This window comes from Propionicimonas sp. T2.31MG-18, assembly GCF_964266745.1.
GTDB lineage: Bacteria > Actinomycetota > Actinomycetes > Propionibacteriales > Propionibacteriaceae > Propionicimonas.
On record NZ_CAXWGX010000026.1, the window covers coordinates 1 to 56,570 of the forward strand.

The 56,570-nt window shown below is 73.0% G+C and carries 46 protein-coding genes and 1 pseudogene; 23 read left to right on the top strand and 24 right to left on the bottom strand.

Annotated elements, in window-relative coordinates; all coding sequences use genetic code 11:
* Positions 1 to 231: 231 nt before the first annotated feature.
* From ACFQQJ_RS10655 to ACFQQJ_RS10670, 4 genes are read left to right on the top strand one after another with little or no spacing between them, the layout of a single operon-like run.
* The gene (locus tag ACFQQJ_RS10655; RefSeq protein WP_377106336.1) at positions 232 to 1,176 is read left to right on the top strand and encodes a metal ABC transporter substrate-binding protein; all 945 of its coding nucleotides are present in this window, start codon (positions 232 to 234) and stop codon (positions 1,174 to 1,176) included.
* Positions 1,167 to 2,006, top strand: a complete 840-nt coding sequence (locus ACFQQJ_RS10660; protein ID WP_377106338.1) for a metal ABC transporter ATP-binding protein — start codon at positions 1,167 to 1,169, stop codon at positions 2,004 to 2,006. Before ACFQQJ_RS10655 ends, ACFQQJ_RS10660 begins: the two co-directional genes overlap by 10 nt.
* Positions 2,006 to 2,989 (top strand): metal ABC transporter permease, encoded by a 984-nt coding sequence (locus ACFQQJ_RS10665; RefSeq protein ID WP_377106339.1) that lies wholly within the window; start codon positions 2,006 to 2,008, stop codon positions 2,987 to 2,989. Before ACFQQJ_RS10660 ends, ACFQQJ_RS10665 begins: the two co-directional genes overlap by 1 nt.
* Positions 2,976 to 3,386 (top strand): Fur family transcriptional regulator, encoded by a 411-nt coding sequence (locus ACFQQJ_RS10670; protein WP_377106341.1) that lies wholly within the window; start codon positions 2,976 to 2,978, stop codon positions 3,384 to 3,386. The genes ACFQQJ_RS10665 and ACFQQJ_RS10670 overlap by 14 nt, the downstream gene beginning before the upstream one ends.
* Before the next feature lie 37 nt (positions 3,387 to 3,423).
* On the opposite strand, the gene ACFQQJ_RS10675 is transcribed toward ACFQQJ_RS10670, so the two are convergent.
* The gene (locus ACFQQJ_RS10675) at positions 3,424 to 4,440 is read right to left on the bottom strand and encodes an alpha/beta hydrolase (protein ID WP_377106342.1); all 1,017 of its coding nucleotides are present in this window, start codon (positions 4,438 to 4,440) and stop codon (positions 3,424 to 3,426) included.
* Positions 4,441 to 4,624: 184 nt separating this feature from the next.
* Between ACFQQJ_RS10675 and ACFQQJ_RS10680 the strand changes: the two genes are divergently transcribed.
* The 3 genes from ACFQQJ_RS10680 (at position 4,625) to ACFQQJ_RS10690 (ending at position 11,387) form a co-directional block, all read left to right on the top strand.
* Positions 4,625 to 6,247, top strand: coding sequence for an NAD(P)-binding protein (locus ACFQQJ_RS10680; protein WP_377106344.1), 1,623 nt, complete (start codon positions 4,625 to 4,627; stop codon positions 6,245 to 6,247).
* Entirely contained in the window at positions 6,247 to 9,813 is a 3,567-nt protein-coding gene (gene nifJ / locus ACFQQJ_RS10685; protein ID WP_377106345.1) for a pyruvate:ferredoxin (flavodoxin) oxidoreductase, read from the top strand. Before ACFQQJ_RS10680 ends, nifJ begins: the two co-directional genes overlap by 1 nt.
* Before the next feature lie 236 nt (positions 9,814 to 10,049).
* Positions 10,050 to 11,387, top strand: a complete 1,338-nt coding sequence (locus ACFQQJ_RS10690; protein ID WP_377106347.1) for a glycosyltransferase — start codon at positions 10,050 to 10,052, stop codon at positions 11,385 to 11,387.
* A 22-nt stretch (positions 11,388 to 11,409) separates the two neighbouring features.
* Here the strand turns inward: ACFQQJ_RS10690 and ACFQQJ_RS10695 are convergent.
* From ACFQQJ_RS10695 to ACFQQJ_RS10730, 8 genes and pseudogenes are all read right to left on the bottom strand, one after another.
* Positions 11,410 to 12,393 (bottom strand): annotated as a pseudogene (locus ACFQQJ_RS10695) (glycosyltransferase); the annotation flags it as partial.
* Positions 12,394 to 12,400: 7 nt separating this feature from the next.
* Positions 12,401 to 13,369, bottom strand: coding sequence for a phosphodiester glycosidase family protein (locus ACFQQJ_RS10700; RefSeq protein WP_377106348.1), 969 nt, complete (start codon positions 13,367 to 13,369; stop codon positions 12,401 to 12,403).
* Positions 13,366 to 14,889: a carbohydrate-binding domain-containing protein gene (locus ACFQQJ_RS10705; RefSeq protein ID WP_377106350.1), complete on the bottom strand. Its 1,524-nt coding sequence runs from the start codon at positions 14,887 to 14,889 to the stop codon at positions 13,366 to 13,368. The genes ACFQQJ_RS10700 and ACFQQJ_RS10705 overlap by 4 nt, the downstream gene beginning before the upstream one ends.
* 21 nt (positions 14,890 to 14,910) lie before the next feature.
* Positions 14,911 to 15,714 carry a polyphosphate polymerase domain-containing protein gene (locus ACFQQJ_RS10710; protein ID WP_377106352.1) on the bottom strand — a complete coding sequence of 268 codons (804 nt, stop codon included), beginning with the start codon at positions 15,712 to 15,714 and terminating at the stop codon, positions 14,911 to 14,913.
* Complete coding sequence (locus tag ACFQQJ_RS10715) at positions 15,711 to 16,334, bottom strand: DUF4956 domain-containing protein (protein WP_377106353.1); 624 nt, start codon at positions 16,332 to 16,334, stop codon at positions 15,711 to 15,713. The genes ACFQQJ_RS10710 and ACFQQJ_RS10715 overlap by 4 nt, the downstream gene beginning before the upstream one ends.
* Positions 16,335 to 16,445: 111 nt before the next feature.
* On the bottom strand, positions 16,446 to 18,674 hold the full coding sequence (locus ACFQQJ_RS10720) for a heavy metal translocating P-type ATPase (protein WP_377106355.1): 2,229 nt from the start codon (positions 18,672 to 18,674) through the stop codon (positions 16,446 to 16,448).
* Between the two features lie 100 nt (positions 18,675 to 18,774).
* Complete coding sequence (locus tag ACFQQJ_RS10725) at positions 18,775 to 18,981, bottom strand: heavy-metal-associated domain-containing protein (protein ID WP_377106357.1); 207 nt, start codon at positions 18,979 to 18,981, stop codon at positions 18,775 to 18,777.
* Positions 18,982 to 18,992: 11 nt separating this feature from the next.
* Complete coding sequence (locus ACFQQJ_RS10730) at positions 18,993 to 19,316, bottom strand: metal-sensitive transcriptional regulator (RefSeq protein WP_377106358.1); 324 nt, start codon at positions 19,314 to 19,316, stop codon at positions 18,993 to 18,995.
* Positions 19,317 to 19,758: 442 nt separating this feature from the next.
* On the opposite strand from ACFQQJ_RS10730, the gene dnaB reads away from it, so the two are divergent.
* Positions 19,759 to 21,123: a replicative DNA helicase gene (dnaB, locus tag ACFQQJ_RS10735; RefSeq protein WP_377106360.1), complete on the top strand. Its 1,365-nt coding sequence runs from the start codon at positions 19,759 to 19,761 to the stop codon at positions 21,121 to 21,123.
* Between the two features lie 26 nt (positions 21,124 to 21,149).
* Positions 21,150 to 22,520, top strand: coding sequence for an NAD(P)/FAD-dependent oxidoreductase (locus ACFQQJ_RS10740; RefSeq protein ID WP_377106361.1), 1,371 nt, complete (start codon positions 21,150 to 21,152; stop codon positions 22,518 to 22,520).
* A gap of 9 nt (positions 22,521 to 22,529) precedes the next feature.
* Here the strand turns inward: ACFQQJ_RS10740 and ACFQQJ_RS10745 are convergent, their stop codons facing one another.
* Positions 22,530 to 23,861 carry a hypothetical protein gene (locus ACFQQJ_RS10745; RefSeq protein WP_377106363.1) on the bottom strand — a complete coding sequence of 444 codons (1,332 nt, stop codon included), beginning with the start codon at positions 23,859 to 23,861 and terminating at the stop codon, positions 22,530 to 22,532.
* A gap of 173 nt (positions 23,862 to 24,034) precedes the next feature.
* Between ACFQQJ_RS10745 and ACFQQJ_RS10750 the strand changes: the two genes are divergently transcribed.
* Positions 24,035 to 24,481, top strand: a complete 447-nt coding sequence (locus ACFQQJ_RS10750; protein ID WP_377106364.1) for a GNAT family N-acetyltransferase — start codon at positions 24,035 to 24,037, stop codon at positions 24,479 to 24,481.
* 560 nt (positions 24,482 to 25,041) lie between these two features.
* Here ACFQQJ_RS10750 and ACFQQJ_RS10755 read toward each other — a convergent pair.
* Positions 25,042 to 26,865: a glycoside hydrolase family 15 protein gene (locus tag ACFQQJ_RS10755; RefSeq protein WP_377106366.1), complete on the bottom strand. Its 1,824-nt coding sequence runs from the start codon at positions 26,863 to 26,865 to the stop codon at positions 25,042 to 25,044.
* 79 nt (positions 26,866 to 26,944) lie between these two features.
* On the opposite strand from ACFQQJ_RS10755, the gene ACFQQJ_RS10760 reads away from it, so the two are divergent.
* Entirely contained in the window at positions 26,945 to 28,345 is a 1,401-nt protein-coding gene (locus ACFQQJ_RS10760; protein ID WP_377106367.1) for a glucose-6-phosphate dehydrogenase, read from the top strand.
* Here ACFQQJ_RS10760 and ACFQQJ_RS10765 read toward each other — a convergent pair.
* Positions 28,334 to 28,924 (bottom strand): TIGR00730 family Rossman fold protein, encoded by a 591-nt coding sequence (locus tag ACFQQJ_RS10765; RefSeq protein WP_377106369.1) that lies wholly within the window; start codon positions 28,922 to 28,924, stop codon positions 28,334 to 28,336. The genes ACFQQJ_RS10760 and ACFQQJ_RS10765 overlap by 12 nt on opposite strands.
* Positions 28,925 to 29,069: 145 nt before the next feature.
* On the opposite strand from ACFQQJ_RS10765, the gene purT reads away from it, so the two are divergent.
* The 3 genes from purT (at position 29,070) to ACFQQJ_RS10780 (ending at position 32,892) form a co-directional block, all read left to right on the top strand.
* The gene (purT, locus tag ACFQQJ_RS10770) at positions 29,070 to 30,260 is read left to right on the top strand and encodes a formate-dependent phosphoribosylglycinamide formyltransferase (RefSeq protein ID WP_377106371.1); all 1,191 of its coding nucleotides are present in this window, start codon (positions 29,070 to 29,072) and stop codon (positions 30,258 to 30,260) included.
* Between the two features lie 66 nt (positions 30,261 to 30,326).
* The gene (locus tag ACFQQJ_RS10775) at positions 30,327 to 30,923 is read left to right on the top strand and encodes a class I SAM-dependent methyltransferase (RefSeq protein ID WP_377106373.1); all 597 of its coding nucleotides are present in this window, start codon (positions 30,327 to 30,329) and stop codon (positions 30,921 to 30,923) included.
* A gap of 106 nt (positions 30,924 to 31,029) precedes the next feature.
* On the top strand, positions 31,030 to 32,892 hold the full coding sequence (locus ACFQQJ_RS10780) for a Na+/H+ antiporter (RefSeq protein ID WP_377106375.1): 1,863 nt from the start codon (positions 31,030 to 31,032) through the stop codon (positions 32,890 to 32,892).
* A 10-nt stretch (positions 32,893 to 32,902) separates the two neighbouring features.
* On the opposite strand, the gene ACFQQJ_RS10785 is transcribed toward ACFQQJ_RS10780, so the two are convergent.
* The 4 genes from ACFQQJ_RS10785 to ACFQQJ_RS10800 are packed head-to-tail and all read right to left on the bottom strand — an operon-like array spanning position 32,903 to position 35,840.
* Positions 32,903 to 33,307, bottom strand: a complete 405-nt coding sequence (locus tag ACFQQJ_RS10785) for a VOC family protein (protein WP_377106376.1) — start codon at positions 33,305 to 33,307, stop codon at positions 32,903 to 32,905.
* Between the two features lie 38 nt (positions 33,308 to 33,345).
* A complete protein-coding gene (locus ACFQQJ_RS10790) occupies positions 33,346 to 33,759 on the bottom strand; it encodes a helix-turn-helix transcriptional regulator (RefSeq protein WP_377106378.1) in 414 nt (137 codons plus the stop codon).
* A gap of 10 nt (positions 33,760 to 33,769) precedes the next feature.
* Positions 33,770 to 34,585, bottom strand: a complete 816-nt coding sequence (locus tag ACFQQJ_RS10795; RefSeq protein WP_377106379.1) for a fructosamine kinase family protein — start codon at positions 34,583 to 34,585, stop codon at positions 33,770 to 33,772.
* A gap of 22 nt (positions 34,586 to 34,607) precedes the next feature.
* Positions 34,608 to 35,840: an alpha-amylase family glycosyl hydrolase gene (locus ACFQQJ_RS10800; RefSeq protein ID WP_377106380.1), complete on the bottom strand. Its 1,233-nt coding sequence runs from the start codon at positions 35,838 to 35,840 to the stop codon at positions 34,608 to 34,610.
* A 68-nt stretch (positions 35,841 to 35,908) separates the two neighbouring features.
* Here ACFQQJ_RS10800 and ACFQQJ_RS10805 point away from each other — a divergent pair, with 68 nt between their 5' ends.
* Together ACFQQJ_RS10805 and ACFQQJ_RS10810 are read left to right on the top strand one after the other, a co-directional pair.
* A complete protein-coding gene (locus ACFQQJ_RS10805) occupies positions 35,909 to 36,529 on the top strand; it encodes a TetR/AcrR family transcriptional regulator (protein ID WP_377106381.1) in 621 nt (206 codons plus the stop codon).
* A 69-nt stretch (positions 36,530 to 36,598) separates the two neighbouring features.
* Positions 36,599 to 37,969 carry a threonine/serine exporter ThrE family protein gene (locus ACFQQJ_RS10810; protein WP_377106383.1) on the top strand — a complete coding sequence of 457 codons (1,371 nt, stop codon included), beginning with the start codon at positions 36,599 to 36,601 and terminating at the stop codon, positions 37,967 to 37,969.
* Between the two features lie 370 nt (positions 37,970 to 38,339).
* On the opposite strand, the gene ACFQQJ_RS10815 is transcribed toward ACFQQJ_RS10810, so the two are convergent.
* Together ACFQQJ_RS10815 and ACFQQJ_RS10820 are read right to left on the bottom strand one after the other, a co-directional pair.
* A complete protein-coding gene (locus ACFQQJ_RS10815; protein ID WP_377106385.1) occupies positions 38,340 to 38,984 on the bottom strand; it encodes an MBL fold metallo-hydrolase in 645 nt (214 codons plus the stop codon).
* A gap of 67 nt (positions 38,985 to 39,051) precedes the next feature.
* Entirely contained in the window at positions 39,052 to 39,819 is a 768-nt protein-coding gene (locus tag ACFQQJ_RS10820) for a DUF1707 domain-containing protein (RefSeq protein ID WP_377106386.1), read from the bottom strand.
* Between the two features lie 27 nt (positions 39,820 to 39,846).
* Here ACFQQJ_RS10820 and ACFQQJ_RS10825 point away from each other — a divergent pair, with 27 nt between their 5' ends.
* Positions 39,847 to 41,400: a hypothetical protein gene (locus ACFQQJ_RS10825; protein WP_377106388.1), complete on the top strand. Its 1,554-nt coding sequence runs from the start codon at positions 39,847 to 39,849 to the stop codon at positions 41,398 to 41,400.
* A 56-nt stretch (positions 41,401 to 41,456) separates the two neighbouring features.
* On the top strand, positions 41,457 to 41,861 hold the full coding sequence (locus tag ACFQQJ_RS10830; RefSeq protein ID WP_377106390.1) for a hypothetical protein: 405 nt from the start codon (positions 41,457 to 41,459) through the stop codon (positions 41,859 to 41,861).
* A gap of 85 nt (positions 41,862 to 41,946) precedes the next feature.
* Here ACFQQJ_RS10830 and ACFQQJ_RS10835 read toward each other — a convergent pair whose 3' ends face one another.
* On the bottom strand, positions 41,947 to 45,117 hold the full coding sequence (locus ACFQQJ_RS10835) for a S8 family serine peptidase (RefSeq protein WP_377106391.1): 3,171 nt from the start codon (positions 45,115 to 45,117) through the stop codon (positions 41,947 to 41,949).
* Positions 45,118 to 45,294: 177 nt separating this feature from the next.
* Between ACFQQJ_RS10835 and ACFQQJ_RS10840 the strand changes: the two genes are divergently transcribed.
* The gene (locus tag ACFQQJ_RS10840; protein WP_377106392.1) at positions 45,295 to 46,674 is read left to right on the top strand and encodes an MBL fold metallo-hydrolase; all 1,380 of its coding nucleotides are present in this window, start codon (positions 45,295 to 45,297) and stop codon (positions 46,672 to 46,674) included.
* Positions 46,675 to 46,692: 18 nt separating this feature from the next.
* On the opposite strand, the gene ACFQQJ_RS10845 is transcribed toward ACFQQJ_RS10840, so the two are convergent.
* The 4 genes from ACFQQJ_RS10845 to ACFQQJ_RS10860 form a co-directional block, all read right to left on the bottom strand.
* Entirely contained in the window at positions 46,693 to 47,553 is an 861-nt protein-coding gene (locus tag ACFQQJ_RS10845) for a universal stress protein (protein WP_377106394.1), read from the bottom strand.
* Positions 47,554 to 47,614: 61 nt separating this feature from the next.
* Entirely contained in the window at positions 47,615 to 50,299 is a 2,685-nt protein-coding gene (locus ACFQQJ_RS10850; RefSeq protein WP_377106395.1) for a PEP/pyruvate-binding domain-containing protein, read from the bottom strand.
* A 64-nt stretch (positions 50,300 to 50,363) separates the two neighbouring features.
* Positions 50,364 to 51,068 carry a HEAT repeat domain-containing protein gene (locus ACFQQJ_RS10855; RefSeq protein WP_377106397.1) on the bottom strand — a complete coding sequence of 235 codons (705 nt, stop codon included), beginning with the start codon at positions 51,066 to 51,068 and terminating at the stop codon, positions 50,364 to 50,366.
* Positions 51,069 to 51,117: 49 nt separating this feature from the next.
* Positions 51,118 to 52,098: a dual specificity protein phosphatase family protein gene (locus ACFQQJ_RS10860; RefSeq protein WP_377106399.1), complete on the bottom strand. Its 981-nt coding sequence runs from the start codon at positions 52,096 to 52,098 to the stop codon at positions 51,118 to 51,120.
* 215 nt (positions 52,099 to 52,313) lie between these two features.
* Here ACFQQJ_RS10860 and ACFQQJ_RS10865 point away from each other — a divergent pair, with 215 nt between their 5' ends.
* The 3 genes from ACFQQJ_RS10865 to ACFQQJ_RS10875 all read left to right on the top strand — a co-directional run bounded on the left by ACFQQJ_RS10865 (position 52,314) and on the right by ACFQQJ_RS10875 (position 55,349).
* Positions 52,314 to 53,093, top strand: a complete 780-nt coding sequence (locus ACFQQJ_RS10865; RefSeq protein ID WP_377106400.1) for a CAP domain-containing protein — start codon at positions 52,314 to 52,316, stop codon at positions 53,091 to 53,093.
* A 273-nt stretch (positions 53,094 to 53,366) separates the two neighbouring features.
* Positions 53,367 to 55,049: a glycoside hydrolase family 13 protein gene (locus ACFQQJ_RS10870; protein ID WP_377106401.1), complete on the top strand. Its 1,683-nt coding sequence runs from the start codon at positions 53,367 to 53,369 to the stop codon at positions 55,047 to 55,049.
* A gap of 120 nt (positions 55,050 to 55,169) precedes the next feature.
* The gene (locus ACFQQJ_RS10875) at positions 55,170 to 55,349 is read left to right on the top strand and encodes an HVO_2922 family protein (protein WP_377106402.1); all 180 of its coding nucleotides are present in this window, start codon (positions 55,170 to 55,172) and stop codon (positions 55,347 to 55,349) included.
* A 53-nt stretch (positions 55,350 to 55,402) separates the two neighbouring features.
* On the opposite strand, the gene ACFQQJ_RS10880 is transcribed toward ACFQQJ_RS10875, so the two are convergent.
* A complete protein-coding gene (locus tag ACFQQJ_RS10880; RefSeq protein ID WP_377106403.1) occupies positions 55,403 to 55,867 on the bottom strand; it encodes an aromatic ring-opening dioxygenase LigA in 465 nt (154 codons plus the stop codon).
* A 157-nt stretch (positions 55,868 to 56,024) separates the two neighbouring features.
* On the opposite strand from ACFQQJ_RS10880, the gene ACFQQJ_RS10885 reads away from it, so the two are divergent.
* Positions 56,025 to 56,531, top strand: a complete 507-nt coding sequence (locus tag ACFQQJ_RS10885; RefSeq protein ID WP_377106404.1) for a flavodoxin family protein — start codon at positions 56,025 to 56,027, stop codon at positions 56,529 to 56,531.
* Positions 56,532 to 56,570: the final 39 nt, after the last annotated feature.

The window sequence follows — 56,570 nt, forward strand, 5'->3', positions numbered from 1 at the left end:
GGCGGGGACGGGGCGAGGGAAGCCCGTCCCACCAGCCCCGCCGCGGCGTTCGCTGCCGAGTGCAACTCGCGCTGCCGGAATCCCGGCAGCGCGCGTGGCAATCGGGGGCAGGAACGGGGTGAGGAGGGCGGCGGGCGGGACGGGGCGGGAGCGGGCGGGGGAGCGGGCTGGAGGGGCGAGGAGGAGGGACTCGAGTTGACAAGGTCCCACTTGATTATGAGAATGATTGTCATGAAGATCTTGAGGGGAACCCTGGCGGCCGTGTCGGCCGCCGCCATGCTGGGCCTTGCGGCCTGCTCCGCCTACTCGGACGCCCCGGCGTCCGGCGCGCCGGCGTCGAGCGGCGGGACGACCCGGCTCGCCGTGTCGGTGGCGTTCTACCCCTTCGAGTTCGTCGCCGAGCGCGTGGGCGGCGACCAGGTCGCCGTGACGAACCTCACCGCGCCCGGGGTCGAGCCGCACGACCTGGAACTCACCCCTCAGCAGGTCGCCTCGCTCTCGAGCGTCGACCTGGTCGTCTACCAGTCCGGCTTCCAGCCCGCCGTCGACACCGCCGTCGCACAGGCGAAGCCGCGGGCGAGCGTCGACACCGCCTCGTTCCTCTCCCTGCTGGCGGCGAGCCAGGACGGCGCGGAGGGCGACGGCCACACCGCTGCCGCGGACCCGCACACCTGGCTGGACCCGACCAACATGGTGACGATCGCCGAGCACGTCCGCGACGCGCTGTCGAGCGCCCGCCCGGAGGCGGCGAAGACGTTCGCGGCGAACACCGAGGCGCTCGTCGCCGACCTCACCGCGCTCGACACCACTCTGAAGACCGACCTCGGCAGCTGTGCGATCAAGCCCTTCATCACCTCGCACGCCGCGTTCGGCTACCTCGCGAACCGGTACGGCCTCACCCAGGTCGGCATCAACGGCGTCGAGCCGGACGTCGAGCCCAGCGCCGCCCGGATCGCCGAGGTGCAGAAGATCGCCAAGGACAACAACGTCACCACGATCTTCTTCGAGACCCTGGTCTCCCCGGTCGTCGCCCAGTCGATCGCGGGCGACCTCGGGCTGAAGACCGACGTGCTCGATCCGCTGGAGGGGATCACCGCCGAGTCGCGCGGAACCGACTACCTTGAGGTGATGCGGGCGAACGGCGCCTCCCTCAAGACAGCGAACCAGTGCTCCTGAACGACGAACCGACGACGACGGTCGCGGCCGCGACGACCACGGCGGACGCCGCGGTGACGGCCACGTCCGTCGACGTCGTGCTGAACGGCGTCCCGATCGTCCGGGAGGCCTCCCTGGAGATCCGGCCCGGCGAGATGGTCGCCATCCTCGGCAACAACGGCTCGGGGAAGACCACCCTGATGCGTGCGCTGCTCGGCCTCGTCCCCCACCGCGGACGCATCGCGCTGTTCGGCACCGACCTGGACGACTTCCGCGACTGGCGGCGCGTCGGGTACGTCCCCCAGCGCGGCGGGATCCTCGTGCAGCAGGCGACCGCCCGCGAGGTGGTCGCCAGCGGACGGCTGAGCCGGCGCCGGGCGTTCCTGCCCGCGTCCGCAGCGGACCGCCGCGCCGTCGACGACGCCCTGGCCGAGGTCGGCCTTGCCGACCGGGCCCGCTACCCGTTCGTCCGGCTTTCGGGTGGTCAGCAGCAGCGCGTGCTGATCGCCCGCGCCCTGGCCACGGGCGCCGACCTGATGCTGTGGGACGAGCCGCTGGCCGGCGTCGACCGGAACACCCAGGAGCTCCTCGCCGGGGTGGCCGGACGCCTGAAGGCCCGCGGCGCGACGATCGTGATGGTGCTGCACGAGCTCGGCTGCTTCCGTCCGCTCATCGACCGCAGCATCGTGCTGGCTGACGGACGGGTGATGCCGCCCGGCTACAGCCACCACGAGCACGACCACGATGACCACGAGCACGAGGGGCACGACCACCGCGCCGCGCACGGCGGCCACGAGATCGACGAGGTCGAACGCCCGCACACGACGCGCACCGGGCTGGAGGTCGGCTGATGGACTGGCTCTCCCTGGCGTTCATGCAGCGCGCGCTCATCGCCGCGCTGATCACCGGCCTGACCGCGCCCGCCATCGGCACCTTCCTGGTGCAGCGGCGGCTCAGCCTGCTCGGGGACGGCCTCGGGCACCTCGCGGTCGCCGGCGTCGGCCTCGCCCTCCTCACCGGCATGACGCCGCTGCCGGTCGCGGTCGCCATCTGCATCGCGGGCTCGGTGGCGATCGAGCTGCTCCGCGAATCCGGGCGGGCCAGCGGGGACGTCGGCCTCGCGATCCTCTTCTACGGCGGCCTGTCAGCCGGTCTGCTGCTGGCCGGGCTGGCCGGGCAGGGCACCGGGACGCTGTCGGGCTACCTGTTCGGCTCGCTCCTGGTGATGACCGGCCAGGACCTGCTGTACATCACGATCCTCGGCGTGGTCATCGTCGCGGTCGCGATCGGCCTGCTCCCGCAGCTGTTCGCGGTGAGCGCCGACGAGCCGTTCGCGCGGTCCATCGGACTGCCCGTCCGGCTGCTGAACATCGTGGTGGTGAGCCTCGCCGCGATCACGGTCACGGTGTCGATGCGGACGGTGGGCCTGCTGCTGGTGAGCGCCCTGATGGTGGTCCCGGTGGCCACGTCCAACCACCTGGTGATCGGGTTCCGCCGCGGCCTGTTCGCGGCGATGGGCCTGGGTGCCCTCGCGGCCACCAGCGGGACGGTGGGCTCCTACTACCTGAACACCGCGCCCGGCCCTCTGATCGTGGTGATCGCGATCACGCTGTTCGCGATCAGCTGGCCGGCCTCCCGTGCGTTGGAGCGGCGCACGCGCCGGGTCGTCGAGTTGCCGGACGAGGCGCTCCTGGCCCACCAGCCCACCGAGGTGCACCCGCACGTGCACCAGGAGAACTGCGGGCACCTGGCCGTCCAGCACGCCGGCCACACCGACTACGTGCACGACGGGCACCGGCACGCCGCCCACGAGGACCACTATGACGAGCACTGACCACACCCGTGCCGCCGGCCCCCGCAACACCCGGCAGCGCAGCGAGATCCGCCGGGCGGTCGAGGACCTGCCGACCTTCGCCTCCGCCCAGGAGATCCACGACCGGCTGCGGCACGACGGCTCCGGGGTCGGGCTGGCCACGGTCTACCGGACGCTCCAGGCGATGGCTGCGGGCGGGGAGCTGGACGCCATCCGCACCCCGGACGGCCAGATCGCCTACCGGATCTGCTCCCCCGGCCACCACCACCACCTGATCTGCCGGCGCTGCGGGCGCACGGTCGAGGTCAACATCCCCTCGCTGGAACAGCAGATCAGGGCACTGGCCGCTGAGCAGGGCTTCGCCCAGGTCGACCACGAACTGGAGTTCTTCGGCACCTGCGCGGCCTGCGCGGGCTGATCCGCAAACCACGGGGCACCTCCGGGCCGCCCGGACTTCAGGCGCCGGCGGACTGCTCCGGCACCAGCGGCGGCACGAGGACGCCGCCCGCGTCCGGCTCGCCGACGCCCAGGCACGCGGCCAGGATGGCGACGACCTGCTCCGTGGTCCCCGCCCCCGGCGACCACGGGTCGACGAAGTCGTGCATCCACTTCAGCCCGCCGTCGACCGACGCCTCGGCGAACACGTCCGCGTGCGGGGCGAACACTCCGGACGCGAAATCGCGCGCGGCGTCCCGCCGGATCGCGAAGTCACCGGGGTTGCTGGCCAGGACGACCCGCTCCAGCCGGTGCCCGGCGGCCACCGAGTGGTCGAACAGCGCTTCGGAGAGCCTCAGGTACGGCATCAGCCCGGGGACGGGGAAGCCCGGGTAGGCGTACGGGCTGTGGCCGAGGTCGGCCTTCTTGCGCGGGTCCCACCAGTAGCAGAAGCCCGGAACAATCGCCGGGTAGCGCACGAACGCGCGCACCAGCGGCATCGGGAAGCCCTTCGGCGCCACCAGGGGCGCGGCCAGCACGAGCCGGCGCACCTCGGTACGCGTGGCCGCCACCCAGGCGGCCAGCGTGGCACCGGCGGACAGCCCGATGACCCACACCGGGTCGCCGAACCCGGCGGCGATGTCGACACAGTCGTAGGCGTGCTCGACGAGCTCCGCGTCGGTCAGCGTGGCGAGGTCGCGGGTGAGCACGTCCGCCTGGCCGTGGTGCGGCATCCGCGGCACGAGCACCCGGTAGCCGGCCGCGCGCAGCTGGCCACCGACCTGCCCGAACTGGGACGGCGCGTTGGTGAACCCGTGCCAGACGACGACGGTGGCGCTCGCCCCGCCCTCCGGCTCGAGCAGGACGCTCCGCGTGGCCTCGGGGATGTCCGCGTCCCGCGCGGCCAGGCCGGCGAACCGTGCCCGCGCCTGGTCGGCGTCGATGGTCGGGCGGGGAGGCACCTGCGGCGGGGCGGGCAGCGGCATCAGCCGGCGGAACCAGGCCCGCTCGGGCGGGGTGCGGTGCTCAAGGGTCATGGCGATTCCTTCGCGGCGCGGCCGTGCAGGAGGCTAGCACCGCTGTCGCGCCCGGCACGGAAAGGGCCTCCGAAGCCTCAATATCGCGCCTGCCACATTGCATAAATCTCCTTGTCAGCACATGGGTCCGAGCCGGAGTACATTGCAACCGTCAATCAGCAAAACATCTGAAGAAGGGCGTGCCATGGCCCGTGATATCACCGGACTCCCCGACCTCGCGGTGGGAGCCGGACGCGTTGCTCCGGTTCGCACCCGGATGCCGGTCTACGTCGACCTGCTGCCCCCGTGCAACAACCGCTGCCCCGCTGGGGAGAACATCCAGGAGTGGCTCCGGCTGGTGAAGGCCGGCCAGGAGGAGGCCGCCTGGCGCGAGCTGGTGCGGAACAACCCGTTCCCGGCGATCCACGGCCGCGTCTGTTACCACCCCTGCGAGACCGCCTGCAACCGCGTCGAACTGGACGGCGCCGTGTCGATCCACTCCGTGGAGCGCTACCTCGGCGACCTCGCCATCGAGCGGGGCTGGACCTTCGAGAAGCCCCGGTTCTCCTCCGGGCGGAAGGTACTGATCATCGGCGCCGGCCCGTCCGGCCTGAGCGCCGCCTACCAGCTGGCCAAGCTGGGCCACGAGGTGGAGATCCGCGACTCCTCCGACTCCCCCGGCGGGATGATGCGCTACGGCATCCCCGAGTACCGCCTCCCCCGCAACGTCCTGGACGCGGAGATCGCGCGGCTCGTCGACCTGGGCGTGCGGATCGTCACCAACTACACCGTCAAGGACCTGATGGCCGACCAGGCCGAGGGCGGCTTCGAGGCCACCTTCGTCGCGATCGGCGCCCACCTGTCCAAGCGGGTGGACATCCCCAACCGCGACGCGTCCAAGATCGTGGACGCGGTCAGCTTCCTGCGCGACGTCGCCTCCGGCGAGCGTCCGCTCATCGGACGCAAGGTGGCGGTCTACGGCGGTGGCAACACCGCGATGGACGCGGCCCGCGTGGCCCGCCGGCTGGGCGCGGAGGAGTCGATCATCGTCTACCGCCGCACCGAGGACCAGATGCCGGCTCACGCCGAGGAGCGCGAGGGTGCGCTGCGCGAGGGCGTGAAGATGAACTGGCTGCGCACGATCAGCAGCGTCGAGGAGGACGACCTCACCGTCGAGATCATGGAGCTCGACGAGAGCGGACGGGCCCGCGGCACCGGGCGGTTCGAGAAGCTCCAGGCCGACACCGTCATCCTGGCCCTGGGGCAGGAGACCGACTCGAACTTCCTGCGCCGCATCCCCGGCATGCACTTCGAGCACGACGTGGTCAAGGTCGACCCGCGCACGCTGATGACCGACGTCCCCGGCATCTTCGCCGGCGGCGACGCCGTCCCGTCCGAGCGCACGGTGACCGTGGGCGTGGGGCACGGCAAGCGCGCGGCGATCGAGATCGACGCCTGGCTCGCCCACCGGGAGGTCGCCCGGCGGCCCAAGCACGACCTCGCCGACTTCGACAAGCTGCACCTGTGGTACTTCGGCGACGCCCGGCGCACCACCCAGCCCGAACTGGAGGCCTCGGAGCGGATCACCGACTTCGACGAGATCGTCGGCGGCCTGTCCGACGAGCAGGCCCACGTCGAGGCGGCCCGGTGCCTGTCCTGCGGCAACTGCTTCGAGTGCGACGGGTGCCTGGGCTCCTGTCCTGAGGACGCGGTGATCAAGCTCGGCAAGGGCCTGCGCTACCGCTTCGACTACGACCGGTGCACCGGGTGCGCCACCTGTTACGAGCAGTGCCCCGTGCACGCGATCGAGATGATCGAGGAGAAGTGATGAGCCGCGTCATCATCGACGGCAACGAAGCGGCAGCGTCCGCCGCCTACCGCCTCAACGAGCTGTGCAGCATCTACCCCATCACGCCGTCGTCCACGATGGCCGAACTGGCGGACGAGTGGTCGGCCAAGCGCCAGGCCAACGTGTACGGCATGGTACCGACCGTCATCGAGATGCAGTCCGAGGGTGGTGCGGCCGGCGCCCTGCACGGCGCGCTCCAGGGCGGTGCTCTGAGCACGACGTTCACCGCGTCGCAGGGCCTGCTCCTGATGATCCCGAACATGTACAAGATCGCGGGCGAGCTCACCTCCACGGTGCTGCACGTGGCCGCGCGATCGCTGGCGGCGCAGGGCCTGAGCATCTACGGCGACCACCAGGACGTGATGGCCGTCCGCCAGACCGGCTTCGCGATGCTGAACTCCTCGACCGTGCAGGAGGCCCACGACACCGCGGCGATCGCGCAGCTGGCGACCCTGCGCTCGCGCGTGCCGTTCGTGCACTTCTTCGACGGCTTCCGCACCAGCCACGAGGAGAACTCCGTCGAGCTGCTCACCGACACCCAGCTGCGCACCCTGGTGCCGGAGGACCTCGTGCAGGCCCACCGTCGCCGCGCACTGTCGCCGGAGCACCCCTACATCCGTGGCACAGCCCAGAACCCCGACACCTACTTCCAGGGACGCGAGTCCGCGAACCCGTACTACCTCGAGGTGCCCGGGATCGTGAAGCAGGCGATGGACGAGTTCGCGGCCCTCACCGGCCGCGGCTACGACCTCGTCGAGTACTACGGCGACCCGGAGGCCGACCGGGTGGTCGTGATCATGGGCTCGGGGGCCCAGACCGTCCGCTCGACCGTGGAGTACCTGTGCGCCCACGGCCAGAAGGTCGGCGTCGTGCAGCTGCGCATGTACCGGCCGTTCCCGACCGAGCAGGTGCTGGCGGCGATCCCGGCGAGCGCCCGCGTGGTGGCGGTCATGGACCGCACCAAGGAGCCGGGCGCCGGCGGCGAGCCGCTGTTCCTCGACATCGCCTCCGCGATCGGTGAGGCCCACGCCGCGGGACGCCGGCCGGCGATGCCGCTGCTGGTCGGCGGGCGCTACGGCCTGTCCAGCAAGGAGTTCACCCCGGCGATGGTGGTGGGCGTCTTCGACGAGCTGGCCCTGCCCGCTCCGCGTCCGCGCTTCACCGTCGGCATCAACGACGACGTCACGATGCTGAGCCTCCCCTACGACGCGAGCCTCGACCTGGAGGACCCCGCCACGCTGCGGGCCGTCTTCTACGGCCTCGGCTCGGACGGCACCGTCGGCGCGAACAAGAACTCGGTGAAGATCCTCGGCGCCATCGAGGGCACCTACGCCCAGGGCTACTACGTCTACGACTCCAAGAAGTCCGGCTCGCGCACCGTGTCGCACCTGCGCTTCGGCCCGAAGCCGATCGAGGCGCCCTACCTGGTGAGCAAGGCCGGCTTCATCGGCTGCCACCACTGGTCGATCCTCGAGCGTGTGGACGTGCTGGAGTTCGCGCGCCCCGGCACCGTACTGCTGGTCAACACCCCCTACGAGCGCACCGAGGTGTTCGCCCACCTCCCGCTGCCGATGCAGCGGCGGATCATCGAGCTCGGCATCGAGCTGTGGGCGATCGACGCCAACCTGGTGGCCCGCAGGGCCGGCATGGGGCGCCGCACCAACACCGTGCTCCAGACCTGCTTCTTCGCGATCAGCAACGTGCTCCCGCGCGCGGAGGCGATCGAGGAGGTCAAGCGGACGATCCGCAAGACCTACGCCCGCAAGGGTGCCGACGTGGTCGCCAAGAACGAGGCCGCCGTGGACGCGTCCGTCGAGCACCTGCACCGCATCGAGGTTCCCGCCGAGCCGGTCGGCGAGGTCGCGATGATCCCGCCCGTGCCCGCCGACGCCCCCGAGTTCGTGCGCAACGTGACGGCATCCATGCTGCTGGGCACCGGCGACGACCTGCCGGTGAGCGCCCTGCCGGTGGACGGCACCTACCCCTCGGGCACCACGAAGTACGAGAAGCGGAACATCTCCGACATCATCGCCGAGTGGGATCCGGAGTCCTGCATCCAGTGCGGCAACTGCGCGTTCGTGTGCCCGCACGCGGTGCTGCGGGCGAAGTACTACACCGAGTCCGCCCTGGACGGCGCGCCGGACGGCTTCCCGTCCGCCCCGCTGAACGCTGCCGGCTTCCCCGGCTCCCGCTACACCCTGCAGGTGTACGCGGAGGACTGCACGGGCTGCGGCCTGTGCGTGGAGGCCTGCCCGGTCAAGCCGCTCGGCTCGGGCGGTTCCCGGAAGGCGATCAACCTCGCCCCGGTGATGGAGCGGTCGAAGGAGAAGGAGAACGTCCGGTTCTTCGAGACCATCCCGGTGAACCGGCGCTCGCGCATCGACTTCGCGAACGTGCGCGGCACCCAGTTCCTCGAGCCGCTGTTCGAGTTCTCCGGCGCGTGCTCGGGCTGTGGCGAGACGCCGTACCTGAAGCTGCTCACCCAGCTGTTCGGCGGCCGGGCCACGGTGGCCAACGCCACCGGGTGCTCGTCCATCTACGGCGGCAACCTGCCGACCACGCCCTGGTCGTCCAACAAGTACGGGCGCGGCCCTGCCTGGTCGAACTCGCTGTTCGAGGACAACGCCGAGTTCGGGCTCGGGCTGCGGCTGGCGGCCGACCTGCACACCGCCACGGCGCGGCGCCGGCTGGAGGCCTTGCGCGACGAGCTGGGCGACCAGACCGTGGACGCGATCCTGGACGCCCCCCAGCAGTACGAGTCGGAACTGTCCCAGCAGCGGGCGCGGGTGGACGCCCTGAAGGCCCTGCTGAACACGATGTCCGGGCCGGCGGTGGAGGACCTCCGCTCGGTCGCCGACCACCTGCTGCGCCGCTCGGTCTGGATCGTCGGCGGCGACGGGTGGGCCTACGACATCGGCTCGGCCGGCGTCGACCACGTGCTCGCCTCCGGCCGCAACGTGAACATCCTCGTGCTGGACACAGAGGTGTACTCCAACACCGGCGGCCAGGCGTCGAAGTCGACACCGCTGGGCGCGGTCGCGAAGTTCGCCGCGGCCGGCAAGGGCACGACGAAGAAGGACATGGCACTCCAGGCCACGGCCTACGGCAACGTGTACGTCGCCCGCGTGGCGATGGGCGCCGACCCGCAGCAGACCCTGAAGGCGTTCCGCGAGGCGGAGGCCTACGACGGCCCGAGCCTGATCCTCGCCTACAGCCACTGCATCGCCCACGGCATCGACATGCGCAAGGGCCTCGACCAGCAGTACGCCGCGGTGGCGTCCGGGCACTGGCCGCTGATGCGGTACAACCCGGTGCTGCGGGCGGCGGGCAAGAACCCGTTCCTGCTCGACTCGCCGCGTCCGCGGATGCCGCTGCGCGAGTACCACACGCGCGAGCTGCGCTTCCGGATGCTGATGAACTCCGATCCGGAGTCGGCCGAGCGCCTGCTGGAGCTGGGGCAGGAGCAGGTGAACCGCCGTTGGGCGGAGTACGAGGAGATGGCCACCCGCGGTGCCGAGAGGTTCACCGAGGTCGTCGGCAACTGAGCCGCGGCGGGGCGCGCGGGACGGGCGGAAGCCACCCGCGCGCCCCGCGCCGGGGCACCGCAGGGCACTACAGTGTTGGCTGTACCCGCGCGAGGAGGCATCCGATCAGCGACAACGCACCCGAGGCGACGGACGAAGAGGTCCCGTCCCCCGCGCCGTCACGGACCGACCGTCCGCTCACGATCGCAGAGTTCACCGACAACTACGGCCCCGCCCACAGCGGGCTGCTCTACGCCGTGCAGTTCCTGGAGGAGCAGGTGCTGGCCGCCGGCCACAAGGTGCTGCTCGTCGCGCCGGAGGCGAAGGGCCCCAACCCGCACGCGGGGCACCCGAACCGCCGCGAGATCCGGCTGCCGAGCGTCCCCATCCCCGGCACGCAGATCCGGTTGTCGATGGGCCAGGACTTCGACTACCGGCTGGCCCAGATGGTGGCGAACCCGCCGGACGTGATCCACGTCCACGGGCTCGGACCGATCGGCCTGCTGGGCATGTGGGTGGCCGAGCGCACCGGGAAGCCGCTGGTGATCACCTGGCACACCGACCTGGAGGCCTACGCCGAGCACTACTGGCACGTCGTGCCGTTCCTGAACGCCGCCTACAAGGTGTACGAGCTGCACATGGCGGAGAGCACCTGGGACCAGATCAAGAAGCTGAAGCTCAAGCGGCCGCGCCGCGGCGGCGCGCAGGTGGAGCTGCTGCAGCTGGCGTCCAAGATGCTCACCGACGCCCACCTGGTGACCACGCCGTCGGACAAGACGGCCAAGCGCGTGCTCGAGATCGCGCCGACGGCCAGGGTGCGCGTCGTGCCCAACGGCACGGACGCCCTGCCGGCGCTCCCGCCGGTGCCCAGGGGCAAGGGCCCGCGGCTGATCTACGTCGGCCGGATCTCGCTCGAGAAGGGCATCGGGCTGATGCTCGACGCGTTCGAGCTCGTGCGCGACCAGATCCCCGGCGTGGAGCTGATGATCGTCGGCGACTGGCGTGAGACGCCGGTCACGCTCCGGCGACGCCTTCAGCGGGCCGCACGTTTCGGCGGGGTGAAGCTGCCCGGACAGATCCCCAGGGAGAAGCTCGGCGCCTACTACGCCTCCGGCGACGCGTTCGTGTTCGCCTCGCTCACCGACACCCAGGCACTCGTGCTGCACGAGGCCGCGCACGCGGGCCTGCCGTTCGTGATGGTCGACCACGAGCTGCGCCTCGTCGTCGAGCCGGGCGTGAACGCCGTCCTGGCGCGGCCGAACGCCGTGTCGCTGGCCGGGGCCATGGTGAGCATGCTCAACGCCCTGAAGGACGAGGAGTTCGCGCGGGCGGCGAGTGAGCGCAGCAAGGAGCTGGCCGCACGCTTCACGATCGCGAACCAGTCCCGGGAGTTCGTCGAGATCTACGAGGCGCTGGCCGCCGGCCGCGAGGTGGCGCTCACCGAGGGCCTCGACCCCGATTACGGGCGGCGGGTGTTCCCCCGGCGTCGCGTGACGGCGACCTTCGAGTCGTCGGAGCAGGCGTCGCTGGAACCGGTACCGCAGCGCCGGCACTGGTGGAGCCGGCCGAAGCCGGCCCCCGCGTCCGGGCGCTGACCGGGCGGACGAACACCAGCCGGCTCTGAACCAGGTAGCCGGCGACGAAGAGCATCCCCTCTGTGGCCAGCTTCGCCGTCACCACGCCGGTCGCCGGCGTGAGCAGCTCCATGAGCGTGAGGTTCGCAACCAGCACGCCGGCGGCGAGCAGCGCATAGCGGCGCACCGCGGGCCACAGCGGATCCGGGCCGGCCCCGAACACCAGGTGCCGGTTGGCGAGGAAGTTCACCCCCGCGCTGGCCAGCCGGGCGAGCACGACCGCCGCGGCGAGGCTGCCCAGCAGCGGGTAGAGCGCGAAGAGGAGCACGGAGTCGACGGCGAAGCCGGCCAGGGAGGCCGCGGCGAACGCCAGCAGCGGGCGCAGGACGCGCGCAGAGTCCCACAGCGGGCGGAAGTGCGAGGACCGGTTGTGCTCGAGGTACACCGTCGCGATCTCCACCTCACGGATCGCCAGGCCGTCCCTGCTCGCACGCAGCAGCAGGTTCTGCTCGTACTCGAAACGTTCGCCCGGCACCCGGGCGAGCCAGCCCAGCATCCGGTGCGGGTACCCCCGCAGGCCGGTCTGCGTGTCGGTCACCGGCGTGCCGGTGACCAGGCGGAAGAGCCCCGCGGCGATCCGGTTGCCGAGACGGCTGCGCAGCGGCACCGTCCCGGTGAACCGGCGGACGCCGAGCACCACGTCGGCATCGTCGTCGAGGGCGGCCGCGACGCGCAGGATGTCGAGCAGCGTGTGCTGCCCGTCGCTGTCGGCGCAGACGACCGCCTCCCCCGGATGGTGCACGGCCACGTGCGCGAAGCCCGTCCGCAGGGCCGCGCCCTTGCCGCGGTTCTCCGCGTGGGCGAGCACCTCCGCCCCCGCGCCCGCCGCGTCGGCGAACACGGCTGCGTGTTCCAGGCCGCTGCCGTCGTCGACCACCACCACCTGCACGCCCTCCACGCCGGCGAGGTCACGGACGAGGTCGGGGAGGCGGTGGTCCGGCTCGTAGGCCGGGATCAGGACGATCACGGCCGCCTCACCCGGCCACGAAGAGGATGTCGCTGGTGCCCCGCTCGCGACCCGTGCCGAGCGGGTTGTTCACCAGTTCGCCGTGGAACACCATGGCCGAACTGCCGCCGCCGTCGAGGTTGTACGCGGTCCGGGCGCCCAGGTCGACGAAGGCCTGCGCGAACTCGGTCATCGTCATGCCGCGGCTGTAGCCGGTGGCGCGGCCGTCCACGACCACGAACAGGAAGTGGTTGTCGTCGACGATGCCGACCCCGGTGCGCGGCTGCCGGCCCTGCACCGAGTGGTTCCCGATGTTGGTGTCGATCTCGATGCTGTCGATCCCGCTGATCACCGTGCCCCCCTCGACCAGGCCGGGCCCGAACGACAGCGTGTTCCACACCCCGTCGGCGAGCAGCGTCGCCGCGGAGGTGGTGGTCTCGTCGTAGAGCCGCATCGAGCCGTCCGTGCGGAACGCCAGGCCCTGCCGGGCACCGCGGTCGCGGTAGGCGACTCCGTTGCGGATCACGATCCCGGTGTCGCGGAACCCGTAGTAGTCGCCGTTGATCGCGAGCACCGCGCCCACCTGCGCGGCGATCGCGGACGGGTTGGCGATGACGTTCTCGCCGAAGGTGTCGTTGGCGAACGCCGTCCGCACGATGGTGGCGTCGCTGACGGTGACGTCGGCCACGAACCAGGTGACGGTGTCGTCGCCGCTTCCACGCGTGTGGGTGGAGACCGCGATGCTCGCGGTGCCCGAGGAGTAGGAGTCGGCGGTGTAGCTGCCGTCGGACGCGGCCGTCGCGGCGGTGACCGTGGAGGAGGTGTTCGCCGAGGTGTTGGTGGCCTCGACGTGCTCGATCACGAACCGGTCGAGCGCCCAGGCGGTGCCCCCGCCGACGGCGAGCGCCGTGCCCAGCCCGCCGGCGAGGAACGCTCGCCGGGTGTGCACCCGGCGGGCGGCCCTGCGCTCGGCGTCCAGCCCGGACGGCAGCGTCACGGCTGCCTCCGTCCGCCACCGCCCATGCCGCCGGCGATCGCCTGCCCGGCGGTCACGGTCGTGGCCGTCGTGCCGTCGACCTGGATCTCGTAGCTCTCGCCGCTGGTGATTCCCTCGGCGGCGACCACCAGCGAGGCGGTCTCCTTGGTGGTGGTGAAGGTGGCCACGACCGTCCCGTCCTTCACGACGGTGACCGTCTTCCCGGCGGGGACCGCGGAGGGGAACGCGACCGCGATCCAGCCGGTGGTGGACGCCGACCCGGGGCTCTCGGCCATGCCGGACGACCCGCCGGCCGCCAGGGTGCCGCCGGTGACGGTGATGCCGCCGTTGCTGTCGAGGGCACCGTTGCCGTTCATCGTGGGTCCGTTGACGGTGGTGGTGCCCCCGGTGACCACGATCGTGCCGTTGGAGTCGAGGCCGTCGCCGCCGGCGTCGACGGTGAGCGTGCCACCGCTGATCGTGAGCAGCGAGCCGTCGTCCTGCATGCTGCCGCCACCCTGGCCGCCCTGCGTCGCGGACGCCGTCGACCCCTGGGTCGCGTTCAGGCCGTCATCGGACGCGGTCACCCGGGTCTCGCCGCCGGCGATGGTGATCGTGGAACCCTCCAGGCCCTCTGTCGACCGCGTGATCGTGAGCGTGCCGCCCTCGACCGCGAGGTCGCCCTCGGCGTGGATGCCGTCGTCGCCGGTGGCGACGGTCACCGTCCCTCCCTGGACGAGCACGTAGCCCACGGTGTCGTCGGTCTCGTTGTCGGACTTCAGGCCGTCGTCCACGGCGTCGACGGTGACGGTGCCGCCGGTCACGATGAGGTAGTCCTTGCCGCGGATGCCGTCGTCCACGGCAGTGACCGTGATCGTGCCTCCGGAGATCACCAGGCCGTCCTTGCTGGCGATGCCGTCCCCGGTGTTCCCGGTGACGGTCAGCGACCCGGTGCCGCCGATGGTCAGATCGGCCATCGAGAACAACGCCGCGTTCGGGGCGTCGTCCGCCGAGGTGTCGTAGCCGGTGCCGTCGGTGAGGCTGTTGGACGAGCCGTCGGCCAGCACCACGACCGCCTCGTCGGCGGCGGTGATGACCAGCGCGGAGCCGTCGGCGTTGGTGATGGACGCGTTGTCGAGCACGATGCGGACCTTGCCCTCGGCGTCGCTGTCCACGACCACCTGGCCGTCGTCGAGCGTGCCGGTGAGCACGTAGGTGCCGGGCGCGGTGATCGTCACCGTGTCGCCATCGATGCCGACACCGTCGGACGAGCTGGTGGTGGACGCCCCGTCGGCGAGGGTGATCGTGGTGGCGTCCGCCGCGTCGTAGTCGGTGTCACCGTCCTCGGCGTGGCTCTCGACGTTGTCGGCGAGCGCCGCAGCGGCGGACGCGGCCAGCGTGCTGGACGTGCCACCCGCCGCCGCGCTCGTCGTGCTCGCGGCGGTGCCTGACGCCGAGCAGGCGACGAGGGTCAGGGAGGCGACGACCGCGGCGATGCCGGCGGCCAGCCTGGTCAGGTTGGGCTTGCGGAAGGAGTTCATATCGGGTTCCTTTGTCGTGGTTCAGGCGGTGAGCGGCGTCCTCGCCGCCGAGAAGGGGGCGGTCCCCTTCTCGGCGGGAAGTCGGGTGATGAGGCGGTGCCACTTGAGGTCGGGCAGGTCGTCGTCGAGGACGGCCAGCCCGGTGCCGTACTTGCTCACCCGGGCCGGTCGGGTGCGGGTTCTCCACAGCGCCCGGTCGAGCGCGGACGGCGACGCGCCGCCCTTGGTCTCGACGATCGCGGCGCCCGGCACGGTGACCGGCTCGGGCGAGCCCGGACGCCGCCAGGCGAGACCGGAGTCGATCGTCGCCCGGCTCGCCGGCCCGGCACCGGAGAGCAGCAGCGTCGCCCGGTCGTAGGCGGTGTGCAGGGACGGCACGAGCGCGGCCACGTCGACGTCGCGGACGCGGCGGGCCTCGAGGGTGGCGGCGACGAAGTCGCGTGCGCCCGGGGTGAGCCGTCCGGCGTCGGCGAGGTCGTAGGCCAGCCGGTCCTTCACGGTGGTGCCGCGCGGGCCCCTGGTCTTGACCTCCAGCCAGGTCTCTCCGGAGTGGCGGTAGACCCGCGTCCGCACCTTGAACCGGCGGCGGCGTCCGCGACCGGCGAGGTGGAAGGCGTCGAGGTCGGGGGTGTCGAAGTAGGTCGAGCGGTAGGCGAAGGTACGGCGGCCCTCGATGCAGAGCACGTGCGCCTGGCCGTCGATCGCGTCCAGCACCTGCGACACCAGGCCCGCGTCCAGCAGGTACTTCCGGTCGACCCGGGTCTGGAGCGCTGCCTCGGCCAGCAGCCTCTCCAGCGTGACGGTGGGAAGGCTGTCGATGCTCATCGCGCGCCTGCCTCGAGCCGCTCCCGCTCGGCCTGCGCGAGGCGCCCGGCCTTCAGCCCTGTCCGGGTGGTACGTCGCTCCGCGGGCCGGCTGTACCGGACCTCGACCGTGGTGGTGTCGTTCACCAGATCGGTGCGCAGGATGGTGAGCGACTGGATGCCGTCGCCGACGATCGAGCCGACGTGCGCCCGGAGCAGGTCGTCGTCGGAGTGGGCCCTGTCGAGCACCAGCTGCTGGCGGGTCGAGCCGCGGGAGATGCGGGGGTGGTCACCGACGAAGAGCGCGCCGAGCACGAGGGCCATCAGCCCGGCGACCAGCCACGCAGACAATCCGCTGCTGCCGGCGAGCAGGCCCAGGGCCAGCGCGGCGAAGTAGTAGGCGATCTCGTGCTGGCGCAGCTCCTCCGACCGCAGCCGGATGATCGACAGCACGCCGAACAGGCCCAGCCCCACGCCCACCCCGACCGCCGTCGCCGACAGGGTCGCCATCACCGCGAGGACGGCCACGTTGACCACGAGGAAGGCGACGACCAGGTCACGGCGGTGGTGGCGCGGGACGAACAGTCCGAAGACGAGGACGGCGATGGCCACCAGGTCGGCGGCGAGCAGGACGGGGGACACGGCGGGACTCCTTGGATCTCGGGTGTCCCCATTCAGCCCGACGCGCTTGTCAGGCACCCCCCGAGGAGTCTGTGGGCCTCCTGTGGCTCCCGCCCGGCCCGCGCGAGCCGCTCAGGCTGTGCCGCGGAACCCGCGCAGGCGCAGGCTGTTCAGCACGACGAACACGCTCGAGAAGGCCATCGCCGCCCCCGCGATCATCGGGTTGAGGAAGCCCAGCGCGGCCAGCGGGATGGCGGCCACGTTGTAGGCGAACGCCCAGAACAGGTTGCTCCGGATGCGCCCGAGCGTCACCCGGGAGAGCCGGATGGCGTCGGCCGCCAGGCGCAGGTCGCCCCGCATCAGGGTGAGGTCCGCGGCCTGGATGGCCGCGTCCGTCCCCGTGCCGAGGGCGATGCCCAGGTCGGCCTGGGTGAGCGCCGCGGAGTCGTTCACGCCGTCGCCGACCATCGCCACGCGGCGTCCCTGCTCCTGGAGCGACCGCACCCGGGCCACCTTGTCCTGCGGGAGCACCTCGGCCACCACCTCGTCGATCCCCACCTCCGCGGCGACCGCGCGGGCGGTCGCCGCGGTGTCGCCGGTGAGCAGGATCGGGGTGAGCCCGAGCGCCCGGAACTGCCGCACGGCCGCGGCGGAGGTGCCCTTCACGGTGTCGGCGACGAGGATCGTGCCCGCGGGACGCCCGTCGACGGCCACGGCCACCTGAGTGGCGGCAGCGTCGTGTCGCGATCCGTCCGCGCTGCCTTCCGCCGTGCCCGGAACGGGGCCGTCAGCGGCGTCGCGTGGCCCGATCGCCGCACCGACCCACGACGGGCGTCCGGCGACGACCTCGCGGCCGTCGACGACGGCGGTGATGCCGCGCCCGGGGGTGTTGGTCAGGGTGGTCACGCGCAGGTCGCTGGCGGCGTGGGCGGCGATGGCCCGGGCGATCGGGTGCTCCGAGCCGGACTCCGCCGCGCCGGCGTAGCGGAGCAGTTCCGCCTCGGTGACGCCCGGTGCAGGCCGGACGCCGACGACCGCCATCTCCCCGGTGGTCACGGTGCCGGTCTTGTCGAGCACGATCGTGTCGATGCCGTGCGCCCGCTCCAGCGACTCGGCGCCGCGGATGACGATGCCGAGCTGGGCGCCGCGACCGGTCCCCACCAGCAGTGCCGTCGGGGTCGCCAGCCCCAGCGCGCACGGGCAGGCGATGATCAGCACCGCCACGGCCGACGCCGCGGCGAACGACAGGCTCTCCCCGGCCACCAGCCAGGCCACGAGCGTGACCGCGGCGATCGCCAGCACGACCGGCACGAAGACCGCGGAGATGCGGTCGGCCAGCGCCTGCACCCGCGCCTTGCCGGTCTGCGCCTCCTCCACCAGCCGCGCGATGTGGGCGAGCTGGGTGTCCCGGCCGACCCGGGTGGCGCGCACGACGAGGCGTCCGTCGGTGTTCAGGGTGGCGCCGATCACCGCGTCCCCGGGGCCGACGTCGATCGGCACCGACTCGCCGGTGACCAGCGCGTTGTCGACGGCCGAGGTGCCCTCGACGACCTCGCCGTCGGTGGCGACCTTCTCGCCCGGGCGCACGACGAACAGGTCGCCGGCCTTCAGGAAGTCGATCGGGACGCGGCTCTCCACCCCGTCCCGCAGCAGCGTGGCCTCGGTGGCGCCCAGGTGCAGCAGGGCACGGACGGCCTCGCCGGCGGCGGCCTTCGACCGGGCCTCGATGAACCGTCCGAGCAGCAGGAACACCACGATGCCGGCGACGGCCTCGAAGTAGATGCTGGCCTCACCGTGCCCGCGCATGAGGCTGAACTCGAACGGGTGGGTGTAGCCCAGGCGTCCCGCGCCACCGAAGAACAGCGCGTAGAGCGACCAGAAGAACGCCGCGGTGGTGCCGAGGCTGATCAGGGTGTCCATCGTGGTGGCGCCGTGGCGGGCGTTGACCAGGGCCGAGTGGTGGAACGGCCAGGCCGCCCAGGCGTAGACCGGGACGGTGAGCGCGAGGCTCAGCCACTGCCAGCCGGGGAACTGCCAGGCCGGTACCATCGCGAGCGCGATGACGGGGACGCCGAGCGCGGCCGCCACCACCAGGCGGGTGCGCAGCTGCGCGGCGTGGTCGACCGGTTCCGCGTCCGGGCTGGGCAGGGACGCGCCGTACCCGGTGTTCTGGACGACGGCGATCAGGTCGTCGACGCTCACCATCGGCGGAGCGAGCACCAGGGCCTTCTCCGTGGCGTAGTTCACCGACGCCTGCACGCCGTCGAGCTTGTTCAGCTTCTTCTCGATGCGGGCAGCGCAGGACGCGCAGGTCATGCCCGAGATGTCGAGTTCGACGGATTCACGCTGCGTGGTGGTCATGGCGGTGCTCCCTGGGACGGGGTGCCGGCCGGCGCGGTGACGGGCCGCGCGGGCCGGCGGAGTGGTGCGCTCCCCGTCCTGCCGGACGGGGGTGGGCGCGTCAGGCGATGCTGTACTTGTCGCCGGCCTCGGAGACGGCCTCGACCAGGCGGTCGAAGTCGATGGGCTCCTCGGAGGTGACGGCGATCGCACCGGTCTCGAGCGAGACGTCGACGGCGGTGACGCCGGGCACGGCCGAGACCTCCTCGGTGATCGCGTGCGCGCAGTGGTGGCAGGTCATGCCGGAAACGGTGTAGTTGGCGATCATGGGTGTTCCTTTCAGGAGCGGACGAGCCTCGCGATGGCCTCCGAGGCCTCTTTGATCTTGGTGTCGGCTTCTTCGCCGCCGGCGCGGGCCGCACGGACGACACAGTGGCTGAGATGTTCCTCGAGCATGGCGAGGGCCACCGACTCCAGCGCCTTGGTCATCGCCGACACCTGGGTGAGGATGTCGATGCAGTACTGCTCCTCGTCGACCATGCGCTGCAGGCCCCGCGCCTGGCCCTCGATCCGCTTCAGCCGGCGCAGGTACTCGTCCTTGTGGTCGAGGTAGCCGTGACCGGACTCGTGGTGACAGCCGGACTCGTGTGACAACTGATCCATGAGCACCTCCATCTTCGCTAGTCACAATACCCCCCATGGGTATTGCAGGCAAACCGGTGAGGTGTGGACAGCGTGTGCATAACCCGACGGTCGGGTGGCTCTATACACCACGCCCAGCGCAGGGTGTCAAGTGGTGGATCCGGCCCCGAAATTCGTACACCACTTCTTCGCATCCACACCTGTATGAGTTCGTATGACCTAGCCAGAGTGGAAATGAACGGGTTCAACCCGCCGCATCCACAGCTACGACACCGCGTCGTACACAGGGTGCACGGCGCGCCCATCCACTTGTCCCCATTTCATCCACAGGCCCTGTGGAAAACGTCGTTGAGACGGAGCTGGGAAGGGTCTAGGTTTGCGCGGGTCGGGTCAGTCCCGACGACTGTCAGAGGGCCGTCCTAGTGTGCTCGACAGAGCCGATCGGACGCGCCTGGAGGGAGCTATGTCACTCGCAGAAGTGATGCCTTACGGCACCGGTGCCGACTACGAGAGCGGCCCCGACCGCACCCCTCCGCAGGACGTCGCGGCAGAGCAGAGCGTGCTGGGAGCCATGCTGCTCAGCAAGGACGCGATCGGCGACGTCGCCGAGGTCGTGAAGGGCCGCGACTTCTACCGTCCCGCCCACGAGATCATCTACGACGCGATCCTGAACCTGTACGGGCGCGGCGAGCCGGCCGATGCCATCACGGTGGCCGACGAACTCGTCAAGCGGGGCGAGCTCGGCCGGGTGGGCGGGCACATCTACCTGCACGACCTGCTGTCGACGGTGTCGATCGCCTCCAACGCCGGCTACTACGCCGAGATCGTGCGGGAGAAGGCGATCCTGCGCCGCCTGGTCGAGGCGTCGATCAAGATCTCCCAGCTCGGCTATGCCGGCCAGGGCGACGTCGCCGGCATCGTGGACGCCGCCCAGCAGGCGATCTACGAGGTGGCCGAGGGCCGGGCGAGCGAGGACTACGAGCCGCTGTCCGCGCTGATGGAGTCCACGCTCGACGAGATCGAGGCGCTGAGCTCTCACGGCATCATGGCCGGAGTCCCCACCGGGTTCGTCGAACTCGACGAGCTGACCAACGGCCTCCACCCCGGACAGATGGTGATCGTGGCCGCCCGTCCCGGTGTCGGCAAGTCCACGCTGGGCCTCGACCTGGCGCGGGCGGCGTCCATCCAGCACGGGCTGTGCGCGGCCTTCTTCAGCCTGGAGATGACGAAGACCGAGATCGTCATGCGCCTGATCTCGGCAGAGGCGCAGGTGCCGCTGCACGACATCCGCAAGGGCCACATGAGCGACGAGAACTGGGCGCGCATCGCGCGGAAGACGGCGGACGTGTCGTCCGCGCCCCTGTTCATCGACGACTCCCCCAATCTGACCATGATGGAGATCCGCGCGAAGGCGCGGCGCCTCAAGCAGCGCCACGACCTGAAGCTCGTGATCGTCGACTACATGCAGCTGATGAGCTCGGGCAAGCGGGTGGAGAGCCGCCAGCTGGAGGTGTCGGAGTTCTCGCGGCAGATGAAGCTGCTGGCCAAGGAGCTGGAGGTGCCCGTGGTCGCGCTGTCGCAGCTCAACCGTGGCCCCGAGCAGCGCACCGACAAGAAGCCGATGCTGTCCGACCTGCGCGAGTCGGGCTCGCTGGAGCAGGACGCCGACATGGTGATCCTGTTGCACCGCGACGACATGTACAACAACGCGTCCGAGCGCTCGGGCGAGGCCGACTTCATCGTCGCCAAGCACCGCAACGGGCAGACCCGTACGGTGACGGTGGCCTTCCAGGGCCACTACAGCCGCTTCGTCGACATGCAGCACTGACCCACGGCGCGGAGGGCGAGGAGGGCATGACCACCAACGGCAGGGTCTCGTTCTGGTGGGAGCAGCTCGGGCGCCCGTCCCCCCGCCCGCCCCTGCCCGGGCCCTGCGAGGCCGACGTGTGCATCGTCGGCGCGGGCTTCACCGGCCTGTGGACCGCCTACTACCTGAAGAAGGTCAGCCCGGACGCCCGGGTGGTCGTGCTCGAGCAGCGCTTCGCCGGCTTCGGCGCCTCGGGACGCAACGGCGGCTGGTGCGTCAACTCCATCACCGGCGGCCGAGAGCGGTACCTCGCCACCCACGGACGCACCGCGGTGGTCGCCTTCCAGCAGGCGATGAACGACACCGTGAACGAGGTGATCGCCGTCGCCGCCGCGGAGGGCATCGAGGCCGACATCGTCAAGGGCGGCGAGTTCACCGTGGCCCGGACCCCCGCGCAGGTCGCACGGATGCGCGCCTTCCACGCGAGCGAGTCGCTGTGGCCACAGACCGGCGTCGAACTGCTCGGCCCGGACGAGGCGAACGACCGTATCGCGATCAGCGGCGCGCTGGGCGCCACCTGGCAGCCGCACTGCGCCCGGCTGCACCCGGCGAAGCTCGCGCGCGGGCTGGCGGCGGTGGTCGAGTCGCTGGGCGTGACGATCCACGAGGACACCACAGTGACCGCCATCGGTCCGGGCGCGGTGCACACCGACCGCGGCATCGTGCGGGCACCGGCCATCGTGCGCGCCACGGAGGGCTTCACCGCCAACCTGCCTGCGGAGCACCGCACCTGGCTGCCGATGAACTCCTCGATGATCGTCACCGAACCGCTGCCCGCGGCGGTGTGGGCGCAGATCGGCTGGGAGGGGGCCCAGACGCTCGGCGACTACGCGCACGTCTACATGTACGCCCAACGCACCGCGGACGACCGGATCGCCTTCGGCGGGCGGGGGGTGCCCTACCGCTACGGCTCGCGCGTCGACACCGATGGCGTGACCCAGCACCGCACGATCGAGGCCCTCACCGGCCTGCTCCGCAGCTTCTTCCCCGCCGCGGCCGGCGCGGCCGTCGACCACGCGTGGGCCGGGGTGCTGGGCGTCCCGCGCGACTGGACGGCCACCGTGGGCTTCGACCACGCCACCGGCGTCGGCTGGGCGGGCGGCTACGTGGGCACCGGGGTGGCCACGACGAACCTGGCCGGGCGCACCCTGACCGACCTGGTGCTGGGCCGCGACAGCGACCTCACCGCGCTGCCCTGGGTCGGACGCCGGGTCCGCCGGTGGGAGCCGGAGCCGCTGCGCTGGCTGGGGGTCCAGACCATCTACGCCGCCTACCGGGCCGCTGACCGCCAGGAGCGCGGCGGACGTCCCACGACCGCGCCGGTCGCGAAGGTGGCCGACCTGATCTCGGGCCACTGAGGCTCGCGGTCAGTCGGGCGGACTCGACTCGCGATCGTGTCGCCACAGCGCCTCGTCGAACGCCCTGTGGCGGGGATTCCGCCCGAGCCGGACGGTCCCCGACGGACTGACGCGGTACCGCTCACCGGCCGGTGAGGTCCACCGGAAGACGCCGGGACGGGGTTGGTCGAGGCGCCACCCGCCGTGGGTCTTGGCGCGGTGCACCTTTCGCGACAGCGGCCCGAGGTTGGCCGCCCGGGTCTGCTTCGTGCCGCCTTGTCGATAGGGGGCGGTGTGGTCGAGGTCCTGGCGGCGGGCACTGCGCGCGCTGTAGGGGAACACCTCGACGGTGTCGCGAAGCACAACCTGCCGGCGGATCCGCTCGGGGATCTCGTAGCTGTCGACCGCGACGTCCGCGTAAGGCCGGATGACCGGCGTGATCCGGATGCGGGTGTGCCCCACCAGGTGGGCCAGCATCGTCGCGGCCAGCGCGCCGACGTCCTCGACCCGCGCCGGCCCGTGCCCGGTGAGCAGGGTCTCCTCGGCGACGTGCACGTAGACGGTGGTTTCGGGCAGTAGGCGCGGGTCGTCGGCCCGCACCGACGATTCGATCCCGACGGCCTCGTCGAGCAGCAGGTGCGCACGGGCGGGCGTGGCGAGGACGCCGACCGCCTTCGCCCGGCGGACCTCCTTGGTGTCGGCGTCGCCGCGATCCCCGAGGATGTCGGCGATCCGGTCGACCATGGCGTCGAAGAAGATCGCGTCGGCGGCGTCCACCCGGGCCGACAGGTACGCGACGCTCGGGTCGTCGGTAGGCAGCTTGCGGACGAACCGTGCCGCCCGCGCTTCGGTGGCGAGGGCTTCGACGGCGCCGGCGGCGATGTCGGTGACGAGGCCGCGGGCCAGCTGGAGCACCCGGCGCCACGGCAGCCCGGGGAGCTTCGGCGCCAACTCGGCGTCCCACTGCTGCGCCTGCTCCAGCGTGAGGTTGAAGCGGGCCACCTCGGCCGCCAGCTGGCAGGCCCGGAACATCGGGATCAGCCCCTTGGTGGCCTGGAACCACAGCAGCGGGTGGCGCGCCTTCAGGTTGACCACGTCGCGGATCAGCCACGTGGCGGCGCCGACCGAGATGCCCTTCAGCGCGGCCACCTCCAGCGGCAGGAACTCGTCGACCATCGCCGTGCCGTCGGCCCCGAGGCGTACCGGCCGGGTGCCGATCACGTCGACGGTGGTCTCAGCGGTCCACTCGTGCCGCTCCGCAAGTTCGGCGATCGCCTCGACCTCTTCGATCTCGGCCCTGGCGCGCGCATCGATCGCGCGGCGCAACCGTGCGGTCTCGCCCGGCCCGATCGATTCGTTCATGTGTTCGATTCTAGCGCAGAAATCGTACGCCCACAAGGCATTTCAGTCATCCCGGAACGGCAAGCGGACTGAGGCGAGCCCCTGCTGATCCGGGCGCGCAAGGTCCCGCCGGTCCACGGCAGAGTGCACTCCAGCGCCGACCATGGACTCCCCGGCGCGGCTACGATCCAGCGGTGGACAGCATCGACGACCCCTACCGGTTCTCCAGCGCGACCGGCGACGTGGACGCCGAACAGGTGCACCGCTGGCTCAGCGAGCAGTCCTACTGGGCCCGCGGACGGACGCGGGCACAGCAGGACGCCGCGATCGCCGCCTCCCGCAACTACGGCCTGTACGAGGTGGCCACCGGGCGCCAGGTGGCCTGTGCCCGGGTGGTCACCGACGGCGCGACCTTCGCCTGGCTGTGCGACGTGTTCGTCGATCCCGCCCACCGGGGGCGCTCCCTCGGCAAGCGCCTCGTCGCGGGCGTCCTGGACGACCTCGGCGGCCTGCCGCTGACCCGCGTCCTGCTGGCCACCGAAGATGCCCACGGGCTCTACGAACGGTTCGGGTTCACCGGCCTTGAGCGGCCCTCGATGTGGATGGTCCGCCGTCCGGGAGCCACCCCGCACCGCGGCTGAGACTCGTCCGGGAGAGAGGGGCCCGGCCTGCTCCCGCGGCCGGATCGGTGGGTAAGGGACGGGTAGGCCACGGCGGCTCCCGCCGGGCCCTACCTCCAGGAGGACCTCGTGAGCGAGCCCGCGCCAGCCACCCCTCGCGCCCGAACGGCCTGGACCACCGACCTGGTCATCGTGGCGGCAGCGACCATCTGCGCTCTCGTGACCACCGCCATCGCCACCGGGCCCGGCGGGGTACGGCTCGAGGTTGCCCTGGGCGGTACGGTCCAGCGGGCGGGCGTCGTGTCGGTCGTTGCGGTCTCAGCACTCGCTGCGCTGGTCGGAGTGCTCAGCCTCCAGCTGCTCGAACTCGCCACCGTCAGGGCGCTCCCGCTGTGGCGGGCGGCGCGATCGCGGTCGCGCTCGTCTCGATGCTGGGCCCACAGGCCGGCACGTCGCCGGCCGCCGTCGGCACGCTGGCTGCGCTGCACGCCGTCGTGGCGACCGTGGTGGTCGTGGCGTCCGTGCGCTCCCGGCGCCGGGGCGGCGGGCCGGGCGACCACCCGAGCCGGACGACCGGCCGGCTACACGCGGGTCGCCGCGTCCCCGCTGCGCCCGCCGGGGGCCTGTTGCCCGGACGCCCGCGCGATCCAGTCGGCGGCCTGCACCAGCGCCAGGTGGGACAGCGCCTGCGGCGTGTTGCCTGCGTGGCGCCGCCCGCGGGTGTCGTACTCCTCCGCCAGCAGGCCCACGTCGTTGGCCAGCCCCACCAGGCGGTCCATCAGCGCGCGGGCGTCGTCCAGGCGTCCCGAGCGGGCGTACTGCTCGGCCAGCCAGAACGAGCACGCGAGGAACGGGTACTCCCCGGGCGGGAAGTCGTCGATCGCCGTCCCCTCGAACCGGTAGCGCATCACCAGGCCGTCGTTGAGCAGGTCGTGCTCGATCGCGGCCACCGTGCCGAGCATGCGGGGATCGTCCGCCTCACAGAAGCCCACCTGCGGCAGCCGCAGCAGCGCCGCGTCCACCGCGGACGACCCGTACGACTGCACGTAGCTGTTGCGCCCGGCGTCGAACCCCTTCTCCTCGATCTCGGCCTTCAGCCGGTCGCGCAGCGACTCCCAGCGCTCCACGGGGCCGTCAAGCCCGTGCTCGCGCACGGCCCGCACCGCGCGGTCGAGCCCTGCCCACGCCATCACCCGGGAGTGGGTGAACACCCGACGGGGTCCGCGCACCTCCCAGATGCCCTGGTCCTCCCGCTGCCAGTGGGTCTCGACGTAGCGCACGAGCGCCCGCTGGAGCGGCCACGAGAAGGTGTCCTCCTCGAGGCCGGCCTCCCTGGCCTCGGCCAGGGCCACCATCACCTCGCCGATCACGTCCCCCTGGAACTGGCCCACGGCGGCGTTGCCCACGCGCACCGGCGCGGCGCCCTGGTAGCCCGGCAGCGAGCCGATCGTGCGCTCCGGCAGGAAGCGTTCCCCGGCAGGCCCGTACATGATCTGGACGTCGCCCGGGTCGCCGGCCACGGCCCGCAGCAGCCAGTCGCGCCACTGGCGCGCCTCCCGCAGGTAGGCGTGGGTCAGGAAGGCGCTCAGGCTCAGCGACGCGTCCCGCAGCCACACGTAGCGGTAGTCCCAGTTGCGGGGCCCGCCGAACTGCTCGGGCAGGCTGGTGGTGGCTGCAGCGACGATGCCGCCGGTCTGCTCGTTGGTGAGGGCGCGCAGCACGAGCAGCGAGCGCATCACGGGCTCGTGGTAGGGCCCCTCGTGGCTGTAGCGGGACGCCCAGGTGCGCCACCAGTCCAGCGTGCTCTCGTGGGCGGCGTCGACGTCGAGCGGCTCGGGCACCGGCTGGTGGGACGGGAACCAGGTCAGGCTCAGGTCGACCGACTCCCCCTCGGCGAGCCGGTGGGACGCGGCGTGCTGCGGCCCGTCCGCGGTGAGGCGCGGCCCACGACGCACCACGGCGTCCGGGCCGGCGACCGCGACGAGGGCCGGCAGCCCGTGCCGCTCGACCTGCCGCACCCAGGGCATGGCCGCCGCGTAGCCGAAGCGCACCCGCAGGTCCTCGCGCACCTCGACGCTGCCACGGGTGCACCGGAGCCGCCGGACGAGGTCCGAGCGGCGGTCACCCTGCGGCATGAAGTCGCGCACCTCCAGTTCGCCGGTGCTGGTCGTCCAGCGGGTCACCAGCACGAACGTCCCGTCGACGTACTCGCGGGTCGCGCTCGCCCCCTCCTCGGCCGGCGCGACCAGCCAGCGACCGTGCTCCGGGGTCCCCAGCAGGGCGCCGAAGGTGGACGCCGAGTCGTACCGCGGCAGGCACAGCCAGTCGATGCTGCCGTCGCGCCCCACCAGCGCCCCCGTGCGGCAGTCGCTCACCAGCGCGTAGTCCTCGATGGGCAGGCTCATGAGGCGCACCCGGGCTCGTCACAACGCATGCGCCCCCCTTACCCCGCCAGATGGCCGCGAATGCGGGTAGTGGGCCGGTATGACCACACCCGCCACCCTGCTGGTGCTGGGCGCGAGCGGCGACCTCGCGTCCCGGCTTCTCCTGCCCGCGCTCGGCCAGCTGCTCACCGTGGAGCCGCACCGGCACCTGCGGCTCGTTGGCTCGGGCACGGAGGAGACCGGCGAGGCGGCCTGGCTGCAGCGCGTCCGGACGGCCTTCGGGCCGGCCCACGGCAAGGCGGTCGACGCCCTGCTCGCCGACACGCGCTACGTGGCCGCGGACGTCACCACCCGGGACGGGCTGCGGCGCGTCCTGGACGCCTGCACCCCGCCGGTGGCGATCTACTTCGCGCTGCCTCCGGCCATCACGCAGGCCGCCTGCGGGGTCCTGGCGGACATGGGCGCCGGGGAAGGAACGGTGCTCGCGCTGGAGAAGCCGTTCGGCAGCGACGTCCGCTCCGCCCACGAGCTGAACGCGCTGCTGGGACGCATCGTCGGGGAGGACCGCGTGCACCGGGTCGACCACTTCCTGGGCCGGACCACCGTGCTCAACCTGCTCGGCGTCCGCTTCGCCAACCGGGTGTTCGAGCCGGTGTGGAGCAACACCCACATCGAGCGGGTCGACATCGTCTACGACGAGGTGCTGGGGCTCGAGGACCGCGCCCGCTACTACGACCACGCCGGCGCGCTCGTCGACATGATCCAGAGCCACCTGCTCCAGGTGCTCGCGCTCGTCGCCATGGAGGCGCCCGCGAGCATCGACGAGACGGACCTGCGCAGCGCCAAGGCGACCGTCCTGCGCGCCACCCGCGTCTGGGGCGACGACCCGTCGCGCTCGTCGCGGCGGGCCCGCTACACCGCCGGCAGCATCGAGGGCCGCGCCCTGCCCGCCTACGTGGACGAGGACGGCGTCGACGCCGCGCGCGACACGGAGACCCTCGCGGAGGTCGTGCTCGAGGTGGGCACCTGGCGCTGGGCGGGCGTCCCGTTCACCCTCCGCTCCGGCAAGGCCCTGGGGCGCCGTCGCCGCGAGGTGATGGTGACCTTCCGGCCCGCCCCGCGCGTGCCGGACGGGCTCGAAGGTGCGGCCCCGCCGAACGTGCTGCACATCGCGCTGGCGCCCGACTGCCTCTCGCTGGAGGTGAACATGAACGGCCCCGGCGACCCGGACCTGCTCAACCGGGAGGTGCTGACCGCCGACTTCGACCCGGGCCGGCTGGAGGCCTACGGCGAGGTGCTCCGCGGCGTGCTGGACGGGGACGCCTCGCTGTCGATCCGCGGCGACACCGCCGAGCGGTGCTGGCAGGTCGTGGAGCCGGTGCTGGCCGCCTGGCGCGAGGGGCGCCTGCCGCTGGAGGAGTACCCGGCCGGGAGCGACGGCCCACCGGACTGGCGAACCGGCCGGGACGTGGGGCTCGTACCGCTGGGGTCAGGCGGGTGAGCGCCCGTCCGTGGCCCCGGAGGGGGCCCGCCATCCGTTGAGGGCGCTCAGCAGCCCGTCCGGGGTGTCGGCGACGATCAGCTGCTCGCGGTAGCCGGACGCGAGGAAGCCGGCGGCCACCATGTGGTCGACCATGTCGACCAACGGCTGCCAGAAGCCGTCCACGTCGAACAGCGCAACCGGCTTGGTGTGGAAGCCCAGCTGCAGCCAGGTCCAGGCCTCGAAGAACTCCTCCAGGGTGCCGATGCCGCCGGGCAGGGCCACGAAGGCGTCGCCGAGGGTGGCCATCCGCTGCTTGCGCTCGTGCATGTCGGCCACGACCTCCAGCCGGGTGAGCTCGCGATGGCCGAGTTCCCGCACCACCAGCGCCTCCGGGATGACGCCCACCACCTGCCCGCCACCGGCCAGGGCGGCATCCGCCAGGGCGCCCATCAGGCCCGCGCGACCACCGCCGTAGACGATGCCGACCCCGTCGGCGGCGAGGTGCCTGCCCATCGACGCGACCGCGTCTGCGTAGCCGGGGTCGACGCCGGGCGACGACCCCGTGAAGGCCGTGACCCAGCGGACGGGTCTGCTCATGGCTGCTCCTGGCGTAGGTCCCGCCGCGGAATCTAGACGACCCGGCCCCGCCGGCCACGACCGTCCCACCCGGCCGCCCGCCGGCCGGCGTCCCCGCACCGGGTGCTTGGATGGTGCCGCACCGGTCCCGTGTCGAGGAGGACGCATGAGTGTCGAGATCGGGACGCCGCTGTCGGCGTCCGCCACCCGCGTGCTCCTGCTGGGCGCCGGAGAGCTGGGCAAGGAGGTCGCGATCGAGCTCCAGCGCCTCGGCGCAGAGGTCGTCGTGGTCGACCGCTACCCCGACGCCCCCGCGATGCAGGTCGCCCACCGCTCGTACGCGGTGGACATGCTCGACCCGGCAGCGCTGCGGGCCGTGATCGAGCTCGAGCGACCGCACGTCGTCGTCCCCGAGGTGGAGGCGATCGCCACCGACGTGCTCGCGGACGTGGAGGACGCCGGTGTCCGCGTCGTGCCCACCGCGCGGGCGACCCGGCTGACGATGGACCGTGAGGGCATCCGTCGGCTGGCGGCAGAGGAGCTGGGCCTGCCGACCTCGCCGTACCGCTTCGTCGACACCGGCCAGGAGCTGGCCACCGCCGCGGCGGAGCTGGGCTACCCGTGCGTGCTGAAGCCGGTGATGTCCTCCTCCGGAAAGGGCCAGTCGGTGCTGCACGGCCCCGACGACGTCGACCGGGCCTGGCGCTACGCCCAGGAGGGCGGACGGGCCGGTGGCGGGCGCTGCATCGTCGAGGGCTTCGTCCGCTTCGACTCCGAGATCACGCTGCTGACCGTCCGCCACGCCCAGGGCACGTCCTTCCTTCCGCCGGTCGGCCACATCCAGGTGGACGGCGACTACCGCGAGTCCTGGCAACCGGCCGCGCTGCCCGCCGCTGCCCTTGCCCGGGCGCAGGACGTGGCCGGACGCATCACCGGGGCGCTCGGCGGCTGGGGGCTGTTCGGCGTCGAGCTGTTCGTGGTCGGCGAGGACGTGGTGTTCTCCGAGGTCAGCCCGCGTCCCCACGACACCGGCATGGTGACGATGGTGTCGCAGGACCTCTCGGAGTTCGCGCTGCACGCCCGGGCCGTCCTCGGGCTGCCTGCCGGCGGCGCGGAGACGCTCGGCGAGCCTGCCGCCGCCTCGTGCGCGGTGCTGGCCGAGGGCAGCGGCGTCCCCCGGTTCGCCGGCGTGGACGAGGCGCTCGCCGTGCCGACGAGCCAGGTGAGGCTGTTCGGCAAGCCGTCGGTCTCCGGACGGCGCCGGGTGGCCGTGACGCTGGCCCGAGGGCAGGACGTCGCGCAGGCGCGGCAGCGGGCCCGAGACGCCGCAGCCGCGCTGCGGATCACGCTCGACTGACCGACGCGCGCCGCCGGCACCGCGCAGGCGGCACCCCGGGTCGACGCCGGGGCACATAATGACCCGATGGCGAGGATCACCCCGGACCAGGCCGCCCGCTACGACACGCTCATGGCGCGCCTGGAGCAGCGCTGGTTCCCCGACACCCGGGCCTGGGTGTGCGGGCGGGCGGTCGGCGACACCCTCGAGGTGGCCGTGGGCACGGGCCTCAACCTGCCCCACTACCCGGACGGCGTGCGGCTGACCGCTGTCGACCGCGAGCCGTCGGTGCTCGCCGTCGCCCGCACCCGGGCGCGGGCGCTCGGCCTGCCGATCGACCTCGGCGAGGCGGACGCCGCGTCCCTTCCCTTCCCGGACGCGACCTTCGACTCGGTGGTGTGCACCTTCGCGCTGTGCGAGGTCCGCAGCGACGCCGCAGCGATCGGCGAGGCGCTGCGCGTGCTGCGTCCGGGCGGACGGCTGCTGCTGGCCGACCACGTGGCGGCCAGCAACCCGCTGGTCCGCATCGGGCAGCACCTGCTGGAGCTGGCCACGGTGCCGTTGTCCGGGGAGCACTTCACCCGGCGGCCGAGCCGACACCTCGCCGCCGCCGGGGCGGAGGTCCTCGCCTGCGACCGCTTCAGCCACGGCGCCGTCGAGCGGGTGCACGCCCGCAAAGTGTGAGGGTCCCGTCGCGGCACGACGTCTGGACGCTCGCGGGGCGTCGAGTGGGCAATTCCGCCCACGGCCGCCGGCCGGGGGCACCCGTGCGGGCCGGAACAATGGCCGCGTGGAGAACGCCTTCCTCCTGATCGTGCTCGCCGGGGCCGTCCTGGCCGGCTCGGCGCTGGCCGCGCGCCTGCGCGTCCCCGCCCCGCTGCTGCTGATCGCAGCCGGGGTCGCGGCCAGCTACGTGCCCGGCGTGCCGGAGGTCCAGCTGGCCCCCGAACTGGTGCTGCTCGGACTGCTGCCGCCGCTGCTGTACGCCACCGCGATGCAGTCCTCGCTGGTGGACTTCGCGCAGAACCGCCGTTCGATCCTGCTGCTGTCGATCGGGCTGGTCATCGTCACCACGCTCGGCGTCGGTGTCGTCGTGCACGCCCTGCTGCCCGGGTTGCCGTGGCCGGCGGCGTTCGCGATCGGCGCGGTCGTCGCGCCCCCCGACGCCGTCGCCGCGACCGCGGTGGCGCGGCGGATCGGGCTCCCCCGCCGGATCGTGACGATCCTGGAGGGCGAGTCGTTGCTCAACGACGCCACCGCCCTGGTGGCACTTCGGACGGCGATCGCCGCGATCGGCGCCGGGGTGACCGCGCTCGAGGTCGCCGGCGGCTTCGTGCTCGCCGCCGGCGGCGGAGTGCTGATCGGCTTCGCCACCTTCGTGGTCGTCGCGTGGCTGCGCCGCCGGATCACCGACCCGGTCTTCGACACCGCCGTGTCCTTCCTCGTGCCGTTCGTGGCCTACCTCGCCGCCGAGCAGCTCCACGCGTCCGGCGTGCTGGCCGTGGTGGTCGCGGGCCTCCTGCTCGGCCACAAGGCACCCCTCATCCAGACCGCGAAGTCGCGCATCACCGAGCGCACCAACTGGCGCACGATCGCGTTCGTCCTCGAGAACGCGGTGTTCCTGCTCATCGGGCTCCAGGCCCAGTGGATCATCACAGATGTCGCCCGCTCGGACGTGCCGCTCGTGCTGGTGGTGGGGGTGTGCCTGGCGACGCTCGCCGCGGTGATCGTGCTGCGGCTGGCGTGGGTGTTCCCCGCCCGCTACCTGCTGGTGCGGCCGGGCGCCGACCCGGAGACCGGACAGCGGCCGCCGCTGGCCAACACCTTCGTGCTGGGGTGGGCGGGCATGCGCGGCGTGGTCACGCTGGCCGCGGCGTTCGTGATCCCCGAGGACGTGCCCTACCGCGAGGTCCTGCTCCTGGTGGCCTTCACCGTGGTGGCCGGCACCCTGTTCGTCCAGGGCCTGTCGCTGCCGTGGCTGGCGCGTCGGCTCCGCGTCCGCCCGCCCGACCCGATGGAGGACGCGCTGGCCCGCGCCACCCTGCTCCAACAGGCGTCCAAGGCGGCGGAGAAGCGCCTGGCCGAGCTGGAGTTCGAGGACCCCCACGGCATCGTCGACACGATCCGGCTGCGGAGCGAGCAGCGCAACTTCGCGGCCTGGGAGCGCCTGGGCACCGCGGCGGACCGCGAGTCGCCCAGTGCCCTGTACGCACGGATCCGCACCGAGATGCTGGCCGCGGAACGCCGGCGGGTGCTGGAGATCAGGGACGCCGGGCAGGTGCCGTCCGAGGTGGTCGCGGAGGTGCTGGCCCAGCTCGACCTCGAGGAATCGATGATCGACGACGCGAGCGCGGAGACGATCGCGCCGCGCGACCCCGCGGCGCACCACCGGGTCGGGGAGGGCTGCGCCGACCTCGACCGCTACCCGGCCCTCGACGAGCCGCCGGCGGAGTCGTGCGGCCGCTGCGTGGCCGAGGGACTCACCTGGGTGGCGCTGCGGAGGTGCCTGGAGTGCGGGAACGTCGCGTGCTGCGACTCCTCGCCCGGACGGCACGCCACCGCGCACTTCCGCGACACCACGCATCCGGTGATGCAGTCCGCAGAGCCGCGCGAGAACTGGCGCTGGTGCTACCTGCACCACGCCACGGCCTGAGGACGGCCGCTCAGCCGGCCTGGTTGATCCGGACGGTGTTCCCCGCGGGGTCACGGAACGCGCAGTCGCGCGGCCCCCACGGCTGGTCGGCCGGCTCGGCGAGGACCTCGGCGCCGCCCGCGCGGAGCCGCTCGAAGGTCGCGTCGAGGTCGGCGACCTCGAACACCTGGAACGGGAGCGCGCCCTTGGCGAGCAGCGCGTGCAACGCGCTGGCGTCCTCGGGGGAGCGACCGCCGCCCGGTTCGGAGAGCACGAGCTCCGTCCCTCCTCCACCGGGGGCGCCGAGGGTGACCCAGCGGAAACCGCCGGAGGCCACGTCGTTGCGCACCTCGAGGCCCAGGCCGTCGGTGTAGAACGCGATCGCGGCGTCCACGTCGTCCACGGTGACCGGTGCGTACTTCAGCGAGATGTCCATGCCCCGACCGTAGGCGTCCGGACGCGCACCGCGCTTCTTCAATCCTGCTCGATCCGGCCGAACCGGGTCGGGCGCGTCAGGAGCCGGGCCATGCACGCGGGCATCGCCTCGCTGGCGGAGTGGTCGCGCGCGCGGTAGGCGCTGGGCGTCTCGCCGACCAGCTGGGTGAAGCTCGAGCTGAACGAGCCCAGCGAGGTCGCCCCGACCGCCATGCAGGCGTCGGTCACCGAGGCGCCGGCCCGCAACAACGCCATCGCGCGCTCGATGCGGCGGGTCATCAGGTAGCCGTAGGGCGTCTCCCCGTAGGCGGCCTTGAATTCCCGGGAGAAGTGGGCGGGCGACATCAGCGCCTGGCGGGCCATCGCCGGCACGTCGAGCGGACGCGCGTACTCCCGGTCGATCAGGTCGCGCGCGCGGCGCAGGTGCGCCAGTGACGCAGGGCTGGAGGACATCGTCCGCACTCTAGGCCGCGCGGGGGCCGCCCGTGTAGCGCCGGGCCACGGAAAGCGCCCGCGCGCCGTACCCGCCGCCGAACAGCAGCGCGTGGAACATCAGGGGCGAGAGGGCGTGCAGGGCGAGCCGGTCGCGCCACCCGTCCGCCAGCGGGGACGCCTCGTCGTACCCGGCGAACACGTGGTTCAGGTGCGCCAGCCCGAAGAGCGCCAGCATGCCCAGGTCGCTCTCCGCGTGGTCGCCGCGCGCCATCGGGTCGACCAGCACCGCGCCGGTGCGCCCGCCGTCCCACAGCACGTTGCCCGCCCAGAGGTCGCCGTGGACGCGCGCCACGCCACTGCGTACCAGCGCGGGCTGCGGGGCGTCGTGGACGCCGTCGGCCAGGCGTTCGCACAACCGGTCGTAGACGGCGGCGCCGGCCGGGTCGAGCTGCCCGGCGTCGCGGAGCCGCCGGGCGAAGACCGCGATCCGGTGCCACGCGTAGAAGCTGCCCCAGGAGTGCGGCCCGTCCGGCTCGGCGAGCAGGTAGGGCTGCCGGGAACGTCCCATCGTCGTGCCGCCCGGCCAGCCGTCGGGGGGGCAGCCGAACCAGGACGCCCCGGCGGCGTGGGTGCGGGCAAGGGAGGCACCCAGACGGCGGGCGTCCCCGACACCCGGGTCGACCTCGCGCACGTGCTCGATCTCCAGGCGCGTCCGGGTCGCCGCCACCACGGCGGCGATGCGGGTGCCGCCGTCCTGCTCCGCCCCGGCCAGCCACCGCAGGCCGGCGGCCTCCTGGTCGAGGCGCTCGAGTTCCCCATCCGCGGTCTTGACGAAGGTGGGCACCCCGCCAGACTACGGGGGGCGCTCAGCCCAGCGCCCAGCCGAAGGGACCCACGCCGAGAAGGCCGTGCGTCCCGGGCAGGTCGACCGGCGCCTCCGAGAGGTTCAGCGCGAGGGTGAGCCGCTGGTCGCCGCCGGCGAGTTCGATCGTCATCGTGTCGTTGGTGACCACCCTCACCGTCGGCGCGGCCGACACCAGCCACGGGTGGTTCCGCCGCAGCGCGACCAGTCGCTGGTAGAGCTCGTGGACGTCGCGCCCGAACGGCGCGAGCCCCGACGGATCGGCCGGGAAGGGTGGCCGCACCGCGTCGTCGCCGCGCGGACCGTCGGTCTTCTCGCCGGTGAACCCCTGCTCGTCCCCGGCGTAGATGGACGGGACGCCCGGCAGCAGGAGCAGCAGGGCCGTCGCCAGCGGCAGGGCACGCGGGTCGGTGAGCTTCGTCGCGATCCTGGTGACGTCGTGGTTGCTGATGAAGGTCAGCGGCCGGAAGGAAGCGCCGAAGGAGGCGTGCCGTCCCAGCGTCCAGGCCAGTTCGTGCAGGTTGTGGTCGTTCAGCGAGCTCCAGGTGGCCTTCCACAGCTCGTACTGGGTGACCGAGTCGACGCCGGAGCGGGCCACGAAGTCCGCGTAGTCGCCGTGGATGACCTCGGCCAGCAGCCACGCGTCGGGATGGGCCGCCCGGACGCGGTCGACGATCGGGCGCCACGCGTCCGCCCCCGGGGCGTAGGCCGCGTCGAGGCGCCAGCCGTCCACGCCCAGGTCGAGCCAGTGGGTCATCACGGAGACCACGTAGTCCTGGACGGGCGGGTGCGCGAGGTCGAGTTCCACCAGGTCGAGGTTGCCCTCGAACCCGCGCGGGTAGTCGCCGACCCAGCGGATCCACGCGCCGTCCGCCGATGCGGGGCCCCCGGCGAGCGCCCGCCGCACGATCTCGTGGCCGGCGCCGACGTGGTTGAACACCCCGTCCAGCAGCACGCGGATGCCACGCTCGCGCGCCCTCGCGACGAGGTCGTCGAAGTCGGCGTCGTCGCCCAGCCGCGGGTCGATGCGGAAGTGGTCGAGGGTGTCGTAGCCGTGGGACGCGGACGCGAACACGGGCGCCATCAGCAGCCCGTTGGCACCCAGTTCGACGACGTAGTCGAGCCAGTTCGCGATCCGGCCGAGCCGGTGCTCGGTGCGGTCGATCGCCGTGCGCTCGGCGTCCACGAAGCCCAGGGGGTAGCAGTGCCACCAGATGACGGTGTCGGCCCAGCCCATCGGTCCTCCTAGTGAGTAATCCTCAATACAGTTAGTGACTGTAGCTCACTAAGCGCTAGGCTGTCCACATGCGCTCCCCCGACCGTCGTGCCCGGCAACGGCTCAGTCCGCAGGAACGCACGGACGCGATCCTCGCCGCGGCCACGTCTGCGTTCACCTCAGCCACCTATGACGAGGTGTCCGTTGCCGCCGTCGCGCACGCGGCCGGCGCGTCCGAGGCCCTGGTCTACAAGTACTTCGACAACAAGGCCGGCCTGTACACCGCCGTCGTCCGTGACCAGCTCGAGCGGCTCGCCCGCCGCCAGCGGGAGGTGGTCGACCAGCTGCCGTCCCACACCTCCGCCCGCGACCAGGTGCGGGTCAGCATCGAGGCCGTCCTCGACCACGTGAAGGGCCTCGGCGTCGCCTGGGCGTCCCCCTTCTTCACCGCCGCGTCCGAACCGTCCGGGGTGGAGGACCTGCGCCGCACCTACCGCAGCCACCTCGTCGACGGGCTCGTCTCGCAGCTGCACAACCCCCACGAGCGCCGCGCCCAGCTGGCCATCCTCGGCTTCCTCGGGTTCCTCGGGGCTGCGGCCCAGCAGTGGGCGTCCGACGGCTGCCCCGACAACGACCGCGCGCCGCTGGTCGAGTCCGCGCTCGGCGCCCTCGAGGGTGCGTTGGGCGACTGGGGGTCGTTGCGCCACTGACGACCGTCCCGTGCGGCGAGTTCGGTCAGCGGCGGTGGGCGCCGTCGAGTGCGTCTACCGTTGGGTCACGTGGAAACCCAGCCCGAGGCCGACTTCGACGAGCACGAGCACGAGGACGCCCTGGAGCCGCGGCACCTCATCCGCCGTTCCAACGTCGTGCTGCGCGCGGGCATCATGATGCTCGGCGCCGGCACCTCCGGCCTGCGGGTCCGCGAGGTGATGCGGGCGGTGGCCCGCACGGTCGGCATCGGCCGCATCCGCGCGCAGGTGACCTTCACCGACATCGTGCTCACCGTGCAGCGTCGTGGCATCTTCCGCACCCAGGTGGCCGAGATCAGCGCCCCCGGCGTGAACGCCCACCGGATCGCGATGCTGAAGGACTTCGCCCAGAACCTGCCCGAGCGCGCGACCGTCGCCGAGGTGGACGCCATGCTCGACCGCATCGAGCGGACGCCGCGCCTGTACCCGACCTGGCTGCAGGTGCTGCTCGTCGCTGTGGCGTGCGGCTCGATCACCGTCCTCACCAACGGGTCGTGGCGCGAGGTCGCCGCGGTGCTGCCCGCGTCCGGCCTTGCCTACTGGCTGCACCGCACCCTGAGCGGTTTCCAGCTCAACCACCTCGCCGTCGTGCTGACCTCCGCCGCGACGGCGACGGGGCTGTACCTGGTCTTCACCCGGCTGCTGGAACTCGTCCTCGGCGGGCCGTCCCCCCGGATGGCCGCAGGACTGGTCTGCGCCGCGATCTTCCTGATCCCCGGTTTCCCGCTCGTCACCGCGGGCCTCGACCTGACCCGCATCGACCTGCTCGCCGGACTCCCGCGGCTGACCTACGCGGCGATGGTCCTGCTCGCGATCACCATCGGCGTGTGGATGATGGTGACGCTCAGCGGCGCGTCCCCCGACCTGGTGCCGCCGCTGGACGCACCACCCGGCGTGGTGTGGACGGCGCTGCTGCTGGCCAGTTTCTTCGCGGTCTTCGGCTGGGCGATGATGTTCAACTCGCCGTGGCGGATGGCGGTCGCGTCCGGGGTGGCGGCCCTGCTGGGCAACGTCCCGCGGCTGCTGATGCTGCAGGCCGGCGTGAAGGCACACGTCGCGACGTTCGTCGGCACCTTCCTGATGGGCCTGCTGTGCGCGCTCGCCGCGCGGCTCTTCGACATGGAGAAGATCATCATGACGGTGCCCACCGTGCTGGTGTCGATCCCCGGTTCCGCGGCGCTGCGGACGCTGATCTACTTCGACCAGGCCGACGTCGTGCAGGCGATGCAGAACGGCGTCGCCACCGTCCTCGCCGCGATCGCGATGGTCGCCGGCCTCGCCGGCGCCCGCATGCTCACCGACCCCGAGTGGGCCTTCACCCGCTCGGACCCGCCCACCGCCTGGCACCTCATGGGACGCATGTTCAACCGCAACCGGTCCCACCGCCGCTCCGCCGCCTGACCGCGTCCGCGTCCCCCTTCCCGCCCCCCGTCCCCCCAAGTCCGCATTCGCTGCCGAGTGCAACCCTCGCTACCGGAATTCCGGCGGCAGGAGTTGCACTCGGGAGCGAACGCCGCGGGTGGGACAGGTGGGACGGGGGCCAGCAGGTCACCCTCGCGCCACCGGCGTCCGCGCCACCCCCGTCCGCGTTCGCTGCCGAGTGCAACCCTCGCCACCGGAATTCCGGCGGCAGGAGTTGCACTCGGGAGCGAACGCCGCGGGTGGGACGGGTGGGACGGGGGGCGCGTCCCGGGCGGGACGGGGCGGACGAGCACGAGCGCGAGCCGACTACGGACAGACCCCGGACAGCCGATCCCGGCGCGCGGGCGGGTCACCAGCCGCGGGCGCTCCACTGGTCCAGGTGGGGGCGCTCGGCGCCCAGGGTGGTGGGACGGCCGTGGCCGGGCCAGACGACCGTGTCGTCGGGGAAGACGGAGAAGACCCGCTCGACCACGTCGTCGAGGAGGGAGCGGAAGTCGCGCTCGTTGCGGGTGCGGCCGACGCCGCCGGGGAACAGCGCGTCGCCGGTGAACAGGTGCGTCGGTGATCCCGGGCGGGAGCAGGCGAGGGCGACCGAGCCGGGCGTGTGGCCACGCAGGCCGATCACGTCGAGATCCACCCCGCCGAGCGCGATCACCTCGCCGTTGCGCAGCGGACGCGTGATCTCCACCCCGGTGGACCCGGTGATCGCCTCCGCGTCGTCCTCCCCGGCCAGGGTCGCGGCCTCCGGATGGGCGCGGACGACGGCGGCGAGCGCCCCGAGGTGGTCGCGGTGGCTGTGCGTGGTCAGCACGTGGTCGAGCCGGGACGGCCCGTCCGCGCCCACGGCAAGGAGTCCCTCGATGGCGTCGGGGTCGGCGGCCGCGTCGACCAGGAGCCGCTCGCCCGTGGTGGCGGTGAGCAGGTAGACGTTGTTGTCCATGTGGCCGACGGCGATGGTACGGACGACCACGCCGGGGACGGCGAAGCTCTCCATGAGTCCTCCCGCCTCCATGCAAGCACACCCCCCCCGCCGGAGGGGCGAACGAACAGGACCGCGGGGCTCAGCGCAGGTCGGGGCCCGGGGGCAGCTCTGGAGGGTTTTCGCCCCGGCGCAGGGCGGCCCGGGCCTGGTAGCGGTCGGCCCTCCGCTGGTCGCGCCCGGCCTTCCGCTCGTCCCTGAGCGCCCGGTGCCCGTCCCGGGCGGCGCGGTACTCGGCACGCCGCGCAGCGCGCCCGGCGTCCTCTGCGCCCGAGCCGCCGTAGAGCAGCGCGATCACCACCGGGATGCCGGTACCGAGCATCGGCCACATCGGCCAGTAGTAGAGCAGTTGTCCGGTGGTCAGCACGGTCATCAGCCAGATGGCGTTGAACATCAGTGCCAGCCCCGCCCAGCCGGCGACACCGGCCCGCAGGAACCGGTTCTGCCCCGGCCCCGACGGGGCGGCCACGGCGTGCGCGACCATCACGTCCGCCACCTGGGGCGCCAGCTCGCCCAGCGTGCGTGACCGCGACACCGCAAGCGCCCGCGCGTCGTGCTCGGCCTGGTCGAGTCGGCCCTCGCCACGGGCCCGCGAGAGCAGCAGGGACGCGAAGTCCCGGTCGGCGTCCGAGGCCCGCAGCGGCTGGTTCGCCGGAACCCGCGGGTCGGCGCTGAAACCGGCCCAGGACGCGCTGACCGGCGCCACCGGCCGTTCCGGAAGCGGTTGGGGCAGGTTCTCCCACTGGGACATTCGCGACACCTCCAGGCGGAACGCTACGCCCCGCGCGGGCACAGCGGGCAGGTGCCCGCGCCCCGGCCCGACGCCGACCCGCCGGGCCAGCGGCGGCATGCGTCATGCTTGGGTCAGGAGGTGGCGATGACACTGGACGCCCTGGAGGCCGAGCGGCGCGAGCTGGCATCGGCTGCGCGCAGGCTGAGGGTGGCCGCGATGTCCGACCCGCAGCGCGCCGAGGAGCTCGCCGACACCCTGGTCGAGCTGACGGCCGTGCGGCTGCTGACGTGGGACGTCCTCGACGCCGCCACCGACGCGCCCGAGTCCGTCGTGCTCGCCGCCCGCATCCTCGCCTCCCGCGGCCCGTCCGGCCCGTACGCGTCCCTGGCCGACGCCGGACGCTACGCCGCCGCCTCCGCGCAGCTCGCCGCCGTCCAGGCCGGCCTCGGCCAGGCGGACGCCGCCGGCCGCACCCTCGACGCGCTCGAGGCGTGGCGCGGCCAGCTGGGACGCCTGCCCCTGCGCGAGAGCCTCCCCGACCCGGTGGCGATCTGGATGCTGGTGGCCCGCGCCCGCGCCCTGCTGGCCACCGACGTGGCCGGGGCCAACGCCCACGCGGACGCGGCGGAGGTCCGCCTGGCCGGATCGGTGGCCCCGCCTGCCTACCTGGCGGTCGCCGTCCACCTGCTTGCCGCCGACTGCCGCTGGGCCGCCGGACGGCCCGACTCCGCGCTCGCGCACCACCGGCTGGCCCTCGAGGCCCACGCGGGCGCGCTGGCGGAGGCACCGTCGGCGACGCGCCGCCCCGCGGTCGCCCGCATCGCCGCCGCGCCCGTGACCGCCGTCCACGAGCCCTACGCCGGTCGCCTCGCCCTCACCGGCAGCACGGACGCGGCGATCGCGCTGCGCCGCGCACAGGTGTCCCTGCTCGACGGGCTGGGAGTCCCGGACGCCGCCGCCCTCGCCCGCGCCGGCCTGGCCGCGGCCCTCGTTGCCGCCGGACGTCCCTCGGAGGCCGCGGCATTGACCGTCGAACCCCCGTCCCCGCCCGCGACGCCGGCCCCGGGCGAGCGTGCCGACTGGGCGCCCCTCGAGGGCACGGCCGCGCTGTCGCCCGCCGACCCGGCCGCGGCCCGGGCACGCTGGCAGCAGGCCGAGCAGGCTGCGGTGTTCGCCGGAGTGGCCGCCCGCGCGGAGGCCGAGCGGACGGAGGCCGCCCTGCGCGCGCAGTCGGAGGCGGACGCGGCACGGCGCGCCCAGGAGCGCGCGGAGGCCGAGCGCAGGGCCGCCGCAGAGGCGGACGCAGCCCGCCGTGCGGAGGAGGCGGCCCTGGCCAGGGCGGCAGAGGAGGCAGCGCAGCGGGCGGCCCGCGAGGAGGAGGCCGCCCGGGAGGCGGCCGAGGCGCGCCGGCGCGCTCTCGCCGAGGAGCACCGGCCCGCCGTCGACCCGGAAGCGGCGCGCGCGGCGGCGGAGGAACTCGAGGCGGCCCGCGCCGCGGTCCGGGCGGCCCTGAGCGACGCGGCGCTCGCAGCGGCGCAGGACAGGCTGGCCGCCGTGCTGCGTCCGCTGGCCGCCGTGGATCCCGGGCATCGTGACGAGCTGGCCGCCGTGCTGGAGTCGCTGGTGGGACTGCTGTGGCGCCTTGGCGACCCGGACGGCTCCCGCGCCGCCGCGCGCGAGGCGCGCACGCTCGGCTGAGCTGCCCGCACCCCGTCGGGCGCGCCTACGCTGGAGGGAAAGCGGAGGAGGCGGGCATGCGGAACACCCTGGTCGTGGCGGGCGCCCTGCTCGCCGTCACCCTGTCCGGCTGCGCGAGCGGAGGAACCCCGATGACCACCCCGTCCCCCTCCCGTCCCCCCTTCCAGACCACCTCGCCGCTGCCGACCGCCGGCCCGAGCGGCACCGCGGCCTCCGTCCCGGCCGACCGGTGGGCAGCGATCCTCGCCGACCTGTCCGGACGTGGTATGCCCACCGACGACGTGCAGCTGGTGAGCGCCCGGTCGGTCACCTGGAACAGCGGTGCCCTGGGCTGCCCCAAGCCCGGCGTCTCCTACACCCAGGCCCTGGTGGACGGCATGCAGGTGGTCGTCAGCGTGGCCGGCACCACCTACGACTACCGTTTCGGCAAGAGCGGACGCCCGATGCTCTGCGAGCGCTGACACCCGGACCGTCCCGTTCCTCCCGGCCCTGGACGCCGAACGGCCCCCGCCGCGCGAAGCGGACGGGGGCCGTCGGGTCTTCAGCTCAGCGGACGCCGAGGAGCAGTGCCTCCTCCTTGCCTGCGCCGTTGTCGAACACCACGACCATCAGGCCCTTGGGCTTCTGGGCGGCGAAGTTCGCCGCGTCCACCGCCACCGACACCTTGGCCGTCCGGTTGCGTTCCACCGTGACGTAGTCGCCGTCGGCGACCGCCTTGGCCCACGGGTCGTAGCTCGCCGTGCCGGCGATCTCGTCCCCGGCGCCGGTGTAGGCGATCGAGTAGCTGGCCGCACCGTAGGCGAAGGCTCCGGACGCCGCGGTCAGGCCGAGGTCGGCCGCGTTCACCGGCAGCAGCAGCGTGCTGCTGTCGGTCGGTGCCTGGGCCAGGTAGCCGGTGGCGTAGAGGGCACCGGTGGCGACCTCCTGGAGGAACACCTCGGTGACGCCGTCCACCTCTCCGGCCCGCACGAGGCCGGAGTCGTAGCTGAACAGCACCCAGTCGGGATCGCCGTCGGCGTTGGTGTCGATCGGGACGTCGAACTCGTTCGATGCCGCGTTCGACCACCGGGTCCAGTTGTTCACGGCGAAGACGATGAGCTTGTCGTCGCCGTTGTCGAACGACTGGACGCCCACCGAGCGGAGGTCGTACCCGCTGCCGTCGGCGTCACGGGCGACGTCCTTCGGGTCGGACAGTCCCCAGCTGTAGAAGTCGGCGTCGGCGTCGATGGCACCCATCGGGTTGGCCAGCTTCACCTCGAGCGTGTCGGGCACGACCGGCTTCGCGGTGTCGGCCGTGCCGGTGCCGTTGGTGTTCTTCGCCCAGCCGCGCGGGTTGGTGATGGTGCCCACGACGTGGGCCTGGGCACGGGGAACCAGCAGGTACGGCACCCGCAGCACGCCCTCGCTGGAGGTGAGGACGACGTTGCCGGAGGCCTGGTAGAACGAGAACTGGTCGTCGCCGGCGATCGAGGAACCGATCGAGGACGCCGGCAGCACCATCGTGACCGCCACCCGCACGCTGCCTCTCGCCGGCACCTTCACGGTGCGGCTGCTGAAGCGCAGCTTCGCCGGCAGCGAGCCGTCGGCCGCCTCGGCCGCGATGCTGTAGGTGACCGCCTTCTTGCCCCGGTTCGTGATCTCGATCGTCTTCACCCCGACCGAGGCCACGGTGGGCTCGTCGAAGCCGAAGCTGAGCGAGGGCACGGAGATCCGGCCGTTGCTGGTGCGGAAGGTGTCACCGGTCGCGAAGGCCGTGGTCCCGACCGCCTGCGCCGCGTCCACCAGGCCGCCGCCGAGCACCGGCGAGTAGGCCGCCAGCTTGTCCGGGTCGGACGTGCTGCCGAGGGTCGCGGCGATGTCCTCCGCCTTCCAGGACGGGTGCGCCTGCACGGCGAGCGCGGCGACGCCCGCCACGTGCGGGGCGGCCATCGAGGTGCCGGAGTTCACCGCGGCGTCCGAGCCGGTGCCCACGCCCGCGGACGAGATGGACACACCGGGCGCCGAGATGTTCGGTGCGAGGCTGGAGTCACCGGTCGCCGGGCCCGCGGAAGAGAACGACGCGTAGTCGCGGTAGGCAGGGTTGTCCAGCGTCATCTCGGCCAGGGTGAGGGTTTCGCCGTCGGCGGCGCGGAGCGCGGCGCCGTCGGTGCTGCGCACGCCCAGGAACGGGATCGTGACCGTGTAGGGCACGCCGTCGTCGGGGTTGCTGGTGATCTCACCCTCGTACGGCGGGTAGGCCGGGTCGGTGTTGATCATCACCACGGCTGCCGCGCCGGCCTGCTGGCCGAAGATCGCCTTCGCGACCCGGGCGCAGGTGCCACGGGTGACCACCGCGACCTGGTTGGCGCCGGACGTGACGCCCGCCTTGTCGAACGCGGCCTTGGAGCAGCCGAGCGCCTCGTTCTCCTCCGTCGCCGGGTCGTCGGTGACCACCACGACCTTGAGCCCGTCGGAGGGCAGCGGTGCGCTGTTGGCGTTGATCGCGGGGATCTTCTGCCCGGCCACCGTGAGGCTGACGCCGGGGAAGGTCGCGGTGCTGTCGACAGCGGCGACCGAGATCACGCCGTGGCCGTCACCGGGGGAGCCGGTGACGTAGGGGTTGTGGCCCTCGTTGCCGGAGGAGGCCACGACCACCACGCCCGCGGCGACGGCGTTGCTCGCCGCGACCGCGTCCGGGTCGTCCGGGTCGCCGTAGGCGCCGCCGAGGGACATGTTGATCACGTCCATGTCGTTGTCGACGGCCCAGTCGATGGCCTGGACGGTGACGTCGGTGGAACCCTCGCAGCCGAACACGCGCAGGGCGTACAGGTCCGCCTGCGGAGCCACGCCCGGGCCCACCTTGAAGGCGGTCGTCGCGGTGGCGGCGTTGTACGGGCCGGCGTAGGTCTTGCCGTCCGGGGTGACGCCGCTCCCGGCGGCCGTCCCGGCGACGTGCGTGCCGTGCCCGTTGCAGTCCAGCGGGTTGGGATCGGGCGCGGGGGTGGTGGAGCCGGTGTCGCCGGACGCGTCGTAGTCGTCACCGACGAAGTCGTAGCCGCCCTTGACGCGCGGGGCGTTCGGGCCGAACAGCGCCGGGTCGGCCGGCTGGGTGCCGGCGGCCTTCGCCGCGTCGTACGCCGCCGTCGTGCCCGGCCCGGCGAAGTCGGCGTGGGTGTAGTCGATGCCGGTGTCGATGATCGCCACCTTGACCGCCTTGCCCGTGTAGCCGGTGTCCTGCCAGACCTGGGGGACGCCGAGGAACGGCACCGACACGGTGTTGTCGACGGTCTTCGGGGTCAGCGTGTGCACGGCGGCCACGCCCGGCAGCGATGCCAGCTGGTCGGCCTTGCCCTTCGCGATCCGCACCTGCATGCCGTTGTAGGCCGACTGCATCCGCGACAGCACCTTGCCGCCCTTGGCGGTGATGTCGCCACTGATCGCGTCCTGGGCCTTGCGCAGCTTCTGCTTGACCTTGTCGCGCTCGGACCGGGAGAACGTCCGGTCGGCCTTCGCCTCGGCCACCGCGACCGGGTCGCCGGTCATCTGGACCATCACGTTGACCTTGGCGTTGGAGTCCAGGAGGCTCGCGCTCACGGTGGCGCTCAGGCGGCCGCTGGAGGGCGCCTTGCGGAAGGCGTCGTCGGGGGACTTCGTGGGAGCTGCGTTCGCCAGGCTCGGGGCGGACAGGGCCAGGGCCGCTGCCGTTGCCGCCACGAGGGCTTTGTTCCTCAGTGACAAGACTGCCACCTTTCGGGTTGCAGAGATGGGGTGCGGGCCATGGACCCGGATGGGCCGACCCTAAGCCGAACCTGAGAGGCCGTCAACGCTTCTCACGCAGTGAATTCCTGCCGAATTCCCCACTCCTTTCCTGCGCTCGTCGGCACCGGACCGACCGGGGTGCGGGAAGCTGGAGCCATGGCATCCCGCCTCACCTTCCTCGGTGGCGCCGGCACGGTGACCGGCTCGAAGTTCCTGCTCGCCGACGGTGGGCGCCGCGTCCTGGTGGACGCCGGGGTCTTCCAGGGCGAGAAAGAGTTGCGCGAGCGCAACTGGCAGCCCTTCCCGGTGCCCCCGCAGAGCATCGACCTGGTCCTGCTCACCCACGCCCACACCGACCACGTCGGGTACCTGCCCGCCCTCGTGCGCGACGGGTTCGCCGGGGTGGTCCTGGCCACGGAGGCCACCTGCGAACTCGCCGAGATCGTGCTGCGCGACGCCGCCTTCCTCGCCGAGAGGGACGCCGAGTACGCCGCCAGCCACGGCTACTCCCGGCACACCCCGCCGCTGCCCCTGTTCACCGAGGCCGACGTCGAGCGGACGCTGCGCCTGCTCCGGGTCGTCGACTACGACGAGGACGAGGACCTCGGCGAGGGCTGGACGGCGCGCTGGACCCGGGCCGGGCACATCCTCGGCGCGGCGAGCATCCGGGTGCGGACGCCGTCGGCGTCGGTGCTGTTCTCCGGCGACCTGGGACGGCACGAGCACCCCGTCCTGCGGGCGCGAGAGGTCCCCGAGGGTGCGGACGCCGTTGTCGTGGAGTCCACCTACGGCGACCGCGAGCACCACGACCCGTCCGGGGCCGCCCACGAGCCGCTGGCCGACCTCATCCGGCGGACGGCCCGCCGGGGCGGCTCCGTGCTCATCCCGGCCTTCGCCGTCGACCGCACGGAGGTGGTCCTCCAGACGCTCACGAACCTGATGAGGGACGGGCGGATCCCCGACCTCCCGGTCTTCGTGAACTCGCCGATGGCCCTGGCCGCGCTGGGGGTCTACCGCGATCCGCGCTTCGCCGGCGAACTGCGTCCCGACCTGGACGTGACCGGCTTCGTCGACCTGCCCCGGCTGCACGAGGTGCACTCCACGGAGGAGTCGATCGCGCTGAACCGGCCCACGATGCCCTGCGTGATCATCAGTTCCTCCGGCATGGCCACGGGCGGTCGGGTGCTGCACCACCTCGAGCACCTGCTCCCCGACAGCCGCAACGCCGTCGTGCTGGCCGGCTACCAGGCCGCCGGCACCCGCGGCCGGGCCCTCCTCGACGGCGTCACCACGCTGAAGATGCACGGGCGCCAGGTGGCGGTGCGCGCGGAGGTGCTCCAGGACGAGGAGTTCTCGGTCCACGCGGACTGCTCCGAGCTGCTGGACTGGCTGGCCGCGCTGTCGCCGGCCCCCACGACGGTGTTCGCCGTGCACGGCACGCCGGAGTCGGCGTCCGCCCTGGCCGGGAAGGCGCACGACCGGCTCGGGCTGGCCGCCCGCCCGGCGGTCCTCGGCGAGACGGTGCCGTTGCCCTGACGCCCGGCCGGGCGGCGGCTACCGGATCAGCGCCACCGGGCAGAGGGCGTGGGCCATCAGCCCGCGGACGAGCCCGCTGAGGGCCAGGCCGCCCGTGTGGATGCCGACCACGAGCAGGTCGACCTCCCGGCTCAGGCCGACCAGCTCGTCGATCGGGCTGCCCTGGAGCACCTGCACCTCGATCGGCGTGTGCGGGTTGTCCTCGCGCAGCGACGCGACGTGGCGTTCGAGGTCTGCGCTGACGTTGGCGAACAGCCCGACCGGAAGCTCGACCAGCTCGGACAGCACGTGGACGACGCGCAGGCCCGCGCCGCGCGCCGACGCCTCGCGGACGCCCCACTCCAGCGCGCCGCTGTGCGGCGGCCAGCTGCTCACCGCCACCGCGACCGAGCGGAAGCGCCCGGTCTCCTCCGGCGTCGACGCCGCGGAGATCACGACCACCGGGCAGGCGGCGGTGGTCACGAGCCCGACGCTGGTCGAGCCGACGAACATCCGCTCCAGGCCCGACAGCGAGCGGCGTCCCACCACCGCCATCCCGGCCTGGGAGCTGAGCTGGGCGAGCACGTCGGTCGCCCGCCCGACGCGGACCTCCGTGGCCACCCGTTCGGCCGGGAACCCTTCCACCTTCACCAGGCGCTGCACGGTCTCGGCGAGCACCCGCTCCCCGACCTCGCTCATCTGGGCCGGGGTCTCCAGCAGCTCCCACAGGCCCACCACGACCAGGGCGCTGTCGTCGGCGACGTACACCAGCCAGAGGTCGGAGTCGGTGGCCCTGGCCACCCTCATCGCGTACAGGGCGGCCCGCAGGCCGTCGTCCGAGCCGTCCACGCCGACCAGGATCCGCCGGCGTCCCTGCGAAGCGGATTCACTCGTACTCATACCTCGACGATCCTCCCCGCCGACGGGGGCGTCAATGCCCCCACGGGCACCCGGTCCGGACTCAGCGACGGCGGCGGCGCCGCAGCCACACCGCGGCCGCGGTCCCCAGCACGAGCCCGCCACCGGCCAGCGCCCAGGCCGTGCGGGACGGCCGCGCGACGGCGGGCGGCTCGGCCTCCGCGCCGGGCAGCCGGACCTTCCCGGCAGAGCCGTCCACGGTGACCTCGTCGCCGGTGCGGATCAGCCGGGTCGCCGCTCCGGTGCCGAGGACGGCCGGGATGCCGTACTCGCGGGCGACGATCGACCCGTGGCTGAGCACGCCCCCGACGTCGGTGACCACGCCGGCGGCCATCGCGAACAGCGGGGTGTAGGCCGGGGTCGTGATGGCCGCCACCAGTACCTCCCCGGGCTGGAAGGCCGCGAAGTCCTCCGGCCCCGAGAGCACGCGGGCCCGCGCGGTGACCACACCGCCGCTGCCGACCGTGCCCGACAGCACCGACCCGTCCTGGCCCTCGCGCGCCGGGTACATCCAGGCGAACGCGTCCATCACCTTGTTGCGGGGCAGCGACTGCGGCGGCGTGGCCAGGCGCTGCCCGCGGGCAACCTCCTTGCGGGCCGCGACACGGCCGCGCAGGTCGCCGGCCACCGGCCCGCCGTCGTCCAGCGCCGCGGCGGCGTCCCTTGCCTCGGCCAGCTCCAGCCAGCACACGTCCATCGGCTCGTCCAGGGCACCGGCCCCGACCAGCCGCCACCCGAGTTCGCGCAGCAGCGGACGCGCGACCGGGGCGTACAGGCCCATCGCGGCCAGGGCGTCCTCGCGCAGCGGCGTCGTGTGCTGGGCCCGGGTGAGCAGCGTGCGGGCCTGCGCGGCGCGCCACCCACCGAGCCGGGTGAGCAGCTTCGCCGCGGCGTCGTCCCTCGCCGCGGCCGCACGACGCTGACGCGCGTACGGGTCGGGCGCGTCCGGGTCGAGGTCGAACCGCAGCGCCTGCAGCAGCGGCGCGGGGTCGTCCGCCGGCACCGGATTCACCGGGTCGAGGTTGTACAGCGTGTGCCCGTGGGTGGCCAGGTGGGCACCGAAGCGCGCGTGCCAGTCCGCCCACAGCTGTGGCGACACCCCGTCCGGCGGCTCGGCGGCCATCGCGTCCGTCGAGGGGTCCGCCAGCGCGACGGCCAGCTCGTGGTGCGACAGCACCCAGCGCGACAGGTCGTAGAGGCCCTTCTCCGCCCGCACGGGCTCGGAGTCGAAGCCGAGCAGGAAGGTCTCCGCCGGCGGTCCGGACGGTGCCCGCAGCAGGCGGTTGTAGACGCCGGTCCAGGTCAGCTCGGCCATCGCAGCGAGCGGGATGATCGTCTGCACCGACGTGTAGTAGTAGGCCATGGCGTCGACCAGCCGTCCCACCGCGTCGAGGAGCGCGCGTGCCGGCAGCCCGGCCGGGGGCGTGGACGCCTCCGCCGTCACCTCTGCCCGGTACTCCTCCAGGCGCCGCCGCCACCGGTCCTCCACCCACTCGCCGCCGCCCGCGAGGAGCCGGGTCAGCGCGGGCGTGGCCTTGAGCATCTTCGCCATGGCCGCCGAGGTGTACCGGTAGTACGCGTAGCCGTTGATGGTCGGGAAGCCGACCTCCCCGAAGTCCTCTCCGGGCGCGAGTTCGGCCAGGAGGCGGCGCAATCCCGACGGGACGGCGGTCGCGGCGAGGCCGGCGAACAGCGGGGTCAGCGGGTCGGGCAGCTGCTCGGTGATCGAGGCACGGAAGTAGAGCCCCGGCGCGGGCACCGGCCACTCGGTGGGCACCGGACCGATCCGCTCGGGCAGCGCCGTGACCGGCCGCGCCTGGACGATGTGGAAGGTGCCCCCGGCCAGGACCCACTCGATGTCCTGCGGTCCCCCGAAGTGCCGCTCGATCGCCGAGCCGAGGCCCGCGAGCTGGAGGGCGTCGGCGTCGTCGAGCACCGCCACCCCGCGCTGGCCGGACGGCGTCCCGGTCGTCCGCGTCCGGCCGCCCTCGGCCTCGGGCACGGCGTCGATACGGACGGCCTTGTCGGCGATCAGGCGGGTGAGCACCCGGCCGGTCGCGGTGTCGACCACCACGGTGTCGGGGTCGACGAGCCCGGACACCACGGCCTCGCCGAGCCCCCAGGCCGCGGTGATCACGGTCTCCTCCGTGCGCCCGTTCGCGGGGTTGGCGGTGAACATCACCCCGGCCGCGTCCGCGGGCAGCATCCGCTGCACCACGACCGCGAGCGCGATGTCCCCGTCCCCCGCCTCCGGGTGCGCGGCGCGATAGTGGACGGCACGGTCGGTCCACAGCGAGGCCCAGCAGTCGCGGACCGCTGCGAGCAGGGCGTCCTCGCCGACGACGTTGAGGTAGGTCTCCTGCTGCCCGGCGAAGCTCGCCTCGGGCAGGTCCTCCGCGGTGGCGGACGAGCGGACGGCCACCGGCCCGCCGCCGAGGTGCACCGAATAGGCGTCCCGGATCTCCTCCGCGACGCCCGGGGGCAGGTCGTGGCCCGAGAACAGCCCGGCCACGCGTTCGCCGATGCCGGTGCCGCCGGCGGAGACGAGCGCGGCGAGTTCCTCGGCCAGCCCGGTCTCGCGCACGAACGCGCGGTAGGCCTCGGTGGTCACGACGAACCCGTTGGGCACCGGGAACCCCGCGCCGAGCAGGTCGCCGAGGTTGGCACCCTTGCCGCCGGCGAGCGCACCGTCGTGCCTGGTCACCTGGTCGAGCCAGCGAATCGTCATCACAACCCTCCTACGTACCCCGGCGAGGGGTGCCGGGCACCCTCCCGCGGACCTCGCTCACCCGTCATGCCTTGTCGCCGAGCAGTCGCGCGAGCCGCGCCTTGGTGCGGTTGGTCCGCACGATCCACGTGAGGTCGGGATCGTCCCCGCCGAGCGCGGTGAACACGGGCAGCCCGGCCGGCGGGTCGGCGGCCACGGCGACGCTCCAGCAGTAGCCCAGCGCCTGCCGCAGTGTCCGGGCGTCGGGCTCGCGGCGACGGGACGGCGGCAGCGCGAGCAGGGCTGCGGTCGCCGTCGCGCAGGTGCGCAGCGCCGTGGCCGCGGCCGCGGGGGTGCGCAGCAGTCGCGGTTCGCAGATGGCGGCCACGGCAGCCCGCTGCACCAGGGGGTCGGGGTGCGCGGCCCAGTCCGTCACGAGCGCGGCCACGGCATCGCCGTCCGCGTCCCCGATCCGCTGGGCGGCCATGGCGACGGCCTCCCGCACCCGCCAGGACGGGTCGGCTGCGGCAGCGGTGAGCAGGGCTGTGGCGCCCGCGGGGTCGTCGGCGTACAGGCGGCCGAGCACGATCACGCCACAGCAGCGCAGGTACTCGTCCGGTTCGGCGCGCAGCCGCTCTGCATGGTCGGCGCGGAGGTGGTCGCCCGCCGCAGCGAGGAGTTCGAGGTTCCCTCGCGGCCCGGGAAGCCCCGAGTGCGCGGTGAGGTAGGCCGCCACGTCGTCGTACCCGGCGGCCAGGCGGACGGGCAGGTCGGGATCGAGCGCAGGCACGGCCCCACCCTGCCACGGCGCCCGCCGCCGGGGGACGGGTTGGGTGAATTCAGCGCAGCGTGAGCAGTCGGGCCTCACCGGGCTGGAGCAGGCGAGGGTTGGCGCCTCCGGCAGCCAGCCAGTCGGCGGCGGCCGGCGGCAGGTCCAGGGGCACCGGGTCGAACAGGTTGGTCACCAGCACCGGCAGCAGCAGGGCGTGCGGCTCCGCCGGCTGGACGGGGCCCACCACGAGCGCCCGGCCGACCAGCCCGGCGCCGGTGAGCAGGAGCACCTCGTCGAGCTGGCTCAGCTCCTCGGGGTCGACGTCCATCGCGAGGCCGATCGCGACGTCGCCGGCGTCACCCAGCGCCGCGGCCAGCGCCGCCGGGTCGTCCGGACCGAGCCGGACCAGCCAGCGGCTGCCGGGGCCCTCCGTCCGCCGGATCGCCCGGATCACCTCCTGCATGTCGAGGTGGTTGGCCGTGCGCCACCGCGCCAGCGTGCGGCGGGCGTTCCGGCGCAGCCGGGCGTCCGCGCCGGTGCGGGCCAGGTGCCAGTCGAGAGCGCTGCGCGCGTAGTCGATGACGGCGACCGGACGCGCGGAGCGGATCGCGTCCAGCGCCGGCCGGAGCCCCACCCCCTGCGCGAGCAACAGCGCCAGCACCGCGGACGGCGCCCGGTTCACCCCCATGTGGCAGTGCACCAGCACCTTCGTCCCCGGCTCGGCGAGCGCGTCGGCGACCCAGTCGGCCAGTTCCGCAAACCACTCCGGGCCGATCCGCTGCCCGGCGTCGGCCACCCGGTGCTGCAGGTAGCGCACCTCGGGGGCCCAGCCGCGCACCAGGGCCTCGTCGCTCCACTCCTCGCGCAGGTCGACGATGTGGGTGATCCCCGCGGCGAGCAGCTCGTCCAGCTGGGCTCGCGCACGGCGGAAGCGCGGGGAGAGGTCACCGCCCACGGCCAGCCGCGGCGTCACGAAGTCCGCATTCGCGATCTGCAGCACCGGCAGTGCCGCAACGCCCGCGACGTCGGTGCCGGTGGGGTCGCTCACGACTCCATCATGCCCATGACCGCTCCGGATTCCGCCGCCGCCCGAGGGGCGTCACCACGCTTCTCAGGCGCTGGTCGAGACTCTGTGTACGAAGTTCGGCATTTTTCCAGAACCCGTTTACCAATGGTGGGAGGTGCGGCATAGTAATTCGTGTACGGGAGGGTACCTGTCGCCCCCGGGCGGCGGAGAACTGAACAGAAAAAGGATGCACCGCCATGCACACCTTCCGTACCGTGCGCTCACGCGCACTCGCTGTCGTGACCCTCGGCCTGACCGTCGCGCTGAGCGTTCCTGCCCTGCCGGCCTCCGCCGAGGACAGCGCGCCCGCCCCGGCCCCGGCCGCCACCATCGCGAAGCTGTCGCCGGGCTCCGGCGTGACCTCCGGTGGCGCCGTGGTCACCATCACCGGCACCGGCTTCACCGACGTGTCGGCCGTCACGCTGGGCTCCGTCCCCGTGACCCGGTTCGACGTCGTCTCCGCGGTCAAGCTGACCGTGATCACCCCGCCGCTCGAGGCGGGCACCTACGCGCTCTCCGTGACGACCCCGGCCGGCACGACGACCGCCGGGACGTACACGGTCCGCACCTTCACCGACGAGGTGCTGCGCCTGGTGAACGAGGCCCGCTCCACCGCCCGCAAGTGCGGGTCGACGAAGTACAAGGCCGTCCGGCCCGTACGCGCGGACGCGACCCTCGCCCGGGTCGCCACCGCCCACAGCGCCGACATGGCGCGGCGCGACTACTTCAGCCACACCTCGAAGAACGGCGACTCCCCGTTCGACCGCATGAAGGACGCCGGCTACCGCTACAGCTCCGCGGGCGAGAACATCGCCGCCGGCTTCCGGACCCCGAGTTCCGTGGTCAACGCCTGGCTGAAGAGCCCCGGCCACTGCCGCAACATCATGAAGCGCAGCTATACCGAGCTCGGTGTCGGCTACGCCGTCGGCGGCACCTACGGAACCTACTGGACGCAGGACTTCGGCAACCCCCGCTGAAGCCCCCTTTCGGCCGGTCGCAAGGAACGATTTCCGCCGTTCCGACCGGCCACCCGGCCCAGCCGCCCATCCCCCCGCGGTGCCCCGGCACCCACGGCTGGACCGGAACCGCGCCGGCTGCGCGGGCACGTCAGGGAGGTGCCCGCACAGCCGGCGTTACGTCGTTCCCGGGTCCCGCCGCGACACGTGTCGCGGAATGGTCAGGATTCGCCGCCGCACCCCGGGCCGGGCCATGCTTGTCGAGGACCCGTCCGGACCGGTAGAGAGGCGTCCATGACCACCCTGCGATCCCGCGAGGCCGCCGGCGACACCGACTGGTGGCGCAGCGCGGTGGTGTACCAGATCTACCCGCGCAGCTTCGCCGACGACAACGGCGACGGCGTCGGTGACATCAACGGCATCAGATCGCGCCTGCCGCACCTCGCCCGGCTGGGGGTGGACGCCATCTGGATCAACCCCTGGTACCCCTCGCCCATGAAGGACGCCGGCTACGACGTCTCCGACTACCGGGCGATCGAGCCGGTGTTCGGCACGATGGCCGATGCGGAGGCGCTGATGGCCGAGGCGCACGCGCTCGGCATCCGGGTGATCCTCGACATCGTGCCCAACCACACCTCGGACCAGCACCCGTGGTTCCAGGCGGCACTCGCCGCGGGCCCGGGCTCGCCCGAGCGGGCGCGGTACATCTTCCGGGACGGGCGCGGTCCGGGCGGAGACCTGCCGCCGAACGACTGGCGCAGCGAGTTCGGCGGGCCGGCGTGGAGCCGGGTCACCGAGGCCGACGGGCGTCCGGGCCAGTGGTACCTGCGGCTGTTCGCCCCCGAGCAGCCCGACGTGAACTGGGACCACCCCGACGTGCACGCCGAGTTCGAGCAGAGCCTGCGGTTCTGGTTCGACCGGGGTGTCGACGGCTTCCGCATCGACGTGGCCCACGGCCTGGTGAAGGACGCGGGCCTCGCCGACGTCGCCGGGCTGGAGTTCCCGCTGCCCGACGGCACGCCAGAGGGCGTCGAGCACCCGCACTGGGACCAGCCGGGGGTGCACGACATCTTCCGCCGCTGGCGGGCGGTCGCCGACTCCTACGACGGCCCGCGGGTGTTCTGCGGGGAGATCTGGGTGGGCAGGGACCACCGGCTCACCGCCTACCTGCGTCCCGACGAGCTGCACACGGCGTTCAACTTCAACTTCCTGATGGCCCCGTGGCTGGCGTCCGCCCTGCGCGAGACGATCACCTCCACGCTGGCGGCCCACGCAGCGGTCGGCGCCCCGGCCACCTGGGTGCTGGGCAACCACGACGTCTGCCGGCCGGTCTCCCGCTACGCCCGGCCGCAGGACCGCGTGCGCGAGGGGTTCCCCTCCCTCCAGGGGTACCTCGGCCTGCCCGCCGACCTGGACGCCGGGCGGCGCCGGGCACGGGCCGCGGCCCTGCTGAGCCTGGCCCTGCCCGGCGGCGCCTACGTCTTCGCCGGCGAGGAGCTGGGACTGCCAGAGGTCGAGGACATCCCGCTGGAGGCACGCCAGGATCCGATGGTGGCCGGCACCGGGGGCGCCAACATCGGCCGGGACGGCTGCCGCGTCCCGCTGCCGTGGACGACCGACGGCTCGAGCTTCGGGTTCGGGCCCGACGGCGGTGCCGCCCCGTGGCTGCCCCAGCCGCCCGACTGGGGACGCTGGAGCACGGCGGCCCAGGAGGGCGACCCGGCGTCGTTCCTCGAGCTGTACCGCGCGGCCCTCTCCGTGCGCGGCGGACACCCCGCCCTCGGCGACGGTGCGCTCGCCTGGGTGGACGCGGGCCCCGACGTGCTCGCCTTCACCCGCGAGCCGGGCTTCGGCTGCTGGGTGAACCTCGGCACCGACCCGGTGCCCCTCCCCGCCGGACGCGTCCTTGTGGCCAGCGGCCCGCTCGGCGACGGCGCCCTGCCGGCCGACACGGCCGCCTGGCTGGCGCTGGGCTGACCCGGGGCACGGGGCCCCGGCGCGAACGCAATTCAGGGCTACTGCCCGCCGCCGGGGGCCCGGTCCCCTAGCCTGATCGTCGGGGTGGACGGCGGTGTCCGCCGACGACAGGAGGTTCAGATGGCAGGCAAGTTCGAGGTGTACGCCGACGCGAAGGGCGAGTACCGCTGGCGGCTGAAGGCCTCCAACGGACAGACCATCGCCACCGGTGGCGAGGGCTACGCCAGCAAGGCCAACGCCAAGGCGGGCATCGAGTCGGTCCGCAAGAACGCTCCCGAAGCCGAGATCGTCGAGGTCTGACGCGCAAAGGGAAAGGGCCGGGAGATCTCCCGGCCCTTTTCTCGTGCGTGGTGTCAGGCGGCAGCGGGTGCCCGCGCCTCCACGTCCTCGACCGACCCCGAGGCGGCGCTGCGCAGCCCCCAGCCGAGCACGATCCCCAGGACGCCCACCCCGATCGCGAAGAGCGCGACGCCGAACGCGATCACCGACGTGAACAGCGACGAGCGCAGGAACGACGCGGTCATCGCCGTCTGGCGCAGCGGGTCGTCCTGGGCGAGTTCGGCGTAGGTCTTGCCGCCGGTGGCCTTCAGCGCATGGCCGGCGATCACGTCCGCCTGGACGAACGCCTCCAGCGGGCCGGTGACCTTCGCGCCGGCGAACATCGGGGCGTCCTTCGAGACGGTGATGTTCTCTGCGGCGAGCTTCGCGCTCACCATCCCCCAGGTCACGCCGCCGGCCAGCACCATCAGCAGGCCGATCAGGATGCTCACCAGTCCCAGCGTCCGCGCCGTCCTCGCCCGGGAAGAACTCCTCGCCATGGCTACTCCTTCGTGTGTATCGCCGGCGCCTCCTCGCGCCGGAATGTAGGTAAGCCTAACCTTGCCCGGACGATCGGGTTGCGCTTTCGACGAAGTCGCTGACCAGCCACCGAAAACGCCGCCCGGCTCCCCGCGGCGTGCGTAGGGTGTGCGCACCATGACCGCCCTGATCGTCACCGAGTCGCTGTTCGGCAACACGCTCGCCATCGCCGAGGCGATCGGTGCCGGGATCGCCGAGGTGCGCGGGCGCGACGGCGTGCGGGTCGTGCACGCCTCGGAAGCGCCGGCGGTCATCCCCACCGACGTCGACCTCCTGGTGGTCGGCGCCCCCACCCACACGCTGTCGCTGCCCAACGCGGGTAGCCGCAGGGACGCCCGGAGGAAGGGCGCGGCCGAGCAGGGCGGCGCCGGCGTCCGGGAGTGGATCCGGACGGTCGACCTCCCGCCGCGGCTGACCGTGGCCACCTTCGACACCTCGATCCACCTGCGCATCCAGCTGGGCACCGCGGCTCGCGCCGCCGCCGGGGCGCTGCGCCGTCGTGGCGCCCAGACCACCGTGGGGCCGTCCTTCTGGGTCACCGGCATGGAGGGCCCGCTCGCGGACGGCGAGCTGCCGCGGGCCACGGCCTGGGGCCGGGAGCTCGCCGCGCGCACGGGACCCTGAGCGCGGGCGCCCGGCATCCGGCCCCCGGGCCCGTCCCCC

What these genes read in the sequence shown, in the direction of transcription:
- ACFQQJ_RS10880 (WP_377106403.1), bottom strand. Translation starts at nt 55,867, where the DNA reads ATGGCGAGGAGTTCTTCCCGGGCGAGGACGGCGCGGACGCTGGGACTG.
- ACFQQJ_RS10705 (WP_377106350.1), bottom strand. Translation starts at nt 14,889, where the DNA reads ATGAACTCCTTCCGCAAGCCCAACCTGACCAGGCTGGCCGCCGGCATC.
- ACFQQJ_RS10865 (WP_377106400.1), top strand. Translation starts at nt 52,314, where the DNA reads ATGCACACCTTCCGTACCGTGCGCTCACGCGCACTCGCTGTCGTGACC.
- ACFQQJ_RS10665 (WP_377106339.1), top strand. Translation starts at nt 2,006, where the DNA reads ATGGACTGGCTCTCCCTGGCGTTCATGCAGCGCGCGCTCATCGCCGCG.
- ACFQQJ_RS10800 (WP_377106380.1), bottom strand. Translation starts at nt 35,840, where the DNA reads ATGGGCTGGGCCGACACCGTCATCTGGTGGCACTGCTACCCCCTGGGC.
- purT (WP_377106371.1), top strand. Translation starts at nt 29,070, where the DNA reads ATGAGTGTCGAGATCGGGACGCCGCTGTCGGCGTCCGCCACCCGCGTG.
- ACFQQJ_RS10820 (WP_377106386.1), bottom strand. Translation starts at nt 39,819, where the DNA reads ATGCCGCCGCTGGCCCGGCGGGTCGGCGTCGGGCCGGGGCGCGGGCAC.
- ACFQQJ_RS10725 (WP_377106357.1), bottom strand. Translation starts at nt 18,981, where the DNA reads ATGATCGCCAACTACACCGTTTCCGGCATGACCTGCCACCACTGCGCG.
- ACFQQJ_RS10670 (WP_377106341.1), top strand. Translation starts at nt 2,976, where the DNA reads ATGACGAGCACTGACCACACCCGTGCCGCCGGCCCCCGCAACACCCGG.
- ACFQQJ_RS10875 (WP_377106402.1), top strand. Translation starts at nt 55,170, where the DNA reads ATGGCAGGCAAGTTCGAGGTGTACGCCGACGCGAAGGGCGAGTACCGC.
- ACFQQJ_RS10785 (WP_377106376.1), bottom strand. Translation starts at nt 33,307, where the DNA reads ATGGACATCTCGCTGAAGTACGCACCGGTCACCGTGGACGACGTGGAC.
- ACFQQJ_RS10765 (WP_377106369.1), bottom strand. Translation starts at nt 28,924, where the DNA reads ATGAGCAGACCCGTCCGCTGGGTCACGGCCTTCACGGGGTCGTCGCCC.
- ACFQQJ_RS10710 (WP_377106352.1), bottom strand. Translation starts at nt 15,714, where the DNA reads ATGAGCATCGACAGCCTTCCCACCGTCACGCTGGAGAGGCTGCTGGCC.
- ACFQQJ_RS10825 (WP_377106388.1), top strand. Translation starts at nt 39,847, where the DNA reads ATGACACTGGACGCCCTGGAGGCCGAGCGGCGCGAGCTGGCATCGGCT.
- dnaB (WP_377106360.1), top strand. Translation starts at nt 19,759, where the DNA reads ATGTCACTCGCAGAAGTGATGCCTTACGGCACCGGTGCCGACTACGAG.
- ACFQQJ_RS10745 (WP_377106363.1), bottom strand. Translation starts at nt 23,861, where the DNA reads ATGAACGAATCGATCGGGCCGGGCGAGACCGCACGGTTGCGCCGCGCG.
- ACFQQJ_RS10885 (WP_377106404.1), top strand. Translation starts at nt 56,025, where the DNA reads ATGACCGCCCTGATCGTCACCGAGTCGCTGTTCGGCAACACGCTCGCC.
- ACFQQJ_RS10870 (WP_377106401.1), top strand. Translation starts at nt 53,367, where the DNA reads ATGACCACCCTGCGATCCCGCGAGGCCGCCGGCGACACCGACTGGTGG.
- ACFQQJ_RS10730 (WP_377106358.1), bottom strand. Translation starts at nt 19,316, where the DNA reads ATGGATCAGTTGTCACACGAGTCCGGCTGTCACCACGAGTCCGGTCAC.
- ACFQQJ_RS10830 (WP_377106390.1), top strand. Translation starts at nt 41,457, where the DNA reads ATGCGGAACACCCTGGTCGTGGCGGGCGCCCTGCTCGCCGTCACCCTG.
- ACFQQJ_RS10680 (WP_377106344.1), top strand. Translation starts at nt 4,625, where the DNA reads ATGGCCCGTGATATCACCGGACTCCCCGACCTCGCGGTGGGAGCCGGA.
- ACFQQJ_RS10815 (WP_377106385.1), bottom strand. Translation starts at nt 38,984, where the DNA reads ATGGAGAGCTTCGCCGTCCCCGGCGTGGTCGTCCGTACCATCGCCGTC.
- ACFQQJ_RS10655 (WP_377106336.1), top strand. Translation starts at nt 232, where the DNA reads ATGAAGATCTTGAGGGGAACCCTGGCGGCCGTGTCGGCCGCCGCCATG.
- ACFQQJ_RS10850 (WP_377106395.1), bottom strand. Translation starts at nt 50,299, where the DNA reads ATGACGATTCGCTGGCTCGACCAGGTGACCAGGCACGACGGTGCGCTC.
- ACFQQJ_RS10760 (WP_377106367.1), top strand. Translation starts at nt 26,945, where the DNA reads ATGACCACACCCGCCACCCTGCTGGTGCTGGGCGCGAGCGGCGACCTC.
- ACFQQJ_RS10720 (WP_377106355.1), bottom strand. Translation starts at nt 18,674, where the DNA reads ATGACCACCACGCAGCGTGAATCCGTCGAACTCGACATCTCGGGCATG.
- nifJ (WP_377106345.1), top strand. Translation starts at nt 6,247, where the DNA reads ATGAGCCGCGTCATCATCGACGGCAACGAAGCGGCAGCGTCCGCCGCC.
- ACFQQJ_RS10740 (WP_377106361.1), top strand. Translation starts at nt 21,150, where the DNA reads ATGACCACCAACGGCAGGGTCTCGTTCTGGTGGGAGCAGCTCGGGCGC.
- ACFQQJ_RS10755 (WP_377106366.1), bottom strand. Translation starts at nt 26,865, where the DNA reads ATGAGCCTGCCCATCGAGGACTACGCGCTGGTGAGCGACTGCCGCACG.
- ACFQQJ_RS10790 (WP_377106378.1), bottom strand. Translation starts at nt 33,759, where the DNA reads ATGTCCTCCAGCCCTGCGTCACTGGCGCACCTGCGCCGCGCGCGCGAC.
- ACFQQJ_RS10675 (WP_377106342.1), bottom strand. Translation starts at nt 4,440, where the DNA reads ATGACCCTTGAGCACCGCACCCCGCCCGAGCGGGCCTGGTTCCGCCGG.
- ACFQQJ_RS10840 (WP_377106392.1), top strand. Translation starts at nt 45,295, where the DNA reads ATGGCATCCCGCCTCACCTTCCTCGGTGGCGCCGGCACGGTGACCGGC.
- ACFQQJ_RS10775 (WP_377106373.1), top strand. Translation starts at nt 30,327, where the DNA reads ATGGCGAGGATCACCCCGGACCAGGCCGCCCGCTACGACACGCTCATG.
- ACFQQJ_RS10845 (WP_377106394.1), bottom strand. Translation starts at nt 47,553, where the DNA reads ATGAGTACGAGTGAATCCGCTTCGCAGGGACGCCGGCGGATCCTGGTC.
- ACFQQJ_RS10805 (WP_377106381.1), top strand. Translation starts at nt 35,909, where the DNA reads ATGCGCTCCCCCGACCGTCGTGCCCGGCAACGGCTCAGTCCGCAGGAA.